The sequence below is a fragment of the Curtobacterium sp. MCLR17_043 genome (assembly GCF_003224215.1).
GTDB lineage: Bacteria > Actinomycetota > Actinomycetes > Actinomycetales > Microbacteriaceae > Curtobacterium > Curtobacterium flaccumfaciens.
In genome coordinates, this window is record NZ_QKLH01000011.1 from 111,400 (window position 1) to 155,940 (window position 44,541).

Below are 44,541 nucleotides of genomic sequence, written 5' to 3' on the forward strand. Positions count from 1 at the left end.
CGACCTCCGGCTCGCCTGGACGGCGCACCTCGACTACAACCTCGATGCGCTCGGCGACGACGATCCGCTGCTCCGTGACGGTGCCTACGCGTCGCCGGACCGGTTGCGTGATCGTCTCGCTCCCCTGTCGGAGGCGCAGTTCGAGTTCGGGCTGGCCCACGGCGATCTCGCACCTCGCAACCTGATCTCCCGCGGTCCGGGCCAGCGGCCGGTGCTCATCGACTGGGGCGCCGCGGAGACCGGGCCGGCACCGTGGACGGATGCCCGCCGGGTGTTCACGTGGACGTTCATCGACGGGTCCGTCACCCGCGCGGACCACGACGACTTCATGACGGCTGCCGGACTCACGTCGGACGACGACCACCGGCGGCTCGCGTCGATGACTGCGCTGCACCTGCTCGACGTCACACGGTGGGCGCGTGACCGGCGACCGGACCTGTACGACGAGTACCTCGGACGCTGCCGCATCGGACTCGAGCGCATCGAGGAGATCGTCGGACCGGCCTAGCCCACGCGGCCCCGACCCGAGCGCGTCCGCGCGGTGCGAGGTTGTACACGTGGTGCGAGGCATCCGGGGTCGCACCATGTGTGCAACCTCGCACCAGACGGAACCGGCGCCAGGCGACCGGGGCGACACGGACGGCGCGCACCGCCCGCCACCACGCACCCCCGCGTCGCCCGCACCCCTCCGGGTACGGCAGACTGCACGGACAAGCATCCAGGAGTGATCGTCATGTTCGTCGCCGCCATCGTCTTCCTCGTCATCGCGCTCGTCGCGCTCTTCTTCCGAACACGCACCTACTCCACCCCCGCACGACCGGCCACACCCGGTCGCGAGGCACGTCCCGCCGTCCCGACCCGCCGCCCGAACCTCATCGCGACGTGGACCGCGGCCGCCGCCGGCGTCCTGTTCGTCGGGCTCACGCTCGGCAGCACCCTGTACGCGCAGGACACGGGCGAGTCGAAGGTCCAGGTGGACATCTCCGGCAACATCGTCGGGCAGACCACGGACTCCGGGTTCCACTTCAAGGCACCGTGGGCCACGCTCCACACGTTCAACATCCGGAACCAGACCGTCACCTACATCAACGCGGTGAACGGCTCCGACTCGGACAACAACGGCAACGTCCGCTCCGGCCCGTACGTCACGGTGCAGGACCAGGACGGCGTCTCGTCGAACGTCAGCCTGAACCTGCAGTACAGCATCGACGCGAAGTCGGTCACCGACATCTACCGGTCGTACAAGACCGAGGAGAACTTCAAGACGCAGTTCATCGGCAACTCGGTGCGCAGCGTCGTCCGCCAGGTGCCGAACGACTTCACCACCATCGAGCTCATCACCAAGCGCGGCACCGTCGAGAAGGCGATGATCCAGGCGCTCGAGACGCGGTGGAAGGGCTCGGGTGTGCACGTCGACAACTTCGCCCTGCAGGAGATCACGCCGCCGAAGTCGGTCATCGACGCGTACGCCACCGCGCAGCAGGCGCAGATCCAGGTCACGAAGGAGCGCGCGCTCCTGGATGCCAAGAAGGTGCAGGCGCAGCAGCAGGTCGCCGAGGCGCAGGGTCAGGCCGACGCCAACGAGGTCCTCAACGAGCACCCGCTGTCCGACGCCGCGCTCAAGCAGCGCGAGATCGAGGCGCTCAAGAGCGCCGGCGACAACGGCTCCCTGATCGTCGTGCCGCAGGGCACCGACAACATCCTCAGCCTGCCGGGGACCTCGGGTTCGAAGAGCAAGTAGCGCGCCGAGACGCCGCCCAGTCGCCGAGACGCCTCCGTCTTCGGAGGCGTCTCGCGCACGGGGCGGCGTCGGGGGAACACGACGGCGTCTTCCGGGTCCGAGACGCGCGCCGTGACGGACGGGAGGCACGGTGCCAGCTGGCGCCGTGCCTCCAGTCAGTCCGCGTGGCGGGGTCCAGGGCCCCGCTCAGGCCGCGCCGTGACTGGCGCGGCTGCGCCGCGAGAGCGAGTCGATGATGACGGCCAGCAGCAGGACCGCGCCGGTGATCATGTAGCGGATCGACGAGTCGAGGCTCAGCAGGGTGAGCCCGTTCGAGATCGACTGGATCACGATGATGCCGAGCAGTGCCGACCAGGCGCTGCCACGGCCACCGAACAGGCTGGTCCCGCCGATGACGGCTGCGGCGATCGCGTTGAGGTTCGTGTCCCCGGCGCCGGACGACAGGCTCGCCGAGTTCAGGCGGGCCGCGGCGAGGATGCCGCCGACGGTGGCGAAGAGCGAGGTCAGCATGAACACCGAGATGTAGATGCGGTTCACCCGGATCCCGGAGCGCCGTGCTGCCTCGACGTTCCCGCCGACCGCGAAGACCGAGCGGCCCCAGCGGGTGCGCTTCAGCACGAAGTTCATCAGAACGACCAGCACCACGAAGAACACGAACGATGTACCGGTGCCGAAGTCGCGCGACAGGTACCAGACCATCAGTGCGAGGCCGAGGAACAGGGCGACGGCCTTCACGACGGTCAGGGACATCGCCCCGGTCGACAGCCCGGCACGGCGGCGGCGGGCAGCGCGTCGGATCTCGGTGAAGAAGAGTCCTCCGGCGGCCAGGACGGCGAGCAGGTAGGCGAGCCACGGCGGCAGGTACGAGGCCGAGGCGAACTGCACGATCGGGGAGTCGTACGGCAGGTTGATCGAGCCGTTCGGGCCGAGGATGAGCAGCTGCAGCCCGAGGAACCCGAGCAGACCGGCGAGCGTGATGACGAAGCTCGGCACCCCGAAGCGGGTGAACAGCAGGCCGTAGAGCAGACCGGCGGCGGCACCGACGGCCAGGGCGACGGTGAGCACGAGCCACAGCGGCCAGCCGAGCGTGGTGAGGCCCTGGCCGAGGATCGCGGCGGAGAGCCCGCTGACGCTGCCGACGGACAGGTCGATCTCGCCGAGCAGCAGCACGAGGACGATGCCGATCGCGATCGTGCCGACCGCGGCGCACTGCAGGGCGAGGTTGACCAGGTTGCCCGGGGACAGGAAGTCGGGGGAGAGCGCCTGGAACACCGCCCAGATGACGATGAGTCCGACGACCACCGGCAGCGAACCGATGTCACCGCCGCGCACCCGGCGGACGAACGCCTTCGCCGCGCCGCCGATCCCCTGGTCGCGCAGGAGCCGCTCGTCCTGCAGGTCGGCCGCCGAGGGGGTCGGGGTCGCTGCGGTGAGGGTCTCGTCGGTCTTGCTCATGCGCTGGTCTCCTGCTCGGTGCGGGCGGCGGCGCGACGGGTGACGGCGTTGTCGGTGGCGCCGGTGATGGCCGCGATGATCTCCTCGTAGGAGACGTCGTCGATGCGGAACGTGCCGTTGTTGCGCCCGAGTCGCAGGACCGCGACCCGGTCGGCGACGGCCTGCACGTCCGCGAGGTTGTGGCTGATGAGCACGACGCCGAGGCCGCGCTCGCGCAGGCGTTCGACGAGGTTCAGGACCTCGGCGGTCTGCGCGACGCCGAGCGCGGCGGTGGGCTCGTCGAGGACGACCACCTGCGGGTCGCCGATCAGCGAGCGGGCGATCGCCACGGTCTGCCGCTGCCCACCGGACAGCGACGCGATCGGGATCCGCACCGACGGGATCCGCGCGGCGAGCTGCTGCAGGAGCTCCCACGAGCGGCGCTCCATCTCCTCTTCGTCGAGGAACGGGTGCGCGATCTCGCGACCGAGGAACAGGTTCGAGACCACGTCGAGGTTGTCGGCGAGGGCGAGGTCCTGGAACACCGTGGCGATGCCGAGGGTCTGGGCCGCCGCGGGGTTCGGGACGCTGACCTCGTCGCCGCCGAAGGTGATCGTGCCACCGTCCGGTGTGTAGACCCCGGCGAGGATCTTCACGAACGTCGACTTGCCGGCGCCGTTGTCGCCGACGATGGCGACCACCTCGCCCGGGTAGACGTCGAAGTCGATGTCGCTGAGGGCCTGGACGGCGCCGAACCGCTTGGTGATCCCGCGCAGGGACATCACCGGGTCGGCGGAGGGGTGTGCTGCTGGTGACGCGTTGCTCACGGGTGTCGTGCTCACGGGTGTCGTCCTCGATCGGTGAGGCCCGCCCGGTCCGCAGTCGGACCGGGCGGGCAGAGGGGGTCGGACCTACTTGATGCCGGCGCTGTCGCAGGCCGACTTGTACTGCGCGGTGCAGATCTTCGACACCTCGTACAGGCCGTCCTTGACCACCGTCGACTGGACGTTGTCCGTGGTGACGGCGACCGGGTCGAGCAGCGTCGACTGGACGCTGGCGCCGCCGGCGGTGTCGACGGTGGTGTCGCCCTTCGGGGTCTCACCCTTGGCGAACTGGATCGCCAGGTCGGCGGCCTTCGACGCCTCGGGCTTGAAGGCCTTGTAGACGGTCATGTACTGCTCACCGGCGAGGATCCGCTGGATGCCCGCGAGCGAGGCGTCCTGCCCGGTGACGGGCGGGAGCTCGGTGACGCCGGCCGACTTCAGCGCCGCGATGACGCCGCCGCCGGTGTCGTCGTTCGCCGCGTAGACGCCGGTGATCTTGTCCTTGCCGAGCTTGCTGATCTGGCCGGCTGCCCAGTCCTGCGCCTTCGCGGGGTCCCATCCGGGGGTGTCGTACTCGGCGAGCACCTTGTAGCCGCTGTCGTCGATGACCGAGTGGGCGCCCTTCTTGAACTGCGAGGCGTTGTTGTCGGTGGGGGAGCCGTTCACCATGATGATGCCCGAGCCCTCCGGGACCTTCTTCGCCTTGAGGGCGTCGACGAGTGCCTGGCCCTGCAGCTCACCGACCTTCTCGTTGTCGAACGAGATGTAGTAGCTCAGGTCGGGGCTGTTGATGAGCCGGTCGTAGGAGATCACCGGCACCTTCTTGGCCTTCGCCTGCTGGACGATGGACGCTGCGGCCTCGCCGTCGAACGGGTCGAGGACCAGGACCTTGACGCCCTGCGTGAGCATCGACTGGGCCTGCTGCAGCTGCTTCGACGCGTCGCCGTCGGCGTTCGCGTAGATGACCGAGCAGCCGCTGCACTGCTTCTTCACCTCGGCGGTGAAGAGCGGACGGTCGGCGCTGGCGTAGCGGGCGGTGACGGAGTCGGGCAGGAGCAGGCCGATCTTGGCCTTCGACGCGTCGCCGCCGCCTCCGCCGGAACCGGTCCCGGCGTCCGCGCCGTTGGAACAGCCCGCCAGGGTGGTGATCGCGAGCAGCAGGGCGCTGACGCCCAGCATCGCTCGTGTGGTGGATTTCTTCATTGAAACGTCCTCCAACAGTGGACCGCCCCCATCGGCGGTGCCCTGAGTGTGACAGCGAGCGTTCTTGGCTGCAAGAGTTGAACGCAAGGACCGCGCGCCGTGACGAAAACGTTATCCGGAGGGCGCGGGGCGCCCCGGCTCGCCCGCGCCTATCGTGCGCGCGTCACGTCCACGGCTTCGATCGCCAGGGCCAGCGCGCCGGTCACCGAGGCCTTCTCGCCGAGCTGCCCCTGCACCACGTCCGGCGTGCCGTCCACGTCGACGATCAACGACGACTCGAGGGCGTGCCGCATCGGGCCGAGCAGGAGTTCCCCGGCACGTGCGAACTCGCCCGTGACCACGACCCGCTCCGGGTCGAGGACGTTGCAGAGCCCCACCGCCGCCGAACCGATCGCCCGCCCGGCGTCGGCCACGGCGCGCATGCAGACCTGGTCGCCGCCCATCGCGCGCAGGATCAGGTCCGCCAGCTTGAGGGTGCCGACCTCGTCGCGGACGCCCTCGAGCACGGCGGGTGCGCCGGCGATCGCCTCGAGGCATCCGCGGTTGCCGCACCGGCACAGGGGTCCGTCCGGCAGGACGGGGGTGTGCCCGAACTCGCCGGCGATGCCGTGGTGCCCACGGAACAGGTGCCCGCCCAGCACGAGTCCGGCACCGATGCCGTTGCCGACGTCGAGCGTCACCACGGTGTCGCGGCCGCGTGCAGCCCCGCTCCGGTGTTCGGCGAGGGCGGCGAGGTTGGCCGAGTTGTCGACCTGCACGGGCTTGTCCATCCGCCGGGCCAGCGACTGGCCGAGCGCGATGCCGTCCCAACCCCGCAGGATCCCGCCGCGCGCCGTCATCCCGGTGCGGGCGTCGATCGGGGCGGCCACGGCGAGGCCGACGGCGAGCACCTCGTCCATCGACGACTCGATGGACTCCACCATGTCCAGCACGAGCAGCGCGGTCTTGTCGAGCTCGGCGTCGGCACGGTGGTCGCGGGCCAGGGGCATGTGCCGCTCGGCCAGCACGGCACCGTTCAGGTCCGACAGCGCCAGCCGCAGGTGCCGCGGCGAGACGTGCACCCCGGCGACCAGCCCGAGGCCGTGCGGCAGGGTCACGCGGAGCGCCCGACGGCCGCTCGAGGTGCTCGGCGTCGCGTGCAGGGCACCGGTCGCGACGAGTTCCTTGACGATGTTCGAGACGGTCGCGGGGGAGAGTCCGGTCACCCCGGCGAGCTCGACCTGCGTCAGCCCGCCGTGCCGCTTCACCGCGCTGACGACTCGGCCCCGGTTGGCTTCACGCAGTGAAGCTTGGTTCCCCGGACTGCGGCGCGGCTCTGACACGGGGACAGCGTAACGGGCGGGTCCGGAACGCTCGCCGTGTCGGACTGGAGGCACGGCGCCAGCTGGCACCATGCCTCCAGGCCGTGGGTGGTCGCGTTCACCGCCCGCACCCGTCGTCAGACGCGTCGCGCCGTCCGGTCGAGGCGCGGGGTCGGGACGCCCAGGGCGGCGGCGGTGCGCCGGACGTCCTCGAGGACCGCCAGGGGTTCCGCGGCGGTCGGGTCGTCGTGCGCGGCGAGGCTCGCACGCGCGATCGGGACGAGCGCCGTGGCCGCGGCCACCACGGCGGCCGTCACCCCCGGGCGTCGGACGGGCAGCGTCGTGGAGCGGTGCCGAGCGAGGTCGACGCCCCGTGCCTGCAGGACCGGGAGCAGTTCCCGACCGATCAGGAACGCCTCGCGGAGCGCGTGTCTGTCCCCGACCATCGTCGCCAGGCCGCCGCTCTGCAGCGCCCGCGCGAACATGCCGGCGTCGAGCACGAAGTGCAGCCACAGCCACCCCCGGATGTCGTCCTCGTCCTGCACGGTGAACCCCGACTGCTGGAACACCGACCGCACCAGCTCCCGCCGATCCGGAGCCGCGCCCGTCGTCCCGAGCCGGACCGAACGGAGGACGGCACCGTGCAGGACCCCGTCGGCGTCGAACCCGCCGCCGGCGCCCGGGAACCCGAACAGCACCCGGTCCGCGGCGAGCGGTGCGACCGCGGCGAGGGGTTCGTCCCACACGTTGCCGAGGACCAGCACCGTGGCGTCGCCGATGCGGGGCGCCAGGGTGGCCACGGCCTCCTGCAGTCGGTGGTGGCCGACGCTGAGGACGACGAGGTCGTACGCGTCGTCCGTGTCGATCGACTCGATCAGTCGCGTCGGCGACGTCGATCGGATCCGCCGACCCAGGGGTCCGCGGCGGCCGTCGATGACGTCGGTCTGCACGCTGTCGCCGTACTCGGCAGCGCGCCCGGGCCGCACCAGGTGGTCGACCTGGTGCCCGGAGTGCTGGAAGGCCTGGCCGTAGATCGTGGCGATGACGCCCCGTCCGAGCATGAGGATCCGCATCAGGCACCTGTCCGCTAGTCTGGAGACGATCTCCACTTGGAAGATATGGAGATTGTTTCCACTTGTCAAGGAGTCTCTGTGCCGGTCGAGGAACCCCTGCCTGCCGCGAAGCCGATGCGCGCCGACGCCCGTCGGAACCGCGACGCGATCGTGGCCGCTGCCCGGACGGCGTTCGAGCGTGACGAGCAGCTGCGCTTCGACGACTTCGCCGGACGCGCCGGCGTCGGCGTCGGCACGCTCTACCGACACTTCCCGACGCGTGAAGCGCTGGCGGCGGCGGTCTACCGGGGTGAGGTCGACGTCCTCTGCCGCCGTGCTCGTGAATCGACGCGGCCCGCGGCGGAGAGCCTCGACGACTTCCTGCGCGGGTTCGTGGAGTACGTGGTCGACCGCGCGGCGCTCGCCCGCACCCTCGCCGCCGTGGTCGACGCCACCACGCAGGCCGAGGGCGGGGGAGACCTGGAGCGGACACTCGCCGAGCTGATGGCGCGCGCGGCAGGTGACGGGGCCATCCGGTCCGACGTCGCCCCCGGGACGGTGCTCATGCTGCTGCACGGCATCGGGGCCGGGATCGATCGCCCAGGGTGGGCAACGGAAGCCCGTGCTGCCGCCGACCTGGTCTCCCGCGGACTCCAGGCCCGCTGATCCGGCGCTTCAGCGCAGGTTCCGGAACGTCGCACGGACGTCGTCGACGAGCAGCTCCGGCTGTTCGAGCATCGCGAAGTGGCCGCCGCGCGCCACCTCGTTGAAGAACACCAGGTCGGTGTACCGGCGCGCTGCCCAGCGGCGCGACCGGCGGACGTACTCGCCCGGCATGATGCTCAGGCCGACGGGCAGGGTCAGTGGCTCCTCGACGGTGCCCGGGGTGGCCCAGCCGGTCCGGGTCGCCTCCCAGTAGGTCCGCGCCGAGGACGCGGCGGTGTTCGGCAACCAGTACAGCATGACGTCGTCGAGGATCTCGTCGAGCGGGAAGAGCCGCTCGGCATCGCCGTGTTCGTCGTGCGAGCCGCCGACGTCCTGGAACATCGCGTAGATCCACGACGCCAGCCCGACTGGTGAGTCCGCCAACGAGTACCCGATGGTCTGTGGGCGGGTCGACATCTGCTGCGAGTAGGCCGACAGCTCGCGCCAGTAGTGGCCGCTCTCCTGCAGCATGACCTGCTCGTCGGGGGAGGCGTTCCGCGCCTCGTCGTCCGTCGGCATGAACAGCGCCATGTTGAGGTGGATCCCGGCGAGTCCGATGTCCCCGGCGGCCTGCAGGGCTGCGAGCTCCGCGGTGACGGTGGCACCGAGGTCACCGCCCTGGGCGAACCAGTCCGCGTACCCGAGCCGGGACATCAGCACCGACCAGGCCCTCGCGGTCCGGGCGGTGTTCCACCCGGTCGTCGTCGGCTTCCCGGAGAAGCCGAACCCGGGCAGGCTCGGGATCACGACGTGGAACGCGTCCGCCGCGTCGCCGCCGTGCGCCACCGGGTCGGTGAGCGGACCGATCGCGTGGCGGAACTCCAGGACGGAACCGGGCCAGCCGTGGGTGAGCAGGAGCGGCCGGGCACCGGGGACGGCGGACCGGACGTGCAGGAAGTGGACCTCGAGCCCGTCGATCCGGGTCGTGTGCTGGCCCCAGCCGTTCAGCAGCGCCTCGGTCCGGCGCCAGTCGTACTCCGTCGTCCAGTGTTCGACGAGGGCGCGGACCTTCTCGAGTCGGGGTCCTTGCGAGGTGTCCTCGACGGTCTCGGCATCGGGCCAGCGGGTGGCCAGCAGGCGACTGCGCAGGTCGTCGAGCTCCACCTGGGGGACGTCGAGGGTGAGCGGGGTGATGGTTGCGGTGTCCGACATAGGGTCCTCGGCTGCTCGGCGTCATGGCGGCTGTCCGTCTTGATCGCAGATGATCTTTGCACAAGACGATCTTGTTCCGGTACGGTCTCTGGTATGGACAGTCCGACGCCGACCGATGCACTCCCCGAGATCGACTGGGGTGCCGAGGGGATCGAATCCGAACTCGGTTGGGCGCTGCCGCTGGCACTCCAGGGCTTCACGCGCCTGGGCAGCGAGGCGGTCGCCGACGTGCCGGGTGGTCCTCGTGGCTACCAGGTGCTCGTCGCGACCACCACCGAGGAACCGTCGTCGCAACTCGGACTCGCGCAGCGCCTCGGGATCGACAAGACCCAGATGACCTACATCGTCGACGCGCTCGAGGCGGGCGGGTTCGTCGAGCGCCGCCCGGCCCCGACGGACCGGCGGGTGCGGCAGGTCCACCCCACCGACGCCGGCCGTGCCCTGCTCGCCCGGACACGGTCCGCCCTGCGGGGCGCCGAGGGCGTGCTCATGCGGCACCTCGACGACGACGAACGGACGACGCTGCGCCGGCTGCTGGCCAGCGTCGCGCTCACCGCCGGGCTCGGCACCGCCGGACCGGACCAGGCGGACCCCACGTTCCAACACCCCCTCGCCGTCCCGGAGCGATCCCGACGGCGCACCGCGACGACCACGTCGACCACCACTCCAGTGAGGCCCCGCCCATGACCACCACCATCCTCGTCGCCGGCGCCACCGGCGACCTCGGGCACCGCATCGTCCGCGAGCTCACCCAGCACGACGTGCGGGTCCGGGTCCTCACCCGGCCCGGCAGCAGCACCGCCGCAGAACGCTTCGGCGACGACGCCCGTGTCGACGTCGTCGCCGCCGAGTACGGCGACCACGACGCCCTGACCCGGGTCGTCAGCGGGGCCAACGTCGTGGTCTCCGCCGTGAGCGGGACACGTCCGGTGATCGTCGACGCCCAGCGCGCGCTGCTCGCCGCGACCGTGGCGGCGGGCGTCCGGCGGTTCATCCCGTCCGACTACTCGGCCGACTACCGGCGGATCGCACCCGGCACCAACCGCAACTTCGAGCTGCGGCGCGAGTTCGCCGCCGACCTCGACGCGGCCCCGGTGCAGGCGACCTCCATCCTGACCGGCATGTTCACCGACCTGCTGACCGGCGAGGCCCCGATGATCCTGTTCGGCCGTCGGCTCGTGCTGTTCTGGTCGTCGGCGGACCAGGTGCTCGACTTCACCACGAAGGACGACGTCGCCCGGGTCGCTGCCCTCGCCGCCCTGGATGATCATGCTCCGCGGGTGATCGAGATGGCGGGTGACCAGGTCACCGCACGCGACGTCGCACGCACCATGAGCGAACTGACGGGGGAGCGCTTCCGGCTGCAGTGGGCCGGCACGACCGGGACCCTGTCCGCGATGAGCGCCGTCGGCCGGCGCCTGTCGAAGGACCCCGACGAGACGTTCCCGGCATGGCAGGGGATGCAGTACTTCGTGAGCATGTTCAGCGGGCAGGCGCAGCTGCACCACGTCGACAACGACCGCTACGGCGTGCAGTCGTGGACGAGTGTCCGTGACGTGCTCCGCGCACACCTCAGCGGGCAGGGCCACCCGGCGACGGACTGACGGGCGCGGTGTGCGGTCGTCGGCGGCGGAGCAGGAACGCGAGCCCGACGACGACGGCCGGCACCAGCGTGAGCGCGGCGAGCCAGACGAGGACGTCCCACTCGGGTGAGAGCGGCACGCCGAGCGCACTCGACGAGGTCCGCCAGACCTGGTCGCCGGGCCCCTCGTGCTCGTCGGCCCCGGTGACCGGGAACAGCAGCGCCGTCACCAGCGCCCAGCCCGCCAGCACCACGACGGCGACCATCGTCCACGGCCGAGGAGTGGGAGACGCGGACATCTGTGTCACCGGACCGTGGCACGCGAGCGCTCGGCCCGGGCGCCCCACCAAGTCGCCGCCACTGCGGCGGCCCCCAGGGCGAGCCCGACGACGCCGGCGAGCAAGCACACGGGCATGAGGATGCCGAGGCCGATGTTCGCACCGCCGCCCTCGGGGCCGTATGACGCGTCGTACAGCAGGGCGCCGACGCCGAGGAACCCCACGGCGAGCATCGCGGTACTGATCCAGTGGAGCGTCCGGGCTGCGGTCATGGTCATCGTTCCCCTCGGTCGTGTGGTCGACGAATCCTCGCACGCCCGTTCCGCCGCACATTCCCGGCGCGGCATCAGTCGATGGGCACCCGGCCAGGCCGGGACGCCCGGACGATCTGCCACACGCAGACCGCGAGCACGACGGCGCCGGTGCCACCCCGCGATCCACGTGCCGGCGACCCGATCATCGGCGCGGTCGTGCACGAGGTCGTACCCGCTCCGGGGACGGGGCCCGGACCGGTGTCTCGATCCGGCAACGACCCGGCCGTGCCGGCCATGCCGACCGGCGGACCGGAGGCCCGGCGCCAGCTGGCACCGGGCCTCCGGTCCGTCAGCCGGTCGGGGTGACCGCATCGCTCACGCCACGACGGCAGCAGGCGTCACCGGTGCGGCGCTCGCCGCGACGTGCCGTCGCCGTGCGGTGCCGGTCCGCACCCGGTGTGCCACCGACAGGGCCGCGGCTGCGGCGACGATCCACGCACCCAACGTGAGGAGCGCTCCCGTCGCGCCGGCCCCGTCGAAGTAGCTGAACCCGGTGACGGCGCCGAACGCGGCACCCGGCGGGAGGGCCTGTCCGACGGCGGCGAGCACAGGCGGCAAGAGGTGCGTGCTGATCGTTGCGCCGCTCGTCGCGTTGCCGAGGGTGGTGAAGAGGAGCGTCGAGACGATCACGCCCATCGGTCCGACGATCGAGGTGATCGCCATCGTGGACAGCGAGACGGCGACGGCGAGGAGCGAGAGCACGACGATCACAGCGCCGCTCGATGCGGGGACGGCGCCGTCGATCGGTCCGGCGATGACGGCGACCACCGCGGCCGCGGCGATGCTCCCCACCACCGTGACGACGATCCGGGTGCGGAGGCGCGCGAGGGCGCCGAGGGAGTTCATGACCTGCGCCAGGATGAATGCCGCCAGGGTCGTGCCGAAGACCAGGTAGAACCCCGCGATGCCCTGGGCGTCGTTCGTCGCGAGCGGGACGAGGTCCTGTGTGCGGGTGACCGAGGCGCCGGCGCCGGCCGCGACCCCGGAGAGCATCGTGGTCGCGGCGGTCGTCGCGCTCCGTCCCTCGGCGCCCGCGGTGTACAGGGTCCAGCCGTCGGAGCCGCCGTCGGGGACGAGGGCTGCGACGGCGTCGCGGGACCGGACGAGGTCGCGTGCGTCGGACGGGGACCCGGCGGTGCGGACGTCGGCGCGGTCGCCGAGCGCGCCCGCTGCCGCATCGGCCACCTGCGAGCCGACGACGGCGACGGGCAGGTGGTGCGGGGAAGGGGCCTTCTGCAGTCCGACGTACAGGCCGGCAAACGCTCCGGCGACGGTCATCGCGACGAGGACCTGGGTGATGAGGACGGGCAGGACCCGGCGCACCGGGGGGAAGCCGACGGGCTTCGAGGAGTTGTTAGTAATCGATTCATTACTCATGGAATCGGATGATACCCTCGCGGCATGGAGACAGCAAGGGGTCCGGTCCCGAAGGGTACGGAGCGCATGGCCGGCAGCCAGCGGCGCGAGGCCACCCTGACCGCGGCGGCGGCCGTGTTCGCCCGGCAGGGCTACCACGGCGCGACCACGGAGCGCATCGCGCAGGCCGCGGGGATCAGTCAGCCGTACGTCGTCCGCATGTTCGGCTCGAAGGAGAACCTGTTCCTCGCCGTCGTCGACGGGTGCCTCGAAGCCGTGCTCGACGCGTTCCGGGCGGCGCTCGACGACGGGCAGCCGGGCACCGTCGCGTCGCGGCTCGGCTCTGCCTACCGTGCGCTCGCGACCGAGGACGGCGTGCACCTCATCGTCATGCAGTCGTACATGCTCGGTGCCGACCCCGTCATCGGACCGGTCGCCCGAGACGGCTTCACCCGGATCCTGCACTTCATGGTCGAGGAGGCCGGGCTGTCGGAGTCCGCGGCGGAGTCGTTCCTTGCCAAGGGGATGCTGATCAACACGCTGCTCGGCATGCGGCTGGGGGACCAGGACGACCCGCTCGCGCAGCGGTTCACGCAGACGGTGTTCGGCCCGGACCCCGCAGGACCCGGGCCGACCGACCGCTGACGAGCGCCGTCGTCAGGCGATGCGCTCGACCCGGTCGACGAGCTCGCTGACGGCGTCCGTCGCGCTCGGGCGCTGCGCGGTCTCCTCGCCGAGTCGCCGTGCCGCGGTGAAGTGGCTGCGTTCCGCGAGCATCCGGTGCACCGCCGGACCGACCGCCGACGGCTCGTCGACCACGACCGCGACACCGGCCTCGGCGGCACGGGCCGCATTGATGAACTGGTCCGCGCCCTGCGGGAGCAGCACCATCGGCACCCCCACGCTGGCCGCGGCGAGCACCGTGCCGGCACCGGCCGCGGCGACGACCAGGTCCACGCCCTCGAGCAGCTCGCGCATCGGGCGGAACGGCAGGAAGTGCACGTGCTCGGTGTCGTCGAGTCGTTCGCCGATGACGCCGACGGTCGCCACCACGTCGACCTCGTCGGGGTGGAACCCGTCGAGGATCGCCGTCAGCAGCGTCGCGTCGCCGAAGACCGTGCCGAGGGTGACGAGCACCCGCGGTCGCCACTCGCTCGCCGGGAACGGTGCGAGCGGCTGTTCGGCGGCGACGTCGGGCCGGCTGTGCGGCTCGGAGCGGAACGGGATCGTGACGGGCGGCTGCGTCCACCCGGGTGCCTGCAGCGACACCGGCGTCGGGTCGAGCAGGGCCACCGGCGGTGTCGGCACGACCCCGCGCTGCTCGTAGCGGGGGAGCACGAGTTCGGCCATCGGGCGGCGGAACTCCTCGGGGACCTCGGGGCCGAAGGCGACGATCGCGTACGGCACGCCGAGCTCCGCGGCGACGAGCGGTCCGACCAGGTCGACGGCGTCCGCGACGACCACGTCGGGTTCCCACCCGCGCGTTGCGCGCAGGGCGTCGTCGACGGTCAGGTCGACGCGTGTGCCGGCGAAGAACTCGGCGACGGCCGCCGGTTCGGGGCGGTTCGCGGGGTCGCTGCCGGGGATCCGCCGGGCCACCTCGGCGAACAGGTCGGGAGGCATGGGCCCGGCCGCCAGGACCGGCACCGTGGGCAGTTCGGTCGACATGGGCTCGCGCATCCCACCACTGGTGAGCAGGGCGACGTCGTGTCCGGCCGCCTGCGCGGCACGGGCGAGCGGGACGAGGGGCAGGAGGTGTCCGAGTGCGGGCACGCCGGAGAAGAGGATGCGCAAGGGGGGTCTTCCTGGTTCGGGGTCAGTCGGCGGCGAGGACGAGCGGGATGCTGCGTCGGCGTCCGGTGACGAGGGGGATCGTGCCGGCGGCCACCATGAGCACGAGGCTCACGAGGGCGGCCGGGACCGCGGCCTGCAGGCCCAGGTGGGGCTGCGTGCCGGGGACGGTGACCGCGAGCGCGACGGCTTGTCCGCAGGCGGTGAGCACGAGGACCGCGGCGGCCACGAGGACCGCGGTGCCGACGAGGATGACGGATTCCCAGGCGGCACGGGCGAGCACGGTGGCGCGGGACCCGCCGGCGGCCTCGACCAGCGCGGCCTCCTGCTCGCGGGTACGCCCGGCCATCAGGACGGTGGCGGCCGCGCCGAAGAGCGACACGAGCAGCGGCCCACCGAGCATGAGCAGGACGCTCTGCACGTCGAGTCCACCACCCGACGACCCCGTGGTCCGTTGCACGGCGTCACCCAGGGTGTCGAAGCCGGCGAAGAGGCTGCCGGGCAGGGCGATCGTGATGACGAGCGCGCTCACCGTGGCGCTGCTCCGGTCGACGGAGAACGCGGCGGCGTTGCGGGCGAGGAACCACGATGCCGATCGGTGCGCGGGCACCACCGACGTCCAGGCCCGGAGGGCGGCCGGGAACACCACGGGGCCGATCGCGGTGCAGGCGGCCGTCAGGAGCGGCCCGATGAGCAGCACCTGCCCACCGGTCCGGACGCCGGCGTCGACGATCGAGCTGGTCAGCAGCGCGGCGAGCAGCAGCGCCACGGCACCCGCGGCCCACCGGGTCCACGTGGTCCGTGTGCGGACGGACTCGGGCTCCCGCAGGACCTCGATCGGGCGGACGAGGCCGGCTCGGCGCGACGGTCGGAGGCTGCTCAGGACGACCACGATCGTCACGGCGAGCACGACCGCGACGGCGCTGGTCGGACCGAACCGTTCGTCGAGGCCCCGGAGCCCGTCGGACTGCGACAACCCGAAGTGCAGGAACGCCGGCACGAACGGGGCCACGACGAGGCAGCCGATCGTGCTGCCGACCAGCGCCACGACCGCGAGCTGCAGCCGGACGACCACCGTCACCGTGCGGGACGGCACCCCCACCAGCTGCCAGAGCGCGTAACCGCGACGCTGCAGGTCGATCGTCAGGCGGGTGACGCTGCCGAGGACCGCGGTGACGGCGACGATCGTCAGCACGACGACGAGCGACGCGAGCGTGGCGAGGCCCCCGGCTCGGAGCAGGTCCGTCGGTCTGCCGGACCCGATGATCGCGAAGCCGGTCTCGAGCATCCCGGCGGCGATGGCGGCGGCCGCTGCGGTGGCCGCACTGACGACGAGGGCGCCGATCCAGATGCCGGCGTTCTGCCGGAGGTCGCTCAGGACGAGTCGGAGCACGTCAGGCCTCCTGCGCGGCGGCGGTCAGGGCCTCGAGGACCTGGGCGGCGTCCGGGTGCGCCAGCTCGCGGTGCACGGTGCCGTCGCGCAGGACGAGCACACGGTCGGCACGCGCAGCCGCTTCGAGGTCGTGCGTGACCATCACCACCGAGCGGGCACCGTCGGCCACCCGGCGCAGCAGGTCGAGGACCGCGTCACCGGCGGTGGTGTCGAGGGCGCCGGTCGGCTCGTCGGCGAACACGACGTGCGGTTCGGACGCCAGGACGCGTGCGATCGCGACCCGCTGCTGCTGCCCGCCGGACAGCGCGCCCGGTCGGTGGTCCCCGCGGTCGGCGAGTCCGACCGAGGCGAGCGCGGCGTCGACCTGGGCCGCGGAGACCGGCCGGTGGGCGAGGCTGGCGGGCAGCGCGATGTTCTGCCGCGCGGTCAGCGACGGGATGAGGTTGAACGACTGGAACACGAAGCCGACCGTCGAACGACGGAGCGCCTGCAGTTGCTTCGGCCGGAGGGTCTCGAGGCGTTGCCCGGCGATCGACACCGATCCGCTGTCGTAGGGCTCGAGGGCGGACAGGCAGTACAGCAGCGTCGACTTGCCGGAGCCGCTGGGGCCGACGACGGCGACGAACTCGCCCGGCAGCACGGACAGTGAGACGCCCCGGAGCACCGGGACCCTCGACTGTTCCGGCCCGGGGAACGACTTCGTCAGGTCGTGTGCCTGCAGGAGGGGTGCGGTCATGGTGTCAGTCCATCTCGTTCTCGGCGGCCGGTCACTGGTGCGGGCAAGAGGGTCGTGGTGGAGCCAGCTCCACCACGGCAGGGTCAGACGTCCGTCGCGGGGGCGGCCGACCGCAGGATGCCGAGGACCCGCGCGTACCGACGCTCCTGGTAGACCCCGTGCACACCGGCGAGCAGGACGGCCGTGACCACCCCGGCGGCCAGCGACCCGGACGGCACCCACGTGCTCGCGGTCAGCAGGGCCGCCCCGGCGCCGGCGACGATGCAGTTCACGACCGCGATCGCGCTCGACAGCGTGAAGAACACTCCACGCCAGGACAGCCGGAGCCCGATGTCGAGCAGCTCGTTCGGCGCGATCCGGTCCTCGGGCACCGGGAAGTACCGCGGGGCGCCCGGCAGGATCGTGCCGTACCAGCGGCGGATCCGCTGCATCGCGGCGAGGGCGACCACGTCCTCCAACGAGGTCTGGACGAGTCGCTCGTAGGTGAAGACGCCGAGCAGCACGACGACCGGGATCACCACGGCGAGGTAGCCCGTGGCGAAGTCGGTGTCGGCCAGGAACCCGAACGCCACCAGGGCGCTCGACAGCGTCGTCAGGTAGATCGCGGCCCGGGTCGACGACTCCGAGACGGTGATGCCGCGCGCGGTCTGGAGCACGAAGTGCTCGGTGACGAGCGCCGTGAAGAACGCGCTCGGCGCGTCCGGCAGCCGCGCGGCCGCGTGGTCGGCGTCACCGCCGGTGTCGTCGGCCGTGCCGCTCGCCGTGTCGTCGGCGGGGCCTTCCGGCATGGGCGCCTCCCGGTGGTCGTCGTGGTCGCGACCCGGTGCCGGGTCGCCGCCACGAGGCTCGCAGCTGGTCCACCGACGGTGCATCCGTTGCGTGACGTAACCCGTGCCTCCAGGCCGTCGGCCGGTGCGTCAGTCCGTCGGACCGGACGCTGCCAGCGCGGCCGCCAGCTCGGTTCGACTCGTCACGCCGAGCTTCGGGAACACCTTGTACAGGTGTGTGCTGACGGTGCGGTGCGACAGGTAGATGCGGTCCGCGATCTCGCGGTTCGTCATGCCGGCGGCGGCGAGCCGCGCGATCTGCAGCTCCTGGGGCGTGAGCTGTTCGCGCGTCGGCGCCGTCGTGCTGCCGGCCCGCTCCGGGGCCTCGCCGGCTGCGCGGAGTTCCGCCGCGGCGCGAGCGGCGAAGCCCGCGGTGCCGGCGGCGTCGAACGCGTGGAGCGCCTCGCGCAGGTGCAGCCGTGCCTCGACCACACGGCGCTCGCGGCGGAGCCACTCGCCGAACAGCAGCTGGGTCCTCGCCAGTTCGACGGGGGCGTCGGCGAGGCGGCCGACCTCGATCGCGCGGGCGTAGAGGGGCTCCGGGTCCGCGCCGTCCGTGCCCGTTCCCGCCGCGTCCGTGCCCTCGGCGAGCAGCGCCCGGCTCCGGACGACGAGTGCGGTCAGGTGCGCGGACCCGGTGGTGCGGGCGACCGCCTCGGCCTCGGCGAGGTTCTCGACGACCGACTCGGGTCGACCACCCCGGACTGCGGCCTCGGTGCGGTCGGCGATCGCCCACAGCGACCGGGTCGCGTGGACGGTCATGTGCGTGAACTCGATCTGGGCGTCCCGGTGGCGCCGCTGACCGAGGGCGACGAGTCCCGCTGCCCACCGCGCGTCGGCGCTGGCGAGGGCGAGCCGCCCGCCGTGCGCGAACTCCGAGCCCTCGCGCAGCGCGGCCAGCGCGGCCTCGTCGTCGCCGAGCAGGGCGTGGCCCCGGGCGAGCGTGGCGTAGGCCATCCCGGCGATGAGCGGGAGCTGCACGTCGCGGGCGATGCGGACGGCGTACTCGGCGTCGGCCAGGCCGTCCCGCACCCGCCCGCGCAGCATGAGCACCGTCGCCCGGCCCCGGAGCGCCTGGGTCTCGTCGGCGACGGCGCCGAGCTGGTGGGCGCGCTCGTACGCCAGCTCCCAGCACGTCAGCGCGGTCTCGAGGTCCTGCTGGGACTCGGCGGCGATCGCGAGGGACGCCATCGCGAGCGGCTGCTCGGTGAGCTGCGGCACCAGGTGTGCGAGTTCGGTGCGCAGGTGGTGGGCGGAGCCGAGCGGCGCGAGCACGGCGAGGGCCACCGGCTTCAGCGGGCTCGCCGACCGCACCGAGAGCAGTGCCGCCTCGATGTCCTGCCACTCCGACCGCGGCAGGTTGCGGCCGCGGGCGTTGAGGGCGGCCGCCCAGAGCACCCGAACGAGCCGGTCGGCGTGCTCCGGGCCGGCGAGCACGGGCCGGATCCGGCGGAGTTCGATGCGCGGTCGGCCGGCAGCACCCGTGGTCAGGCTCAGCACCGTCTGCGTGACGGCGGTCTCGGTGACCGTCTCGGGGTCGGCAGCGAGGGAGTCGACCTGCTCCAGGAGCTCGATCGCCTCGGCCGTCATGCCGGCGGCCCGAGCGGTCTCGGCGGCGCGGCCCAGCCGACGTGCCCGGCCGGTGACGCCCTGCGACAGCGTGGCCGCACGCTCGTAGGCACGGACCGCCTCGGGGCGGGCACCCCGCTGTGCCGCGCGGTCGGCGGCGGCCTCGAGGTCGGCGGCGACGGACTCGTCCCGCTCGAACGTCGCCGAGGCCCGGTGCCAGGCGGCGCGCATGCCGTCTGCGACCACCGATGCGAGTGCTCGGTGCGCCGCGGACCGTGCGGCGGCCGAGGCGTTGCCGATCACCGCCGAGCGCAGGAGCGGGTGGCGGAAGCGCAGGGAGACGAGGTCGGTGCGGAGGAGCCCGAGTTCCTCGAGCGGTTCGAGGTCGTCGACCCCGAGGTCCATCGTCCGGGCCGCCGCCATGACGTCCTGCAGGCCTGCGTCGTCGGCCGCCGCGGCGAGCAGCAGGAACGAGCGGCTGCCGGACGGGACGGCGGCGACCTGCTCGAGGAACGCCTGCTCGAGCCGCCGCGTGGTGGGGAGCCGGGACGCGATGGTGGCCGGGCCGCCCGTGGCCCAGGTGACGGGGAGTTCGTGCAGGGCGAGTGGGTTGCCGCCGGCCTCGGCCAGTACGCGTCGGCGGACCGAGGCAGACAGGGTGCCGGCGTGTGCGTCGAGCAGGGCCTCGGCGGCGTCGTCGGGGAGCGGCCCGAGCTCGAACCGCGTGAAGCTGCACGGGGGGACGGCGTTCGGGGCGTGTCCGGTCCGGGCCGCCGCGATGACGACGACCGGGGCGTTCGAGAGCCTGCGCCCCACGAAGTCGAGCACCTCGGTGGTGGACCGGTCGAGCCACTGCAGGTCTTCGGCGCGGACGAACACCGGCCGGTGCGACGCGGCCTCCTCGAGCAGCCCGAGCGTCGCGGTGCTCACCAGGAGACGGTCCGGGCTCGGGCCGTCCTCGACCGCGAGGGCCGTGAGCAGTGCGGTCCGCTGCCGGGGTGGCAGGGCCGACGCGAAGGGCAGCAGCGGGTGGAGCAGCTCGTGCAGGCCGTCGAAGCCCACGCTGTTCGCGCCCTGGATGCCGGTGCAGGTCAGCACGCGGAATCCCGCTCGACGCGCGTGCCGTTCGACGGCGGCGAGCAGGGTCGTCTTGCCGATGCCCGCCTCGCCCTCGACGAGGACCGCGGCGCCGCGTTCGGCTGTTCCGTCCGCCGCCGCCGCGGCATCGTCGAGCATGCGCGTGAGGGCTGCGAGTTCGTCTGCGCGGCCGAACAGTGCACGGTCGTGGACCGGCGGTGACACAGCTCGTTCGGCGTCCACACGCTGCCCTTCGCTCATTTAGGTGATCTTTCACCTAAATTACGACGTACTGGCACGCCAGGGCAAGCGCAGCTAGGGGTGGTCGGCCGGTCGGGGCAGGGTGCCGTGCTCGAGCACCGACTCGTACACGCGCTCGAGCACGTCCGCGAAGCCCGTCAGCTCGTCCTCGCGCAGGTCGCTGAAGAACATGTCCTTGACGAGTTCGGTGTGGCTCGGTGTCGCTTCGCGGAGCGTCCGCCAGCCCGCCTCGGTCAGAGCGACGGCCGTGGTGCGCCGGTCGTGTTCGGCACGACGGAGCTCGAGGAACCCGCGTTCGGCCATGCGTTTGGCATGGTGGGAGGCACGGCTGCGCTCCCACCCGATGCGGGTCGCCAGGGCCGACATCGTCATCTCGCCGCCCGGCTCGCTCGTGAGCGCGACGAGGACGTCGTAGTCGGCGAGCGAGATGTCGCTGTCCGCACGCAATTGCCGGTTCATCTCGTACCGCAGGCGCAGCTGGAGCTTCATGTACGCGTACCAGGTGCGCACCTGCTCGGCGCTCATGTAGGCGTACGGCGACTCCGGGGGCACCTCGTGCTGCATCGACATCGCCCGTGTCCTCCTGCCGCGCCCGCCGTCCAGACGCCCGACCATCATCGCAGGGTGTGTGACGCTGCGCCGGGTCGGGCGTCTGCGGGTGGGTTCAGCTGGTCAGCAGCGTGTAGACCTTCGCGATCACGTCGCCCTCGACGAAGCAGATGTCCATCCCGGACACGACGGGCGGTTGCCCCTCCGGTCCGAAGTGCCAGGCGAGGTACCCCATCCCGTGGTTCTCGGAGACCGGGCCGGCCGGCGAGAACACGAACCCGGGGGCCTCGTCGAGCAGGCGCTGCGCCTTGGTGTGCAGGGCGTCGTGGCCGGTGACGACCTCGTCGGGGTCCAGGAACTCGACGTCCGGGGCGTACGTCCGTTCGATGGCGGCGCGGCGGCGGTCCGGGTCGCGTTCCCCGAACACCTCGAACAGGTTGGCGTGCATGAGCGATTCGAGCGGTTGCGACATCGTGTCTCCGTCGGTGGTCGGTGGTCGGTGGTCGGTCGGTGTCGGGGTGCGGTGGTGGCGATCTTCGTCAAGTGTGCGACGGGGACCGGTCGGTCCAGTCGAAGACGAGGTCCCGGTGCGCGATCGCCCACGCCCCGTCAGCTCGCACGAACCGGTCGAGGTAGCGGATGGACATCGTCAGCAGCACCCGCTCGTCCCCGTCGTGCAGCACGTGGAACGCGACGCAGTACGTCTCGCCCTCGGCGGTGTCGGGCCCCGTGAACCGGATCGTGGACTGGCCGTTGAGGTACGTCGTCACCTCATACTGCGCGATCAGTCCGCCGAACGTCTCGGCCAGGCGCTCCCGGCCGTGGATCGTGTCGACCGGATCGTGCGAGGAGGGGTCGCCGTCGTACAGCACGACGACCCCGTCCTCGGTGAACACGGACGCCTCGAGCACCGCGTCGCGACGGTCGGCCCCGCGGGCGTAGGTTGCCAGCAGGGTGCGGATCTCCTCGCGCGCGACGAGCGTCTCGAGCGTCTCCGGGGTGCTCGCGCGGCCGTGCTCCTGCTCAGGCAAGGGCTGCGCGGAGCGACGCGGTGGCGAGCATCAGCGCGTGCTTCGCGGCCTCGGTGTCGTGCAGCGCGTTCACCATCACGAAGTCGTGGACGATGCCGCCGAACCGGGCGTTCGTCGCCTTGACGCCGGCTTCGCGCAGGCGTGCCGCGAAGGCCTCGCCCTCGTCGCGGAGCACGTCGGCCTCGCCGGTGATGACGAGGGTCTCGGGCAGGGTCGCGAGCACCTCGAGCGGCGCACGGAGCGGCGACACCGTGGGCAGGGCACGCACGGCCTCGTCGGTCGTGTACTGGTCCCAGTACCACTGCATGCCGGCGCGGGTGAGGAAGTAGCCCTCGGCGAACTCCTCGTACGAGCCGGTGTCGAACGCGGCGTTCGTCACCGGGTAGAAGGCGACGAGCTTCACGAATTCGACGTCCCCGCGCTCGGCGGCGAGGAGTGCCAGGGCGATCGCCATGTTGCCGCCGACCGAGTCACCCGAGACCGCGAAGCGCGAGGCGTCGAGCCCCTTGTCGCCGCCCTCCTTGACGACCCACTGGGCCGCGGCGTACGACTGCTCGAGTGCGACCGGGTGGCCGACCTCGGGCGAGCGGTCGTACTCCGGGAACACGACGGCGGCGTTCGACCCGATGGCGAGGTCGCGCACCAGGCGGTCGTGGGTGTGGGCGTCGCCGAAGACCCAGCCGGCACCGTGCACGTACAGGATCACGGGCAGGTTCGCGGTGGTGCCGGCCGGCTTGACCAGGCGGATCTTCACGGTGCCGGTGGGACCGCCCTCGATCTCCAGCCACTCCTCGTCGACCTCGGGCTTGAAGATGGGGGAGTCCTGCACGGAGTCGACCGCCTTGCGCCCCTCGGCGGGCGGCAGGTCGTTCAGGAACGGCGGGTTCGACGTCGCGTCGACGAACTCCTGGGCGGCGGGCTCCAGGGCGATGTGCTTCGGGTTTCCGGTCATGGTGGGCTCCTCGTTGGTCGCTGGTGACGGATGGTGCGTGGCGTGCTCCACGCTGACAGGAGGCCCGTCCCGGCAGCATCCGTCAGGTGACGTATCCGGTACCCAGCGTCCAGAGCCGTTCCGCGTCGCCGTGGTCCAGCGCGTACCGCGCCACCCCGCGGTCGTGGCCGGTGCCGTCGTCGACCACCGGTGACTCCTGGTTGTCCTCGAAGTACCGCCCGGTCACGCCGGCGACCAGCGGGGAGGCGACCAGCAGTGCCGAAGTCGCCGCGCCCTGCGCCGGCGTCTTGAAGAACGGCTGCTCGATCCGGTTGCCGTCGTCGTCGAGCGCGCCCATCGCCCGGAGCGTCGCGTCGTCGAGGTGGCGCTGGAGCCGGGTCGTGATCCAGCCGGGCATCACGGCGTTCGCGGTGACGCCGTGCTCCGCCCAGCGGTCGGCGACGCCCACCGCGAGGAGCACGTCGGCCGTCTTCGACTGCGCGTAGGCGGTCCACCGGTCGTACGGACGTACGGCGAAGTGCGGGTCTTCGAAGTGGAACGGGGAGCGCAGGTGCGCGGTCGAGCTCACCGTCACCACCCGCGCGGACCCGGCCGCGAACAGGTGCTCCCGCAGGCCGAGCAGCAGGGCGAAGTGGCCGAGGTGGTTCGTCGCGAGCTGCATCTCCCAGCCCGATGCGGCGAGCTGCTTCTCGGGCAGGGCCATCACGCCGGCGTTGGCGACCACCCCGTCGACCGGGCCCTGCCACGCGTCGGTGAAGCGGCGCACGGAACCGAGGTCGCTGAGGTCGAGCGCTCGCGGCACGACCCGGCCACGGGCCTCCAGGTCGGCGAACGCCGCGGCGGCGCGGGCCGTGTCGCGCACCCCGACGACGACCTCGGCTCCGGCGCCGGCGAGGGCGCGCACGGTCTCCGCGCCGATGCCGGAGGCGCCTCCGGTCACCAGGTACCGGCGGCCGTGCAGGTCCACGCCGGCGAGGACGTCGGCCGCGGTGGCGGATGCGGAGAAGGGGGTGCGGACGGGGTCAGACATCGTCGCGCTCCGTCCGTGCCGTGGCGAGCCGCTCGATGATCCGGGCCAGCTGCTGCGGCATGTCCCCGGGCTTCCGGGCGGTGACGAACTGGCCGTCCTCGACGACCGGCTCGTCGATCCAGGTGCCGCCCGCTGCACGGACCTCGTCGGCGACCTCGTGCCAGGACGTCAGGCTGCGTCCGTCGACCAGCCCGGCGGAGGCCAGGACCTGGGGTCCGTGGCACACGGAGCCGATGAGTCGGCCCGTGGCGGCGAAGTCCCGGACGAACGCCAGGGCCTCGGGGACGGTCCGGACCTCGGCCGGGGCCAGGCCGCCGGGGATGAAGACCGCGTCGTAGTGCTCGGCGGTGGCGTCCGCGACGCGCTGCAGCCCGGTCCGCAGGGACAGGCCGACGTACCCGGTGAGGGTCCCGCCGTCGGGCGTCAGGACGTCGACGTCGTAGCCGGCCTCGACGAAGCGGTAGTAGGGGTAGAAGAACTCGACGTCCTCGACGCGGTCCGCGGTGACGATCGCGATCCGGCCGACCGGGGGTCGGTCGGCGCGGATCGCGGCGCGGTTGTCGGTGACGTGGGGGTCGGTGGTGGTGGGCACGGTGGTCACTCCTTCGGCGTCGAGGCCGTTGCCTCGGCATTGTTTGACAAGCATCAAACCATTGGGATCATCCCTGATAGGTTTGATGCATGTCAAACGAAGAGTCGACGGTCGGGCACGACCCCTTCCCCCTGCCCGCCGTCGAGGACCTCGAACTGGTGCGGGTGCTCCGGGCGGCCGGTGACCCCGCGCGACTGGTGATCATCGAGCGGCTGTCGGACGGCGACCACCACCCGTGCAACCTCACCGACTACCGGCTCGACATCCACAAGACGACGCTCTCGCACCACTTCAAGGTGCTGCGAGAGTCGGGGCTGACCCGGACGCGTGTGACGGGGCGCGAGCACGCCGTGCAGCTGCGCCGAGACGCGCTCGACGCGCGCTGGCCAGGGCTGCTCGACACGCTCGTCGCGGCTGCGGTGCGGGACGACCCCGAGGCGCAGGCGGCGCCCGAGGTGTCGCCCGCGGGCTAGCGGCGAGCCGCTGCCGCCAGTGCGGCGGTCATGCCGGCCCGGTCGTGCCGGACCCCGTACGCCGGCTGGTCGCGTTCGTACCGCCAGCCCTCACTGAGCGTCCCCACGTCGACCACGTCGAACCCGAACCGGTCGAGCAGCTCGGTGACGACGGCCTTCGCGTCCGCGTCGTCCCCGGCGACGGTCAGCGCTCGGCGCCCCGGCGTGCCCGCGGGGGACCCGTCCGTGGTGACGTCGGCGGCGCCGAGGTTGTTGAACGCCTTGACGACCCGGGCGTCCGGCAGCGACCGCTGGAGCAGCTCGGAGGTGGTCGGTACCGCGCCCTGCTCGAGCTCTTCCACCGGTCCGAAGAACTCCGGGTAGTAGTTGCCGGTGTCGACGACGACCTTGCCCGCGAACGCCTCGGCAGGAAGGTCTCGGTAGCCGTTGATCGGGATCGAGACGACGACGACGTCACCGGCCCGGGCGGCGTCGGCGACGGTTGCTGCTCCGGCACCGGGGGAGAGTTCGTCGATCAGGGACTCGAGCGTCTCGGGCCCGCGGGAGTTCGCGAGGACGACGTCGAGACCGATGGCGATCGCGCGGCGGGCGATCTGCGCACCGACGTTGCCGGCGCCGATGATGCCGAGGGTCTCGATGGGGGTGGTGGTCATGTGCTTCCTGTTCCTCGATCTGGATGGGTTCCGAGCAACGGTCGCTCGTCGACGCCGACGGCGGCATCCGTCACTCGACGTATCCGCGCCGGGTCTCGGCACGGGCGGTGGTGCCGAGCCGCGCTGGCCCCTACCGTGGGCACGTGCCGAGCGCGACCCGCCCCGACCAGCCGCACTGGCGCATCGCGCCGTGGCGGTTCCTCCTCTCGTCGACCCCCTGGCGGTCGGTGCTGTTCGTCGCCCTGACCGCCGCACTCGGGCTCGTCCTCGCGGCGCCGGTGGTGGCCACCTGGTTCGTCGCCCCCTTCTGGGCCGTGCTGATCGCCCGCTTCGAGCGGTGGCACCCGGTCGTGATCCGCGAGCCGCGCATCGCCGACCCCCGTGCTGTCCGCCGGAACCGCCCGGGCGGGATCCGCGAAAGACTCCGCGACCAGGTGGTCTGGCGCGAACTCGGGCACCTGGTCGTGTTCGCCGCCTTCGCCGCCGCCGGGTTCGCGCTCCTGGTGCTGACGCTGGTCGCCCTCGTGCTCGCCGTACGCGCGTCGATCGGCGGCGCACCCCGGCCCGACGACGTCATCGGGAACGCGGTTGCCGGGCTGCACCTCGCCGCACCGGTCGTGCTGGCCGGGTCGATGGCGGTGCTCGTCGTCGCGCTCTACGGGTTCGCCGCCCTGGCGCTCGCCGAGGTGTCGATCGCCCGCACGCTGCTCTCCGGCCGGGCCGAGGTGCTCGAGCAGCGCGTCGAGGAGCTCACGTACTCCCGGCAGGCGTTGCTCGACGGGTTCGACGCCGAACGCCGGCGCATCGAACGCGACCTGCACGACGGCGCCCAGCAGCAGCTCACGGTGCTCGCGATGAACGTCGGCCTGCTCGTCGTCGAACTCGACGCGGCCGTCGCCGCGGCCGCGGAGCGGGACCGACCCGACCTCGACGCACTGCGCACCACGGCCGACCGGATCACCGACAACGTCGGCGACGCCGTCCGGGCGCTGCGGGACAGCGTGCGCGGCATCCATCCCCGGGTGCTCGTGGACCACGGGTTCCGTGCCGCGGTCGACGAGTTGGCCGCGCGCTCGCCCCTGCCCGTCCGAGTCGACGTCCACCTGCCAGAGCGGCTGCCGGCGCGGACCGAGACGGCGGCGTACTTCGTCGTGAGCGAGGCGCTCACGAACGCCGTCCGGCACGGTGCCGCCCACGCCGTGTCGGTGACCGCCGGGGCAGCGGACGGATGGTTCCGGCTCGAGGTGGTGGACGACGGGACGGGCGGTGCGGTGCCCATGCCCGGCGGTGGGCTCGACGGTCTGCGTGAACGTGCGGCGGTGCTCGGCGGGACGCTCGTGGTCGACAGCCCGGCGGGCGGCCCGACGGCGCTCCGGTTCACGGTGCCGCTGCATGCCGAGGCGGTGCCGCCGCGCGATGCGGCCGTGCCCCTGCGTGATGCGGCCGTGCCCCTGCGCGAGCGTGACCGCACCGACTCGTGATCCAATGACGCTCGTGAAGATCTTCGTGGCCGAGGACTCCGTCCTCCTGCGTGCCGGTCTGGTCAGCCTGCTCGAACGCTTCGGGCACGCCGTCGTCGGGACCGCCGAGGACGCCGTCGGCCTGGTGTCCGGCGTGACCGCCCTCGTCGCGGCGGGGGAGACCCCCGACCTCGTGCTCACCGACGTCCGGATGCCCCCGGACGGTACCGACGACGGGCTGCGTGCCGCGATCGCCCTGCGCCGGGAGCACGTCGGGCTGCCCGTGGTGGTGCTGTCCCAGTACGTGGCGGACGCCTCCGTGCAGGACCTGCTCGACGACGGCAACGGCGGTGTCGGCTACCTGCTGAAGGACCGCGTCGGCAAGGTGCCGGCGTTCCTCCGGTCGCTCGAGACCGTGGCGGACGGCGGCGTCGTGGTCGACCCCGAGGTGGTCCGGCACCTCACCGGGGGCCGCGCCGCACCCAGCCCGCTGTCCCGCCTGACCGAACGCGAACGGACCGTGCTGACGCACATGGCCGAGGGCGCCTCGAACGCCGACATCGCCGCGGCGCTCCACCTGTCGGACGCCGCCGTCGCCAAGCACGTCGGCAACGTGTTCACGAAGCTCGACTTGACACCGGACGACGCCAACCGTCGTGTCCGTGCGGTGCTCACCTACCTGCGCGAACAGCGCTCCGAACAGCGCTGAGGAGCCGGAGATGACGACCATCGGACTGCGCCGGATGGTGCCGCGCGACCCCGACCAGCGACACCGGGCGGCGAGCCCCCTGGAGCTCCTGTTCGACCTGGTGTTCGTCGTCGCGGTGGGCTTCGCCGCGACGAACCTGCACGAGATCGAGCTCGAGGGACACGTCACCTCCGCCGTCCTGGCCTACGGGCTGGTGTTCTTCTCGATCTGGTGGGCCTGGATGAACTTCACGTGGTTCGCCACGTCGTTCGACACCGACGACTGGCTCTACCGCGTGATGACCTTCGTACAGATGGCCGGGGTGCTCGTCCTCGCCGCCGGGGTGCACGCGGCCATGGTCGAGAACGACTTCACGATCGGCATCATCGGCTACGTCGTCATGCGGCTGGCCCTGGTCGGGCAGTGGATCCGCGCCGCCGCGTCCTCCACCCGCCACCGCCGGACCGCCACCCTGCACGCCGTCGGCATCACGGTCGTGCAGCTGCTCTGGGTGCTCTCCCTGGCCCTGCCCGACGACGTCTGGGGGTACGCGGCACCGTTCCTCGTGCTCGCCGAGCTGTCCGTGCCGATCTGGGCGCAGACCTCGACGGGGACGGCCCCCTGGCACACCCGGCACCTGGCCGAACGGTTCTCCCTGTTCACCCTCATCGTCCTCGGCGAGGGGCTGGTGGCCTCGGCCGGCGCGGTGATCGACGCCCTCTCGCACACCGAGCACCTCGGAGCCCTGCTGGCGCTCGCGGGCTGCGGGCTGGTGATCACCGTCGGCATGTGGTGGATCTACTTCTCACGCGAGCAGCACGCGCACATCCGCTCGCTGCCCACCGCGCTCGTGTTCGGCTACGGCCACTACTTCGTCTTCGCCGCCGCAGGTGCCCTGCCCGCCGGCATCGAGGTCGCGGTCAGCGCCGACGCCGGACACGTCGAGCTGTCCTCCGCCTCGGTCGCCGCGACCGTCGCGGTGCCGGTCGCCGTGTTCGTGCTGTCGATCTGGGCACTCGCGATCCGGCCGTCGCTGTCGGCACGGGCCAACGCCGTCGTGGTGGCCCTGGTGCTCGTGGTCCTCGCGTCGATCGCGGTGCCGGCGGTGTCGCTGCCGGTCACGGCGCTCGCCGTGGTGGCGGTCGTCGTGACCCTCGAGGTCGCGTCCGCACGGACCGACACCTGACGGACGACGGACGGGAGGCACGGTGCCAGCTGGCACCGTGCCTCCCGTCCGTCAGGTGGTCGCGTCGACGGCCCGTGCGCGGTTCCGTCTCTGGTGCGAGGGCACGTTCGTCGCACCGACTACGGAACCTCGCACCACACCGCGCGCGCCGCGCGGCTCGTCAGCGCTCCGGCTGCTCCGTCGCGGGCCCGTCGTCCGCTGCCGGTCGCGCGTCGAGGCTCGGGTCGACCGCCGGGTCGGCCGAGACCGACTCGGGCCGCACCGGGAAGTCGTCGAGCGCGCCCGCGCCCACCGTCGGGGCCGCGGTTCCGCGGCCGCCGCGCACGCGGTTCTTCACCGCGGCCCAGGGGCGGCCGAGGCCGGACCGTGCCGGACGCTCGGTCGGTGCCTCGACCTCGAGGCCGTAGTAGGCGCCGACGTGCTCGAGCAACACCTCGCGCTCGGCCTTGTCGTAGGCACGGCGCTCGCGGGTGAAGGCGATGATCGTCGACCAACAGGTGAGCAGCAGGACGATGCTGAACGGCAACGCGGTCGTGATCGCCGCCGTCTTCAGGGCGTTCAGTCCACCGCTGAGCAGCAGGGCGACGGCGAGCAGTGCAGCGACACCGGCGAAGAAGACCCGCAGCCAGTTCTTCGGCTCGATGTCACCGCCCGACGCGATCATCGCCATCACGAGCGAGCCGGAGTCCGACGAGGTCACGAAGAACACGCCGATGAGCAGGATCGCGCCGTAGGTCAGGACCATGCCGGCGGGCAGGTCGCCGAGGACCGCGAACAGCGAGCCCTCGATGTCGACCGAGCCGTCCGAGCCGATCAGGCCACCCGAACCGTCGGTCTGGCGGTGGATCGCGGTGCCACCGAGGACGGCGAACCACAGGAACGTGAGCGCGGTCGGCACCAGCAGGACACCGAACACGAACTGGCGGACCGTGCGGCCCTTGGAGATGCGAGCGATGAAGACACCGACGAACGGCGCCCACGACATCCACCAGCCCCAGTAGAAGGTGGTCCAGGCGCCCTGCCAGGCCTCGCCCTCGGCGCCCTGCTGCGCGGTGACGTTGAACGACAGGCCGACGATGTTCTGCAGGTAGGAGCCGATCGACTGCACGAAGTCCCGCAGCAGGAACTGCGTCGGGCCGACGATGAGCACGAGCAGCAGCAGCGCGGCGGCGAGCAGCAGGTTGAAGTTCGACAGGATCTTCATGCCCTTGGTCACGCCGGTGACGAGCGAGACGATCGTGACGGCCGTGATCACCGCGATGATCGCGATCTGGCTGACGATGCTGCTGTCGGCGATGCCGGCGCTCTCGAGTCCGGCACCGATCTGGATGACGCCGAGGCCGAGCGAGGTCGCCACACCGAACAGCGTGCCGACCAGGGCGATCACGTCGATCAGGTTGCCCCAGCCACCGCGGACGCGGTTGCCGAGCAGCGGCTCGAGGGCCCAGCGGATCGACACCGGGCGACCCCGACGGTGGATCGCGTAGGCCAGAGCGAGGCCGAGGACGACGTAGATCGCCCACGCGTGCAGGCCCCAGTGCAGGAACGTCTGGGTCAGTGCCTGCTGTGCGAGCTCCTTCTCGGTGCCGGTGACGCCGGGGCGCGGGGAGGCGAAGTGGCTGAGGGGCTCGGAGACGCCGTAGAACACGAGGCCGATGCCCATGCCGGCGGCGAAGAGCAGCGAGAACCACGATCCGGTCGAGAACTCGGGCTCGTCCTGGTCCTTGCCGAGCTTGATGTCACCGAAGCGGCTGAAGCCGACGAACAGCGAGAAGCCGACGAAGAACGCGGCGATCAGCACGTAGTACCAGCTGAAGTTCTTGACGATGCCGTCCTGCAGACCGAGGAACAGCGCCTCGGCGGTGGAGGGGGAGATCAGGGTGAAGGCCACGAACCCCAGCACGATGACGGCGGCGGGCCAGAACACCCACCGCCGCAACTGCGGCGTCGTGGTCACGGGTCCGGGCAGGGGAGGAGTGGTGCTTGCCATCCCTCCATGGTGCCTGCTCGCGTTCCTGTGTGTTCGCCCAGGCGTGTCGTGGTTCAGAAATCGCGCGCGGACTCCGTGGGGTTCCCCCGGCCGACCCGGGCGAGGTGGAGCCTCCGTGACAGCCGGATGACGGGACGGATGAGCAGCTGGATGCTCCCGATCAGGAACAGCCAGGTGCCGGCCGTCGTGGTGGTCTCGGAGAAGAAGAGGACGCTACCGACGATGAACCAGAGCGCCACCATCACGTCGTTGATGATGCTGATGGTCTCGTAGACCCCGCGGATGCGGAGCTCCTCGTGCCCCACCCGGAGTGCGATGTCCCGTTCGTCCTCAGCCATCAGACGATCCTGCCAGCTCCGCGCCGTGTCCGTCCCGGTGGGCGGCGGCGCGCGGCGGTGGACGCGCTGCGCGGCGGACGGGAGGCGCGGGGCGGGCTGGCACCGTGCCTCCCGTCCGTGGGGCGCACTGACCACTGCCACATGCGATTACAACGTTGACGTACGCTTTACAGCGCTGTAAACAGGAGCCTGCGCGACGATGCGCGACGAGGGAGAGACCCGATGGTGGGAAGCAGGACCGCAACACTCCAGGCGGCGGTGAGCCGGCGGGGGTTCCTCGCGGGCGCGGCCGGTGGCATCGCACTCGGCACGATGGCGCTCGCCGGGTGCGCGACCCCGGGGCGTGCCGCCGGTGGTGCCACGACGCTCCGCTTCTACGAGCAGAAGCAGGAGGTCATCGCGTACTTCGACAAGCTGCTGCGGCGGTTCGAGGGGGAGCACACCGGCTTGTCGGTCGTGCACGACAGCACGTCGGCCATCGCCCCGCAGTTCGTCCGCGGCGAACCGGCGGACGTCGGGTGCTTCAACGACAACCTCGAGCTCGCCCGGTACATCTCGCGCGGCGTGCTCAGCGACCTCAGCGACCTGCCGTCGGCAGCGCGGGTCCGACCGGACATCGACACCCTGACGAACCAGTACGCGAAGTTCGAGGACCGCACGAGCGTGCTGCCGTACTCGCTCGCGGCGGCCGGGGTGATCTACAACAAGCGCATCTTCGCCGAGCACGACCTGCCGGTCCCGACGACGTGGGACGAGTTCGTCGAGGTCTGCCGGACACTGCAGAAGGCTGGCGTCACGCCGATCTACGCCACCGACCGGGACACCTGGACGCTCTGGCAGGGCCTGTTCGACTACTCGGTGGGCAGCCTCGTCGACACCGGCTCGTTCTTCCGGAAGATGAAGGCCCTCGGCGCCGACGTCGGCCCGGACTCCGAGGTGTCGTTCGAGAAGGACTTCGCGGTGCCGATGGAGCGCGCGAAGACCATCTCGTCGTTCTTCAACCGCGACCACGCCACCCGGGCCTACGCCGACGGCAACCTGGCGTTCGGCAAGGGCGAGGCCGCGATGTACCTGCAGGGCCCGTGGGCGCTCGGGCAGATCGCGCTGATCGACGACAAGCTGCCCGTCGGCACCTTCGCCCTGCCGGTGTCGAACGACCCGGCCGACCGGAAGGCCCGGGTCAACATCGACCTCGGGCTCTGGATCCCCACGGCGTCCGAGCACCCGGAGCAGGCGAAGGAGCTCGTCGAGTTCCTCATGCAGCCCGAGGTCATCGACGCCTACAACCGCGACAACCTGGCGTACTCGCCCCGCATCGACGCACCCCCGCAGCAGGACGAGCGCCTCGCCGGCCTGCAGCAGTACGTCGACGACGCCGCGTTCTACCAGGGCGCCGGCACCTTCATCCCCACGTCGATCCCGCTCGGCAACTACCTGCAGTCGGCGATCCGGAGCGGGGACTTCACCTCGATGCTGCAGCGGCTCGACTCGGACTGGCGGCGGCTCGCCGGCCGTTCCGCGACGGTCTGAGCCGGACCAGGACACAGGAGTCACCATGACCATGCAGACCCCGCTCTCCCGCGACACCGACCCGGAGACCTCCGGACCGGCGACCGCTGCCGCCCGCACGCACCGCCGTGTCGGTTCCCGCGGTGTCGGTTCCCTCAGCCGCACCGAGGGCATGTACTACCTGTTCCTCGTGCCGGCCCTCGTGCTGTTCACGGCGTTCGTCGTCGCCCCCGCCTGCGTCGGTGTCTTCTACAGCTTCACCGACTACCTCGGGTTCGGGCAGTGGGACTTCATCGGCGTCGAGAACTACAAGGCGCTCGTCTCCGACCCGGCGATCCTGGCGTCGTACGGCTTCACGCTCGGCTTCGCGGCCGTCACCGTCGTCGTGACGCAGGTCGTCGCGTTGTCCCTGGCGATCGCGCTGGCGAAGAAGATCCGGTTCGCCGCCGGGTTGCGGTCGGTGTTCGTCATCCCGATGGTGATCTCGGGGATCATCGTCGCCTACGTGTTCAACTTCCTGTTCTCGAACACCGTGCCGGCCCTGGCCACCAGCGTCGGCTTCGGCCCGCTCGAGCAGAGCATCCTCGGCGACCCGAACCTCGCCTGGCTCGCGATCGTGATCGTGTCCGCCTGGCAGACCGTGCCCGGCGCGCTCCTCATCTACACGGCGGGGCTGACGTCCATTCCCGAGGAGCTGTACGAGGCCAGTGCGCTCGACGGCGCGACCGGCTGGAAGCAGCTCCGCTCGATCACGCTCCCGCTGCTCGGCGGCTTCATCGTCATCAACACCGTGCTCGGTGTGAAGGGCTACCTCGGCGCCTACGACGTGATCGTCGGCCTGACCAACGGCGGCCCCGGCAGCGCGACGAGCAGCGTCGCGATGACCATCTTCGGCGGCTTCACCGGCGGCGACTACGCCTACCAGATGGCGAACGCGACCGTGTTCTTCATCATCACCGTCCTCATCTCCGTGCTGCAGCTCGCGGCGACCCGCGGAAGGAACCTGCGACTCGCATGACCGCCATCGACACACGACCCCCGACCGACACCCGCGCCGTGACCACCGGCGGCGCCGGTCGCTCCGGCCGCGGCCACCGCCGACGACTGGGCGGCACGAACTGGACGCTGACCGTGGTCCTCGGTCTCGCGTCGCTGACCGTGCTCATCCCGCTGTACGTGACGCTCTCGATGGCGTTCAAGACGACCGAGCAGTCCGTCGACGGCAACGCCCTTTCACTGCCGTTCCCGTTCAACCCGGGCTCGTTCGCCGAGGCCTGGCAGCTGACCCGGTTCCCGGTGTCCTTCTCGGTGTCCCTGGGCGTCGCGGCGCTCACCGTCGTCGCGACGCTGCTGCTCAGCTCGTTCGCCTCGTACGCGATCGTCCGGAACTGGCACAAGCGGTTCTTCCGGTACTCGTTCGTCTACCTGCTCGCGGCGATGTTCCTGCCGTTCCCGGTGGTGGCGCTGCCGCAGATCAAGCTGACCGCCGAGATCGGCCTCGACAACCCGATCGGCGTCGGGATCCTGCACGCCATGTTCCAACTGTCGTTCAGCGTGCTGCTCTACTCGGCGTACCTGCGGTCGATCCCGGTCGAACTCGAGGAGAGCGCCCGCATCGACGGGGCGTCCACGTGGCAGATCTTCTGGCGGATCATCCTGCCGCTCCTCGGCCCGATGAACGCGACGGTCGGCATCTTCGCGTTCCTGGCATCGTGGAACGACTTCATGATGCCGTCGCTCATCACGGCGGATCCGGGGTTGCAGACCCTGCCCGTGGTGCAGAACATCTTCCAGAGTCAGTTCGGCACCAACTACAACGTCGCCTTCGCCTCGTACCTGATGGCGATGGCGCCCACGATCATCGTCTACCTGTTCGCGCAGCGCTGGGTCATCAGCGGCGTGACGCAGGGCGCGGTCAAGAGCTGAGAGGCACCACGTGAGCAGCAGCACCACCGGCACCACCGGCGCCGTCCTTCCCACCATCCGTCCGTTCCCGGGTTCGGACCCGGTCGCCGACCCCGCAGCCGTCGTCACCGGCGACCACTGGCGCATCTCTGTGCTCGACGCCGGGGCGTTCCGCATCGAGTGGAGCGACGACGGCGGGTTCGAGGACCGCGCATCGACCTTCGCGATGCGCCGCCGCCTGCCCGTGCCGGCGTTCACCGTGGAGCAGACGGCAGCCGCCGACGGCCACGGCGCCGACGCCGACGGCACCGGCACCGGCACCGCCGGCGTCGTCGTCACCACCGATCGCGCCCGCCTGCGCTACGACGGCCGTCCCTTCAGCCCGAGCGGCCTGGTCGTCGAGACCACCGGCCCGGACGCCAATCGCTGGCGCTGGGGGCAGGAGCCGCGCGACCTCGGCGGCACCGGCCGCACCCTCGACGACGTCGACGGCCGGATGTCGCTCGAACCAGGGATCCTGGCCCGCGACGGCATCACCGCGCTCGACGACAGCGAGTCGTTCCTGTTCGCCGACGACGGCTGGATCGGCACGCGGGTCCCCGGGCGCCGCGACGTCACGGTCTTCGCGTACGGCCGCGACTACGACGCCGCGCTGCGCACCTACCACGCGGTCTCCGGGCCGCCGTCGCGGATGCCGCGGTGGGCACTCGGCAACTGGTGGAGCCGGTACCACCCGTACAGCGACACCTCGTACCTCGAGCTGCTGGACCGCTTCGCCGCCGAACACCTGCCGTTCTCGGTCGCCGTCATCGACATGGACTGGCACCGGGTGGACTCGGTCCCGCCGCGCTTCGGCAACGGCTGGACGGGGTACTCGTGGGAGCCGTCGCTGTTCCCGGAACCGCGTGCGTTCCTCGCCGAACTGCACCGCCGGGGGATGCGCACGACGCTGAACCTGCACCCGGCCGACGGCGTGCGGGCGTTCGAGGACGCCTACCCCGCGGTGGCCCGGGCGATGGGCGTCGACCCGGAGACCGAGCAGCCGATCCCGTTCGACCCGACGGACCGGCGGTTCCTGCAGGCCTACTTCGAACAGCTGCACCGCCCGCTCGAGGAGCAGGGCGTCGACTTCTGGTGGATCGACTGGCAGCAGGGTCGTGAGACCGGGATGCCCGGGGTCGACCCGCTGTGGCTGCTCAACCACTTCCACCTGCTCGACTCGGCGCGACACGCCGCGTCAGGCGCAGGCGCAGGCGCAGACGCAGACGCAGACGCAGACGAAGCTGCAGCCCCCGTCGACGGCATGACCTTCTCGCGCTACGCCGGCCCCGGCAGCCACCGGTACGCCGTCGGGTTCTCCGGTGACGCCGTCGTGTCGTGGGCGTCCCTGGCGTTCCAGCCCGAGTTCACCGCCACGGCAGCGAACATCGGCTACCCCTGGTGGAGCCACGACATCGGCGGCCACACCCGCGGCGTCCGCGACGACGAGCTCGCCACCCGCTGGGTGCAGTTCGGGGCGTTCTCACCGATCATGCGCCTGCACTCCGCGAACAACCCGTTCATCCGCAAGGAGCCGTGGGTGTTCCCGGCCGAGGCGCGCGCCGCGATGGGCGAGGCACTCCGCTTCCGTCACCGCCTGGTGCCGTACCTGCACACGATGAACCACGGCACCGCCGAGGGAACCGCGCTGGTCCGGCCGCTCTACCACCTGGAGCCGCGCCGCGACGAGGCGTACCGGGTGCCGAACACCTACGCGTTCGGTTCGGAGCTGCTCGTCGCCCCGATCGTCGTACCCCGCGACCCGGTCAGCCGCCACGGGGTCGCCCGGGCCTGGCTGCCGCCGGGCACCTGGACCGACGTCTTCACCGGCACGGTGTACGCGGGCGACCGGTTCGTCGACCTGCACCGCACGCTCGACACGGTGCCGGTCCTGCTGCGCGCCGGTGGGATCCTGCCGCTCGCCGCGGCCGATCAGCTCGACGCCACCGTCAACCCGACGGCGTTCGAGGTCCTCGTCGCACCGGGTGCGGCGGGTGACTTCACCCTGGTCGAGGACCACGAGGGCGAGGGCAGCCGCACCGCGCGGACCCGCCTGACCTGGGACCCCGAGCTCGCCGAGTTCCGGGTGCACGCCACCGCCGGGGCCCTCGACGTCGTCCCCGCCCACCGCGACTGGCGGATCACGTTCCTCGCCGCACCGGCCGACGGGCAACCGACTTCGGCACGCTCGGCCGACCGGTTCTCGGTCGACGTGTCCGTCGACTCGGCGTCGGGCGGATCGGTCACGCTGGTCGGCGCTCCGGTCGTCGGTGTCGACGCACGGGAGGCCGTGCGGCGGGTCCTCGAGGGCGCGCAGGCCGGCAACCCGGAGAAGCTCGAGGCGTGGGAGGTCGTGGCGAAGGACCTGCCGCGTGCGGACCGCATCGTCGAGCTCGGCACCGTCGGGCTGCCCGACGCCCTGCGGGACGTCGTCGTCGAGCTGCTCGGCAGCGTGCACCCGGGGGAGTCGGCTCCCGCAGGCCGCTGACGGCACGCGACGGGGGGATTGCGGACGGGCGCGGCACGCTCAGCGGTGTCGCGCCGACCGAGCCTGCGAGGGAGGGGTGGCGGGCCCGCCACGTGACCTGGGGTCGGCCACACTCCGGACGGGAGGCCCGTGGCGGCACCGCCACGGGCCTCCCGTCCGTCGTCAGGCGCCCTGGTGCGCCGCCCGGTCGGACGTGCCGTCCGCGTACGGCGCGCTCTCCCCGACGAGCAGGCGGTGGCCGACCGTGACCAGCCGGCCGGGCACGTCGGAGCCGTCCATCCGCTCGACCAGCAGGTCGAGCGCGGTGTCGGCGAGGGCGACCGTGTCGGGCGCGACGGAGGTCAGGCTCGGCACCAGGCTCGACCCGAGTCCGACCGCGTCCCACCCGACGACGGCGACGTCTCCGGGGGCGTCCAGGCCGCGCAGGCGCATCGCCCGGAGCGCCCCGAGTGCAGCCAGATCGTCGCGGCAGAGCAGACCGTCGACCCGCAACCCGGCGTCGAGCGCGGCGCCGAAGGCGACCTCGGCACCGGCGGCGTCGCCGACCTCGCGGGGGACCAGCAATGCGTCGTCGAGCGGCAGGCCCGCGGCGACGAGTCCGGCGCGGTAGCCGTCCAGACGCAGTCCGGACGTGCGCGACGACGGGCCGGTCTCGTGCCCGAAGAACCCGATGCGGCGGCAGCCGAGCGCCACGAGGTGCGCGACGGCCTCGGTGGCGGCCCCGGCGTTGTCGATGACGACCTGGTCGGCGTGCGGGGGCCGGACGTCCTCGCCGAGGAACACCACGGCGGTGTCGCCGCGGATCCGGTCGATCGCCTCGGGCGTGAGCACCTGCGGGTGGATCACGACCCCGTCGACCACACCGGCCTCGCGTCCCCGCACCGCCGAGCGTTCACCGTCGGGGTCGCCGCCGGTCTCCTCGAGCAGGAGCTGGTAGCCGCGGTCGGCGCACACCCGCGAGAACACGTGGGCCAGTTCGGCGAAGTACGGACGCCGCAGGTCGGGGAACGCGAAGGCGAGCATGTTCGAGCGTCCGGTCGCCAGGGACCGGCCCGAGACGTTCGGGCGGTACCCGAGCTCGTCGATGGCGGCCTGCACCCGGCTGCGCATCGGGTCGCTGACGTGCTGGTAGCCACGGACGACGTTGGACACGGTCTTCATCGAGACGCCGGCGTGCGCGGCGACGTCCTGCAGCGTGACCTTGCCCATCCGCTCACCGTAGCGGGCGGAGGGGGCCGTGGTTGCTCGCCCGCGGTCGTGCGTCCTCGCCCGCGGTCGGGGTTGCTCGCCCGCGGTCGTCAGGGGACGAGTCGGCGCTGCACGATCGCGCGGGCGACCTCGGAGAGCGGCTCGTGGTGCTCGAGCGCGTACCCGCGGATCACCGCGAAGGCGTCCTCGATCGAGACGCCGCGCAGGTACGACACGACGCCCTTGGCCTGCTCGATGACCTCGCGCGACCCGATGGTCCGCTGCAGCTGCGCGCGGACGACCTCGTGCTCGCGCAGGGAGCGTTCGTGCAGGATGCCGATCGTCGCCACGTCGGCCAGGGCGCGGGCGACGCGCAGGTCCGATTCCGCGAGGGCACCGACGCCGGCCCCGAACAGGTTGAGCGTGCCGATGACGTTGCTCCCCAGCCGGAGCGGGACGGCGTGCACCGACCGGAACCCGAGCGCGAGCGCACCCGTGCGGAACATCGCCCACTCCGCCGGGGCGACCTCGATGTCCGGGCACGTCACGACCCGTCCGGTTGCGAACGAGGTCATGCAGGGGCCGGCCTCGGCGTCGAGCTGCAGCACCTCGACGAGCCGCGTCGCCTCGGAGGTGGAGGCCACGACCTCGAGCTCCTGATCGTCGTTCGCGAGCAGGATGCCGGCGGCGTCGATGCCGAGCACGTCGGCGCACGTCTCGACCAGGGTCTGCAGCAGTTCCACGACGTCGTAGGCGTCCACCAGGGTGTCGGCGAGCGACGTGAACGTCTCGAGGATCCGTGCTTCTCGGCCTGCCGTCGTCACTGGACCTCCTCGATCAGGTCGCCTCGCTTCTCGAACCGGACCGTGCCGTCGAGGATCTCCTCCGCCACCCGCCGCATCGTCGTCCGGCGGGCGAAGGCGTGGCCCTGCAGCAGCAGGTAGGCGTCCTCGGGGCTGATGTCGAGCTGCGCGAGCACGACCCCGGTGGCCTGGTGCACCACGCGCCGCGACGACGGGCTCCGATCGAGCAGGGCGTCGTCCCCGTCCGCGATGGAGCGGAGCGCCCGGCGCAGGACCCGGCGGCTGACGGCCGAGGCGAGGGTCATGGCCTGCCGCACGGTGTCGCCCTCGATCGTCGCGGGCTGCGGCACGTACACGTCGATCGCGCCGAGCGGGAACGGCCCGAAGGCGACCGGGAACGCGAAGACCGCGCCGACGGGTTCGCTCCGGACGGCTTCGTTGAATGCGGGCCACGCGGAGTTCGGTCGACGGACGACGTCGGTCTCCAGCACCGGGGCATCGGTCGCGAGCGCGGCCCAGCAGGGACCCTCGGACAGGTCGAACTGGATCTCGTCGACGCGGGTGGCGACTTCGTCCGTCGCGGACACGGTCTCGCTCGGGCACAGGTCACCGAAGGTCGAGATCGAGACACCGCCCATCGGCAGCGCGAGCGCGAGCGGCCGACTGAGTTCGTCGTCGGCGATCTCCGCCGACCGGAGCGCACGGAGTGCACGCTCGAATGCGTCATCCATGGGCGCCTTCCCTGCCGTCTGTCGATCGTACGCGCTGGTCGGTGTCGGACGATCCGGACTGCGCAGGCGTGTTCGGCGGTGGGCCGGCGCGCCAGGCGGGGAGTTCTGCGGGCGGGTACGACCCCTGCTCGTCCTGCACCCGGAGCATCGCGTCCAGCGCCAGCAGCGTCACACCGGAGGTCTCGCGCACCACCGTCCGCACCGCGTTGCCGAGCAGGAACGCCATCAGGTCCTCGCTGCCGCCGTCCGGCCGGTAGTCCCGCCACGGACCGGCCCCCGCTCGCTGCAGCGCACCGGCGAGCACCGCCTTCGCGTCGTCGACGTCGACCTCGCAGTCGAGCACCAGGCGGAAGCGCCGCTGGTTCCGGTCCGACAGGCTCGGTGCGCCGTCCTCGTCGTCCTCGGGAACGAAGGACCGCAGCGCCGACGAGGGCGCGATGCCGTACGCCGCACGGAACGCCGCAGCCATCCGGCCCGCGTTGCTGAACTGCCAGCGTTCGGCGATCTCCGCGATCGTCCGCCGGTCCGGCGCACCGGAGGCTTCCTGCAGGTCGCGACGGACACCCTCCAGGCGCACGGCGCGCAGGAAGGTTCCCGGGGACTGCCCGATCTCGGCCTGGAACCGCTTCTGCAGGCTCCGCGGCGACAGCTGCACGGCCGCGGCGACGTCGGCGACGGTGATGTGGGTCGCAGCCTGCTCGTGGACGAACCGCATCGCATCCCGGACCGCTCGCGAGAGTCGGGGCGGGCCGTCCTGGGTCGCGCTGCTCCCGTCGCTCATGCGCCGACCGTACGGGACCCGCCGATGGCGCGCTCCCAGGGCACCGATCGAGGCGACGGAGGATCCACCTTGCGCGGCACGAAGTCAACCCCTGACATGACCGGAATCGTCCTGTCGATACTGAAAGTGTCTCGTGCATCGCGGTCGAAGCGATGCGCCACATCGAACCGACAGGGAGGGCGCGATGGGACACCGCCAGGGATCCACGACCGTGATGACCGAGGCCGCCGTCTGGCAGCAGGTCGTCCACACCGATCGGATCCGTGCGCTCGCCGCGACGGACCCGACGGGCATCCGCGTCCAGCCGGTCGACGCCGGGTGCTGGCGGGTGGTCGACGCCGCAGCTGCATGGGGGGACCCCGACATGCTCCTCGGCTTCATCGAGCGCACGGTGGACGGTTTCGACTGCACGCTCATGGCGGCGCTGCACGAGCACGACCGGCGAGCGAGCCTGCAGGACGCCCGCGCCTGGTTCGAACACCGCTGCGGACAGCGCTTCGACGAGGCACCGTGCTGACCGCGGTCCACGGGACCGACGCCGCCCGGACCGTCACCGCGAGGATCGACGCGCAGCGACGCCGCACCGAACGATCCGGTACCGACCGGGCCTTCGCCGCACGCGTGCTCGCCCAGGCCGGGCACGGCCGTGACGTGCGCTTCGACGTCGAGGACGACGCCTTCCGGCTGCCGTTCCGGTTCCGCTACCGGACCCGACGGGACGGTTGCGTGAGCCTCGTCACCGCGTCGGCGACCTCCGGCTTCTCCGGGGTCTTCGAGCCCATCGACCGCATCGTCGTCGGGTGGTCGAGCACCGGAGGTGTCCACATCGCCGTCGAGGACGGCGTCGTCCTCGAGACCCGCCCGGGCACGCCCGTCCTGATGCCGACGTCCGGGGAGTTCTCGGTGCGCGCCCCGAAGGGCACGCTGCAGCTCGTGAGCATCGACCGGTCGCTCCTCGACCAGGTGCGCTCGTCGCTGGGAGCAGCGTCCGAACTGCCGACGCGGGGTGCCGAGCCCGCCGTCGCCGCCCTCGAACACCTGCGCCGGTGCGTCGAGCAGGTGGCCGTCACCGCGACGCGGGACGGGTTCACCTCCGGTGCACGGACCGGTGCGCAGGTCGCACTGGTCGAGGCCGTACTCGGAGCCTTCGGGGTCCGGACGCCCGCGGTCCTCCGCCGTGCGGTGACGCCGTCGACGGTCGAGCTCGCCGAGGCGTACCTGGACGGACACTGCGATCGGACGTTGTGCCTCGCCGACATCTGCGACGCCGTGGGCGTGAGTCCGCGGACCCTGCAGACGGCGTTCATGCGGGAGCACGGTGTCTCACCGATGACGTTCCTGCTGCGGATGCGGCTCGACCGGGTGCACGCTGTGCTGGAGTCCAGCAGCCGGCAGGAGACGAGTGTGAGCGAGGCTGCGATGGCCTGGGGCTTCCGGCACCTGGGGCGGTTCTCGGGGACGTACTTCCGCCGGTTCGGGGAGTACCCGGGGCAGACGTTGCGTGCATCGTCCGGTCGGTGCGCGGACGGTCCGGAGCGCCACGCGGGCTGAGTTCGTGCATCGCGCAACGTGTTCTGGACACCACGGTGAACACGCAACTTCGGCCCCTAGGGTCGCCGCAAGCGCAATCGCGTGAACTCCCTCGAACCGGTTGAAGGACCGATCCGTACCGGAAGGCGGTCCACATGACCACCACTCCGCTCGCTCCGGGTTACACCCGCACTCGTCCCGCTACGGGGGCTCGCAAGGGCACCTCGACCTACTCCGCGCTCCTGGCGCAGGTGAAGGAGAACGGCCTCCTGCGCCGTCGTACCGGTTTCTACTGGGCACTGTTCGGCGCACTCGTCGGCAGCCTCGCCCTCACCTGGGTCGCGTTCGCGTTCCTCGGTGACTCGTGGTTCCAGCTCATCGTGGCCGGTGCGCTGGGCGTGCTGTTCACGCAGTTCGCGTTCCTGTCGCACGAGGCCGCGCACCGTCAGGTGTTCGAGTCCCAGAAGTGGAACGACCGTGCGGGCCGCTGGCTCGGCACGTTCCTGGTGGGACTCAGCTACTCGTGGTGGATGAACAAGCACACCCGCCACCACGGCAACCCCAACACCGTCGGCAAGGACCCGGACATCGCCCCCGACGGCATCCGGTTCCTGCCGGAGGACGCCGCCGCCGTCAAGGGCGGCGCCATGAAGACCTTCATGCGCTTCCAGGGATGGCTGTTCTTCCCCCTCCTCACGCTCGAGGGCCTGAACCTGCACCGCTACGCCGTGATGTCGATCGTCACCGGCAACGGCACCAAGGCCGACAAGAAGCACCGCCTCATCGAGGGCGCCCTGCTCGTGGCGCGGTTCGCGATCTACCTGACGGTGGTGTTCTGGTTCCTGCCGTTCGGGATGGCGTGTGCGTTCCTCGGGGTGCAGCTGGCCGTGTTCGGCGTGATGATGGGTGCCTCGTTCGCCCCGAACCACAAGGGCATGCCGACGATCGCGCACGACGCGAAGGTCGACTTCTTCTCCCGCCAGGTGCGCACGTCGCGCAACATCCGTGGCGGCTGGTGGGTGTCGTTCCTGATGGGTGGGCTGAACTACCAGGTCGAGCACCACCTGTTCCCGTCGATGCCGCGTCCGGCGCTGAAGCAGGCTCGCCTGCTGGTGCGTGACCACTGCGACACCCTCGACGTGCCGTACACCGAGACGACGCTGCTGCGTTCGTACGGGATCGTCGTCCGGTACCTCAACCGCGTCGGCCTCGCCGCCCGCGACCCCTTCGCGTGCCCCATGGTCGCGCAGCTGCGCATCCACTGACGCCGTGCTGACCGCCATGCCCACGGGCACCGTCAAGTGGTTCGACCACAGCAAGGGGTTCGGCTTCATCCACCCCGACGACGGGTCCCAGGACCTGTTCGCGCACTTCTCCAGCATCGTCGCGGCGACCGGTTCCCGGCCGCTCGCCCAGGACGACCACGTGCAGTACGAGATCGGGCCCGGCAAGAAGGGCCCGCAGGCGGACAACATCTCGATCATCCGCTGATCGGCACCACCACGAGCAACGCCCCGACCGGTCCGGTCGGGGCGTTGCTCGTTGCGCGCGAGACCGCGGCCGCGGCCGACCGAGTCTCGCCCTGCCGGACAGCTCGCGGGTCCCGGCACCCGCAACGTGTCCGCGGAACCGAGTCTCGGCAGCGGCCCCCGCCCCTGCCCACCACGAGATGGACGGGAGGCCCGGTGCCAGCTGGCACCGGGCCTCCCGTGCGTCTGTGCGCCCGTTCTTTCCCATCGCATGCGCGTTGGTTCGCAAGAACGGGCGTACCTGGACGAAAGAACCCACCAGGCACGCCCGGTTCCACCAGGTACGCCCGGTTCCACCAGGTACGCCCGGTTCCACCAGGTACGCCCGGTACCGGCAGGTACGCCCGGTTCCACCCGACGCACGACGCACGGCGCGCAACGCAAGTCGGCCCGGACCGCGCTGCTGCGTGGTCCGGGCCGACTGTGATGGTGCGGGGTGTTACTTGATCTGTGCGGTGATGGTGGCGGTGCCGACGAGGAGGCCGCGCTTGACGGCGTCG

General features: G+C 71.8%; 45 protein-coding genes (1 of these 45 only partly in view). 18 read left to right on the forward strand and 27 right to left on the reverse strand.

The genetic code is table 11. The annotated features are described in order from the left end of the window. Positions 1–508: the 3' portion of a phosphotransferase family protein gene (locus tag DEJ03_RS12140; RefSeq protein ID WP_110864791.1), read on the forward strand. The gene continues 410 nt to the left of window position 1, outside the view; only the last 508 of its 918 coding nucleotides appear in the window; its start codon lies beyond the left edge, outside the window; it ends in the stop codon at positions 506–508. Between the two features lie 225 nt (positions 509–733). Continuing rightward, a complete protein-coding gene (locus DEJ03_RS12145; protein WP_152377666.1) occupies positions 734–1,741 on the forward strand; it encodes an SPFH domain-containing protein in 1,008 nt (335 codons plus the stop codon). A gap of 186 nt (positions 1,742–1,927) precedes the next feature. On the opposite strand, the gene DEJ03_RS12150 is transcribed toward DEJ03_RS12145, so the two are convergent. The 5 genes from DEJ03_RS12150 to DEJ03_RS12170 all read right to left on the reverse strand — a co-directional run bounded on the left by DEJ03_RS12150 (position 1,928) and on the right by DEJ03_RS12170 (position 7,576). Continuing rightward, positions 1,928–3,196: a sugar ABC transporter permease gene (locus DEJ03_RS12150; RefSeq protein WP_110859323.1), complete on the reverse strand. Its 1,269-nt coding sequence runs from the start codon at positions 3,194–3,196 to the stop codon at positions 1,928–1,930. Then, a complete protein-coding gene (locus DEJ03_RS12155) occupies positions 3,193–3,957 on the reverse strand; it encodes an ATP-binding cassette domain-containing protein (protein ID WP_110864792.1) in 765 nt (254 codons plus the stop codon). Before DEJ03_RS12155 ends, DEJ03_RS12150 begins: the two co-directional genes overlap by 4 nt. Positions 3,958–4,086: 129 nt before the next feature. After that, positions 4,087–5,202, reverse strand: coding sequence for a sugar ABC transporter substrate-binding protein (locus DEJ03_RS12160; protein ID WP_110864793.1), 1,116 nt, complete (start codon positions 5,200–5,202; stop codon positions 4,087–4,089). Between the two features lie 149 nt (positions 5,203–5,351). After that, on the reverse strand, positions 5,352–6,524 hold the full coding sequence (locus tag DEJ03_RS12165) for an ROK family transcriptional regulator (protein WP_110864794.1): 1,173 nt from the start codon (positions 6,522–6,524) through the stop codon (positions 5,352–5,354). A gap of 116 nt (positions 6,525–6,640) precedes the next feature. After that, complete coding sequence (locus tag DEJ03_RS12170; RefSeq protein WP_110864795.1) at positions 6,641–7,576, reverse strand: ketopantoate reductase family protein; 936 nt, start codon at positions 7,574–7,576, stop codon at positions 6,641–6,643. 78 nt (positions 7,577–7,654) lie between these two features. On the opposite strand from DEJ03_RS12170, the gene DEJ03_RS12175 reads away from it, so the two are divergent. Next, on the forward strand, positions 7,655–8,221 hold the full coding sequence (locus DEJ03_RS12175) for a TetR/AcrR family transcriptional regulator (protein WP_110864796.1): 567 nt from the start codon (positions 7,655–7,657) through the stop codon (positions 8,219–8,221). A gap of 9 nt (positions 8,222–8,230) precedes the next feature. Here DEJ03_RS12175 and DEJ03_RS12180 read toward each other — a convergent pair whose 3' ends face one another. Continuing rightward, positions 8,231–9,412 carry an epoxide hydrolase family protein gene (locus DEJ03_RS12180; RefSeq protein WP_110864797.1) on the reverse strand — a complete coding sequence of 394 codons (1,182 nt, stop codon included), beginning with the start codon at positions 9,410–9,412 and terminating at the stop codon, positions 8,231–8,233. A gap of 93 nt (positions 9,413–9,505) precedes the next feature. On the opposite strand from DEJ03_RS12180, the gene DEJ03_RS12185 reads away from it, so the two are divergent. Both DEJ03_RS12185 and DEJ03_RS12190 read left to right on the forward strand, forming a co-directional pair. After that, positions 9,506–10,099 carry a MarR family winged helix-turn-helix transcriptional regulator gene (locus DEJ03_RS12185; protein WP_110864798.1) on the forward strand — a complete coding sequence of 198 codons (594 nt, stop codon included), beginning with the start codon at positions 9,506–9,508 and terminating at the stop codon, positions 10,097–10,099. Beyond that, positions 10,096–11,016 carry an NmrA family NAD(P)-binding protein gene (locus tag DEJ03_RS12190; RefSeq protein WP_110864799.1) on the forward strand — a complete coding sequence of 307 codons (921 nt, stop codon included), beginning with the start codon at positions 10,096–10,098 and terminating at the stop codon, positions 11,014–11,016. Before DEJ03_RS12185 ends, DEJ03_RS12190 begins: the two co-directional genes overlap by 4 nt. Here DEJ03_RS12190 and DEJ03_RS12195 read toward each other — a convergent pair. From DEJ03_RS12195 to DEJ03_RS12205, 3 genes are all read right to left on the reverse strand, one after another. Beyond that, complete coding sequence (locus tag DEJ03_RS12195; protein WP_146237715.1) at positions 10,985–11,293, reverse strand: hypothetical protein; 309 nt, start codon at positions 11,291–11,293, stop codon at positions 10,985–10,987. The genes DEJ03_RS12190 and DEJ03_RS12195 overlap by 32 nt on opposite strands. A gap of 5 nt (positions 11,294–11,298) precedes the next feature. Beyond that, positions 11,299–11,544, reverse strand: a complete 246-nt coding sequence (locus DEJ03_RS12200) for a hypothetical protein (protein ID WP_146237716.1) — start codon at positions 11,542–11,544, stop codon at positions 11,299–11,301. Between the two features lie 357 nt (positions 11,545–11,901). Beyond that, a complete protein-coding gene (locus DEJ03_RS12205; RefSeq protein ID WP_146237717.1) occupies positions 11,902–12,963 on the reverse strand; it encodes a hypothetical protein in 1,062 nt (353 codons plus the stop codon). A 24-nt stretch (positions 12,964–12,987) separates the two neighbouring features. Here DEJ03_RS12205 and DEJ03_RS12210 point away from each other — a divergent pair, with 24 nt between their 5' ends. Then, positions 12,988–13,587 (forward strand): TetR/AcrR family transcriptional regulator, encoded by a 600-nt coding sequence (locus DEJ03_RS12210; RefSeq protein WP_110864803.1) that lies wholly within the window; start codon positions 12,988–12,990, stop codon positions 13,585–13,587. A gap of 12 nt (positions 13,588–13,599) precedes the next feature. Here the strand turns inward: DEJ03_RS12210 and DEJ03_RS12215 are convergent, their stop codons facing one another. The 11 genes from DEJ03_RS12215 to DEJ03_RS12265 form a co-directional block, all read right to left on the reverse strand. After that, positions 13,600–14,736, reverse strand: a complete 1,137-nt coding sequence (locus DEJ03_RS12215) for a glycosyltransferase (RefSeq protein ID WP_110864804.1) — start codon at positions 14,734–14,736, stop codon at positions 13,600–13,602. 22 nt (positions 14,737–14,758) lie between these two features. Further along, entirely contained in the window at positions 14,759–16,126 is a 1,368-nt protein-coding gene (locus DEJ03_RS12220; protein WP_110864805.1) for an FtsX-like permease family protein, read from the reverse strand. Position 16,127: 1 nt separating this feature from the next. Further along, positions 16,128–16,862 carry an ABC transporter ATP-binding protein gene (locus DEJ03_RS12225; protein WP_110864806.1) on the reverse strand — a complete coding sequence of 245 codons (735 nt, stop codon included), beginning with the start codon at positions 16,860–16,862 and terminating at the stop codon, positions 16,128–16,130. 83 nt (positions 16,863–16,945) lie between these two features. Further along, the gene (locus DEJ03_RS12230) at positions 16,946–17,650 is read right to left on the reverse strand and encodes a hypothetical protein (protein ID WP_110864807.1); all 705 of its coding nucleotides are present in this window, start codon (positions 17,648–17,650) and stop codon (positions 16,946–16,948) included. 129 nt (positions 17,651–17,779) lie between these two features. Beyond that, positions 17,780–20,596 (reverse strand): LuxR C-terminal-related transcriptional regulator, encoded by a 2,817-nt coding sequence (locus DEJ03_RS12235; RefSeq protein ID WP_110859339.1) that lies wholly within the window; start codon positions 20,594–20,596, stop codon positions 17,780–17,782. A gap of 54 nt (positions 20,597–20,650) precedes the next feature. Further along, positions 20,651–21,166, reverse strand: a complete 516-nt coding sequence (locus tag DEJ03_RS12240; RefSeq protein WP_110859340.1) for a MarR family winged helix-turn-helix transcriptional regulator — start codon at positions 21,164–21,166, stop codon at positions 20,651–20,653. A 94-nt stretch (positions 21,167–21,260) separates the two neighbouring features. Next, entirely contained in the window at positions 21,261–21,617 is a 357-nt protein-coding gene (locus tag DEJ03_RS12245; protein WP_258370800.1) for a nuclear transport factor 2 family protein, read from the reverse strand. 67 nt (positions 21,618–21,684) lie between these two features. Further along, complete coding sequence (locus DEJ03_RS12250) at positions 21,685–22,176, reverse strand: nuclear transport factor 2 family protein (protein WP_110864808.1); 492 nt, start codon at positions 22,174–22,176, stop codon at positions 21,685–21,687. Then, positions 22,169–23,128: an alpha/beta hydrolase gene (locus DEJ03_RS12255; RefSeq protein ID WP_110859342.1), complete on the reverse strand. Its 960-nt coding sequence runs from the start codon at positions 23,126–23,128 to the stop codon at positions 22,169–22,171. The genes DEJ03_RS12250 and DEJ03_RS12255 overlap by 8 nt, the downstream gene beginning before the upstream one ends. Positions 23,129–23,210: 82 nt before the next feature. Continuing rightward, positions 23,211–24,158: an SDR family NAD(P)-dependent oxidoreductase gene (locus tag DEJ03_RS12260; RefSeq protein ID WP_110864809.1), complete on the reverse strand. Its 948-nt coding sequence runs from the start codon at positions 24,156–24,158 to the stop codon at positions 23,211–23,213. Next, on the reverse strand, positions 24,151–24,750 hold the full coding sequence (locus DEJ03_RS12265) for a type 1 glutamine amidotransferase domain-containing protein (protein ID WP_181422695.1): 600 nt from the start codon (positions 24,748–24,750) through the stop codon (positions 24,151–24,153). Before DEJ03_RS12265 ends, DEJ03_RS12260 begins: the two co-directional genes overlap by 8 nt. A gap of 89 nt (positions 24,751–24,839) precedes the next feature. Here DEJ03_RS12265 and DEJ03_RS12270 point away from each other — a divergent pair, with 89 nt between their 5' ends. Further along, positions 24,840–25,223, forward strand: a complete 384-nt coding sequence (locus tag DEJ03_RS12270; protein ID WP_110864811.1) for a helix-turn-helix transcriptional regulator — start codon at positions 24,840–24,842, stop codon at positions 25,221–25,223. Here the strand turns inward: DEJ03_RS12270 and DEJ03_RS12275 are convergent. Continuing rightward, positions 25,220–26,131: an NAD(P)-binding domain-containing protein gene (locus tag DEJ03_RS12275; RefSeq protein ID WP_309146895.1), complete on the reverse strand. Its 912-nt coding sequence runs from the start codon at positions 26,129–26,131 to the stop codon at positions 25,220–25,222. The genes DEJ03_RS12270 and DEJ03_RS12275 overlap by 4 nt on opposite strands. Here DEJ03_RS12275 and DEJ03_RS12280 point away from each other — a divergent pair. Genes DEJ03_RS12280 through DEJ03_RS12290 form a run of 3 tightly spaced genes read left to right on the forward strand, consistent with a single transcriptional unit; the run spans position 26,020 to position 29,210 of the window. Continuing rightward, the gene (locus tag DEJ03_RS12280) at positions 26,020–27,357 is read left to right on the forward strand and encodes a histidine kinase (protein ID WP_181422696.1); all 1,338 of its coding nucleotides are present in this window, start codon (positions 26,020–26,022) and stop codon (positions 27,355–27,357) included. The genes DEJ03_RS12275 and DEJ03_RS12280 overlap by 112 nt on opposite strands. Before the next feature lie 4 nt (positions 27,358–27,361). Further along, positions 27,362–28,045 (forward strand): response regulator transcription factor, encoded by a 684-nt coding sequence (locus DEJ03_RS12285; RefSeq protein ID WP_110864814.1) that lies wholly within the window; start codon positions 27,362–27,364, stop codon positions 28,043–28,045. Between the two features lie 10 nt (positions 28,046–28,055). Further along, a complete protein-coding gene (locus DEJ03_RS12290) occupies positions 28,056–29,210 on the forward strand; it encodes a low temperature requirement protein A (protein ID WP_181422697.1) in 1,155 nt (384 codons plus the stop codon). Between the two features lie 160 nt (positions 29,211–29,370). Here DEJ03_RS12290 and DEJ03_RS12295 read toward each other — a convergent pair whose 3' ends face one another. Together DEJ03_RS12295 and DEJ03_RS12300 are read right to left on the reverse strand one after the other, a co-directional pair. Then, positions 29,371–31,200 (reverse strand): BCCT family transporter, encoded by a 1,830-nt coding sequence (locus DEJ03_RS12295; protein ID WP_258370805.1) that lies wholly within the window; start codon positions 31,198–31,200, stop codon positions 29,371–29,373. A gap of 53 nt (positions 31,201–31,253) precedes the next feature. Continuing rightward, a complete protein-coding gene (locus DEJ03_RS12300; protein WP_110864816.1) occupies positions 31,254–31,538 on the reverse strand; it encodes a YrhK family protein in 285 nt (94 codons plus the stop codon). A gap of 258 nt (positions 31,539–31,796) precedes the next feature. On the opposite strand from DEJ03_RS12300, the gene DEJ03_RS12305 reads away from it, so the two are divergent. Genes DEJ03_RS12305 through DEJ03_RS12320 form a run of 4 tightly spaced genes read left to right on the forward strand, consistent with a single transcriptional unit; the run spans position 31,797 to position 37,479 of the window. Further along, positions 31,797–33,068 carry an ABC transporter substrate-binding protein gene (locus DEJ03_RS12305; RefSeq protein WP_110864817.1) on the forward strand — a complete coding sequence of 424 codons (1,272 nt, stop codon included), beginning with the start codon at positions 31,797–31,799 and terminating at the stop codon, positions 33,066–33,068. A 25-nt stretch (positions 33,069–33,093) separates the two neighbouring features. Further along, on the forward strand, positions 33,094–34,065 hold the full coding sequence (locus DEJ03_RS12310) for a carbohydrate ABC transporter permease (protein WP_110864818.1): 972 nt from the start codon (positions 33,094–33,096) through the stop codon (positions 34,063–34,065). Next, a complete protein-coding gene (locus DEJ03_RS12315; protein ID WP_110859353.1) occupies positions 34,062–34,973 on the forward strand; it encodes a carbohydrate ABC transporter permease in 912 nt (303 codons plus the stop codon). Before DEJ03_RS12310 ends, DEJ03_RS12315 begins: the two co-directional genes overlap by 4 nt. Before the next feature lie 10 nt (positions 34,974–34,983). Next, on the forward strand, positions 34,984–37,479 hold the full coding sequence (locus DEJ03_RS12320; RefSeq protein WP_110864819.1) for a TIM-barrel domain-containing protein: 2,496 nt from the start codon (positions 34,984–34,986) through the stop codon (positions 37,477–37,479). 162 nt (positions 37,480–37,641) lie between these two features. On the opposite strand, the gene DEJ03_RS12325 is transcribed toward DEJ03_RS12320, so the two are convergent. The 4 genes from DEJ03_RS12325 to DEJ03_RS12340 all read right to left on the reverse strand — a co-directional run bounded on the left by DEJ03_RS12325 (position 37,642) and on the right by DEJ03_RS12340 (position 40,982). Then, the gene (locus tag DEJ03_RS12325; RefSeq protein WP_110864820.1) at positions 37,642–38,688 is read right to left on the reverse strand and encodes a LacI family DNA-binding transcriptional regulator; all 1,047 of its coding nucleotides are present in this window, start codon (positions 38,686–38,688) and stop codon (positions 37,642–37,644) included. Positions 38,689–38,777: 89 nt separating this feature from the next. Beyond that, positions 38,778–39,491 carry a GAF and ANTAR domain-containing protein gene (locus tag DEJ03_RS12330; protein WP_071405801.1) on the reverse strand — a complete coding sequence of 238 codons (714 nt, stop codon included), beginning with the start codon at positions 39,489–39,491 and terminating at the stop codon, positions 38,778–38,780. Then, positions 39,488–40,201: a GAF and ANTAR domain-containing protein gene (locus DEJ03_RS12335; RefSeq protein WP_110864821.1), complete on the reverse strand. Its 714-nt coding sequence runs from the start codon at positions 40,199–40,201 to the stop codon at positions 39,488–39,490. Before DEJ03_RS12335 ends, DEJ03_RS12330 begins: the two co-directional genes overlap by 4 nt. Further along, positions 40,194–40,982 carry a helix-turn-helix transcriptional regulator gene (locus tag DEJ03_RS12340; RefSeq protein WP_110864822.1) on the reverse strand — a complete coding sequence of 263 codons (789 nt, stop codon included), beginning with the start codon at positions 40,980–40,982 and terminating at the stop codon, positions 40,194–40,196. Before DEJ03_RS12340 ends, DEJ03_RS12335 begins: the two co-directional genes overlap by 8 nt. A 184-nt stretch (positions 40,983–41,166) precedes the next feature. On the opposite strand from DEJ03_RS12340, the gene DEJ03_RS17985 reads away from it, so the two are divergent. From DEJ03_RS17985 to DEJ03_RS12355, 4 genes are all read left to right on the forward strand, one after another. Next, positions 41,167–41,499 carry a hypothetical protein gene (locus tag DEJ03_RS17985; RefSeq protein WP_181422698.1) on the forward strand — a complete coding sequence of 111 codons (333 nt, stop codon included), beginning with the start codon at positions 41,167–41,169 and terminating at the stop codon, positions 41,497–41,499. Then, on the forward strand, positions 41,493–42,533 hold the full coding sequence (locus DEJ03_RS12345) for an AraC family transcriptional regulator (RefSeq protein ID WP_181422699.1): 1,041 nt from the start codon (positions 41,493–41,495) through the stop codon (positions 42,531–42,533). Before DEJ03_RS17985 ends, DEJ03_RS12345 begins: the two co-directional genes overlap by 7 nt. Positions 42,534–42,667: 134 nt before the next feature. Beyond that, on the forward strand, positions 42,668–43,777 hold the full coding sequence (locus DEJ03_RS12350) for an acyl-CoA desaturase (protein WP_110864824.1): 1,110 nt from the start codon (positions 42,668–42,670) through the stop codon (positions 43,775–43,777). Between the two features lie 16 nt (positions 43,778–43,793). After that, on the forward strand, positions 43,794–44,003 hold the full coding sequence (locus tag DEJ03_RS12355) for a cold-shock protein (RefSeq protein ID WP_071405807.1): 210 nt from the start codon (positions 43,794–43,796) through the stop codon (positions 44,001–44,003). Positions 44,004–44,541 lie beyond the last annotated feature (538 nt).

Coding starts and splice junctions, on each gene's coding strand:
- DEJ03_RS12145 (WP_152377666.1), top strand. CDS start 734: ATGTTCGTCGCCGCCATCGTCTTCCTCGTCATCGCGCTCGTCGCGCTC.
- DEJ03_RS12150 (WP_110859323.1), bottom strand. CDS start 3,196: ATGAGCAAGACCGACGAGACCCTCACCGCAGCGACCCCGACCCCCTCG.
- DEJ03_RS12155 (WP_110864792.1), bottom strand. CDS start 3,957: ATGTCCCTGCGCGGGATCACCAAGCGGTTCGGCGCCGTCCAGGCCCTC.
- DEJ03_RS12160 (WP_110864793.1), bottom strand. CDS start 5,202: ATGAAGAAATCCACCACACGAGCGATGCTGGGCGTCAGCGCCCTGCTG.
- DEJ03_RS12170 (WP_110864795.1), bottom strand. CDS start 7,576: ATGCGGATCCTCATGCTCGGACGGGGCGTCATCGCCACGATCTACGGC.
- DEJ03_RS12180 (WP_110864797.1), bottom strand. CDS start 9,412: ATGTCGGACACCGCAACCATCACCCCGCTCACCCTCGACGTCCCCCAG.
- DEJ03_RS12185 (WP_110864798.1), top strand. CDS start 9,506: ATGGACAGTCCGACGCCGACCGATGCACTCCCCGAGATCGACTGGGGT.
- DEJ03_RS12190 (WP_110864799.1), top strand. CDS start 10,096: ATGACCACCACCATCCTCGTCGCCGGCGCCACCGGCGACCTCGGGCAC.
- DEJ03_RS12195 (WP_146237715.1), bottom strand. CDS start 11,293: ATGTCCGCGTCTCCCACTCCTCGGCCGTGGACGATGGTCGCCGTCGTG.
- DEJ03_RS12200 (WP_146237716.1), bottom strand. CDS start 11,544: ATGACCGCAGCCCGGACGCTCCACTGGATCAGTACCGCGATGCTCGCC.
- DEJ03_RS12205 (WP_146237717.1), bottom strand. CDS start 12,963: ATGAGTAATGAATCGATTACTAACAACTCCTCGAAGCCCGTCGGCTTC.
- DEJ03_RS12210 (WP_110864803.1), top strand. CDS start 12,988: ATGGAGACAGCAAGGGGTCCGGTCCCGAAGGGTACGGAGCGCATGGCC.
- DEJ03_RS12225 (WP_110864806.1), bottom strand. CDS start 16,862: ATGACCGCACCCCTCCTGCAGGCACACGACCTGACGAAGTCGTTCCCC.
- DEJ03_RS12230 (WP_110864807.1), bottom strand. CDS start 17,650: ATGCCGGAAGGCCCCGCCGACGACACGGCGAGCGGCACGGCCGACGAC.
- DEJ03_RS12235 (WP_110859339.1), bottom strand. CDS start 20,596: ATGAGCGAAGGGCAGCGTGTGGACGCCGAACGAGCTGTGTCACCGCCG.
- DEJ03_RS12240 (WP_110859340.1), bottom strand. CDS start 21,166: ATGTCGATGCAGCACGAGGTGCCCCCGGAGTCGCCGTACGCCTACATG.
- DEJ03_RS12245 (WP_258370800.1), bottom strand. CDS start 21,617: ATGTCGCAACCGCTCGAATCGCTCATGCACGCCAACCTGTTCGAGGTG.
- DEJ03_RS12255 (WP_110859342.1), bottom strand. CDS start 23,128: ATGACCGGAAACCCGAAGCACATCGCCCTGGAGCCCGCCGCCCAGGAG.
- DEJ03_RS12260 (WP_110864809.1), bottom strand. CDS start 24,158: ATGTCTGACCCCGTCCGCACCCCCTTCTCCGCATCCGCCACCGCGGCC.
- DEJ03_RS12270 (WP_110864811.1), top strand. CDS start 24,840: ATGTCAAACGAAGAGTCGACGGTCGGGCACGACCCCTTCCCCCTGCCC.
- DEJ03_RS12285 (WP_110864814.1), top strand. CDS start 27,362: ATGACGCTCGTGAAGATCTTCGTGGCCGAGGACTCCGTCCTCCTGCGT.
- DEJ03_RS12290 (WP_181422697.1), top strand. CDS start 28,056: ATGACGACCATCGGACTGCGCCGGATGGTGCCGCGCGACCCCGACCAG.
- DEJ03_RS12295 (WP_258370805.1), bottom strand. CDS start 31,200: ATGGCAAGCACCACTCCTCCCCTGCCCGGACCCGTGACCACGACGCCG.
- DEJ03_RS12300 (WP_110864816.1), bottom strand. CDS start 31,538: ATGGCTGAGGACGAACGGGACATCGCACTCCGGGTGGGGCACGAGGAG.
- DEJ03_RS12310 (WP_110864818.1), top strand. CDS start 33,094: ATGACCATGCAGACCCCGCTCTCCCGCGACACCGACCCGGAGACCTCC.
- DEJ03_RS12315 (WP_110859353.1), top strand. CDS start 34,062: ATGACCGCCATCGACACACGACCCCCGACCGACACCCGCGCCGTGACC.
- DEJ03_RS12325 (WP_110864820.1), bottom strand. CDS start 38,688: ATGGGCAAGGTCACGCTGCAGGACGTCGCCGCGCACGCCGGCGTCTCG.
- DEJ03_RS12335 (WP_110864821.1), bottom strand. CDS start 40,201: ATGGATGACGCATTCGAGCGTGCACTCCGTGCGCTCCGGTCGGCGGAG.
- DEJ03_RS12340 (WP_110864822.1), bottom strand. CDS start 40,982: ATGAGCGACGGGAGCAGCGCGACCCAGGACGGCCCGCCCCGACTCTCG.
- DEJ03_RS17985 (WP_181422698.1), top strand. CDS start 41,167: ATGGGACACCGCCAGGGATCCACGACCGTGATGACCGAGGCCGCCGTC.
- DEJ03_RS12350 (WP_110864824.1), top strand. CDS start 42,668: ATGACCACCACTCCGCTCGCTCCGGGTTACACCCGCACTCGTCCCGCT.
- DEJ03_RS12355 (WP_071405807.1), top strand. CDS start 43,794: ATGCCCACGGGCACCGTCAAGTGGTTCGACCACAGCAAGGGGTTCGGC.